A 55,296-nucleotide genomic window follows, 5' to 3' on the forward strand; every position below is an offset into this window, starting at 1 on the left:
ATTCCGGGTCCGGGCGCGCCGGAGTTGCGGCGCGCTCTTTTCTTTTGAAGTACGTCGGCCCGGAGGGGTCTTATGATCAACGGTCAGAATATCCGAATTCGCCTCAAGGCGTTCGACCACCGCATCCTTGATGCGTCGACCCGTGAGATCGTCTCGACGGCAAAGCGGACGGGCGCCCAGGTTCGTGGCCCCATCCCGCTGCCTACCCGCATCGAGAAGTACACGGTCAATCGTTCGCCTCACATCGACAAGAAGTCGCGTGAGCAGTTCGAGATGCGCACTCACAAGCGCGTGCTCGACATCGTGGACCCGACCCCGCAGACCGTGGACGCGCTGATGAAGCTCGACCTGGCCGCCGGCGTCGACGTCGAAATCAAGCTCTGACGAGCGCTGATGCCGACCCTTGGGCTCGGCACGCCTTAGAGGATCCGCAAATGCGCTCAGGCGTCATTGCACAAAAGGTGGGGATGACTCGCGTCTTCACCGAAGCGGGCGAACATGTGCCCGTCACCGTTCTGAAGCTCGACCAGTGCCAGGTGGTCGCGCACCGGACCATGGATCGCAACGGTTACACCGCCCTTCAGGTCGGTTCCGGTTCGGTCAAGGTCAAGAACGTCAGCCGCGCCCAGCGTGGTCACTTCGCAGTGGCCAACGTTGAACCGCGCCGTCGCCTGGTGGAATTTCGCGTTGCTCCGGAAGAGTTTATTCCGGTTGGCGCAGAAATTACTGCAGACCATTTCGTCGCCGGCCAGTTCGTCGACGTCACCGGCACCACCACTGGTAAGGGCTTTGCCGGCGGTATGAAGCGCTGGAACTTCGGTGGCCTGCGCGCCTCGCACGGTGTGTCGATTTCGCACCGTTCGATCGGCGGCACCGGTGGTCGCCAGGATCCAGGCAAGGTGTTCAAAGGCAAGAAGATGCCTGGACACATGGGCGTGGACCGCGTAACGACGCAGAACCTTCGGGTTGTGCAGACGGACGTCGAGCGCGGCCTGATTCTCGTTGAAGGCGCCGTTCCCGGCGTCGCCGGCGGCTGGATCATGGTCCGTGACGCTGTGAAGCGTGCGCTTCCCAAGGAAGCCCCGCTTCCAGGCGCGTTCCGTGAGCGCGGCGCCGTTGCTGAGGCAGTATCGGAGGCTCCGGCCACTGAAGGCCAGGAGACGTCGTGATGAAGTTTGATATCACCACGCTTGAAGGGCAGAGCGCCGGATCGGTCGACGTCAATGACGCGATCTTCGGCCTCGAGCCCCGCGCTGATCTGATCCACCGCTACGTGCGGTGGCAGCTCGCCGCGCGCCAGGCGGGCACCCATGCGTCGCAGGGTCGCTCGGACGTGGCTCGCACGCGCAAGAAAGTCTACAAGCAGAAGGGCACGGGCAGCGCGCGTCATGGCGCCGCCAGTGCTCCGCAGTTCCGCGGCGGCGGCAAGGCCTTTGGTCCGGTGGTGCGCGATCACTCGCACGACCTGCCCAAGAAGGTTCGCGCTCTCGCCCTTCGTCACGCCCTGTCGGCCAAGGCCAAGGATGGCTCGATCGTCATCCTTGACAAGGCTGCTGCGGTGGAGCCGAAGACCAAGGCTCTGCGCGGTCAGTTCGAGAAGCTCGGTCTCAATAGCGCTCTGGTTATTGATGGCTCGGAACTCGACGCGAACTTCGGTCTCGCGGCGCGCAACATTCCGAACGTCGACGTGCTGCCGGTTCAGGGCATCAACGTTTACGACATCATTCGCCGTGAGAAGCTCGTGCTGACCAGGGCGGCAGTCGACGCGCTGGAGGCGCGCTTCAAATGAGCAGCACTCGCCCCACTGACGTGCGCCATTACGACGTGATCATCTCGCCGGTGATCACTGAGAAGGCGACCGTTCTGTCTGAGCAGAACAAGGTCGTCTTCCGTGTGGCCAAGAATGCAACCAAGCCTGCGATCAAGGCGGCGGTTGAGAAGCTGTTCAACGTGAAGGTTGCGAGCGTCAACACGCTCGTCACCAAGGGCAAGGTCAAGCGGTTCCGTAACACCCTTGGTCAGCGCTCGGACGTCAAGAAGGCCGTTGTCACCCTGGTTGATGGTGAATCCATCGACGTGACGACCGGTCTGTGAGCGGATACGGGAATTTGTAGCAATGGCACTTAAATCCTACAATCCGATCACGCCGGGTACGCGCCAGCTGGTTCTCGTCGATCGCTCGTCCCTGTACAAGGGCAAGCCGGTCAAGACGCTGACCGAGGGCAAGTCGTCGTCGGGTGGTCGCAACAACAACGGCCGCATCACGGTCCGTTTCCGTGGCGGCGGACACAAGCAGAGCTACCGTCTTGTCGACTTCAAGCGTCGCGACAACCTCGGTGAGGCTGCTGTCGTCGAGCGTCTGGAATACGACCCGAACCGCACCGCGTTCATCGCCCTGATCAAGTTTGCCGACGGCAAGCTGTCGTACATCCTGGCGCCCCAGCGTCTCGCAGTCGGCGACACCGTCGTCGCCGCCGAGCAGGCTGACATCAAGCCGGGTAACGCGATGCCGCTGGCGAACATGCCGATTGGCACGATCGTCCACAACATCGAGACCAAGATCGGCAAGGGCGGCTCGATCGCCCGTTCCGCCGGCGCTTACGCGCAGATCGTTGGTCGCGATCATGGCTACGTCATTGTGCGCCTGAATTCGGGTGAGCAGCGTCTGGTTCATGGTCAGTGCTTCGCCAGCGTCGGCGCTGTGTCGAACCCCGACCACATGAACACCAACATGGGCAAGGCGGGTCGCCGTCGCTGGCTTGGCCAGCGTCCGCATAACCGCGGCGTCACCATGAACCCGATCGACCACCCGCACGGCGGCGGCGAAGGCCGCACCTCTGGCGGTCGTCACCCGGTCACCCCGTGGGGCAAGCCGACGAAGGGCAAGAAGACGCGCGCTAACAAGCGCACGGATGCCTTCATCGTCACCAGCCGGCACAAGCGGAAGAAGTAAGGAACCGCACAATGGCGCGTTCAGTATGGAAAGGTCCGTTTGTCGACGGATACCTCCTCAAAAAGGCCGACGCAGCTCGCGCGTCCAGCCGTTCGGAAGTCGTGAAGATCTGGAGCCGTCGCTCCACCATTCTTCCGCACTTCGTCGGTCTGACGTTTGGCGTCTACAACGGCCAGAAGCATATTCCCGTGCAGGTGACCGAAGAAATGGTTGGCCACAAGTTCGGCGAATTCTCCCCGACCCGCACCTATTACGGGCATGCGGCTGACAAGAAAGCGAAGAGGAGGTAAGCATGGGTAAGCCTGCCAATCCCCGCGCTCTTGCAGACAACGAGGCTCGCGCCGTTGCGCGCAACCTCCGCGTTTCACCGCAGAAGCTGAACCTTGTGGCTCAGCTGATCCGTGGCAAGAAGGTGTCCCGCGCGCTCGCTGATCTCGAGTTCAGCCGCAAGCGCATCGCTGTCGACGTGCGCAAGACGCTGCAGAGCGCCATTGCCAACGCCGAGAACAACCACGATCTCGACATCGATGATCTGGTCGTTGCTGAGGCTTTCGTCGGCAAGGGTCTTGTGATGAAGCGTTTCCATGCCCGCGCTCGCGGTCGTGGCACGCGTATCGAGAAGCCGTTTGCGAATTTGACGATCGTCGTTCGCGAAACGCCTGCGTCAGCCTGAGGACGGGACTATGGGTCAGAAGGTTAATCCGATCGGTCTTCGCCTCGGCGTCAATCGCACCTGGGATTCCCGGTGGTTTGCACGCAAGGGCGAGTACGGCCAGCTGCTGCACGAAGACGTGCGCATCCGCGAAGCGCTCCGCAAGATGCTGAAACAGGCTGCTGTTTCGCGCATCGTCGTTGAGCGCCCGCACAAGAAGTGCCGCGTCACCATTTACTCGGCTCGTCCGGGCGTGGTGATCGGCAAGAAGGGCGCAGACATCGACAAGCTGCGCCGCACCGTGGCGAAGATGACCGACGCTGATGTCGCCATCAACATCGTCGAGGTGCGCAAGCCTGAGATCGACGCGACCCTGGTCGCTGAATCGATTGCGCAGCAGCTTGAGCGTCGTGTGGCGTTCCGCCGCGCCATGAAGCGCGCCGTTCAGTCGGCGATGCGTTTGGGCGCAGAGGGCATCCGCATCAACTGCTCCGGTCGTCTGGGCGGCGCCGAGATCGCGCGTCAGGAGTGGTATCGCGAAGGTCGCGTGCCGCTGCACACGCTGCGCGCCGACGTCGACTACGGCACGGCGACGGCCTTCACCACCTACGGCACGTGCGGCATCAAGGTCTGGATCTTCAAGGGTGAGATCCTGGAACATGATCCGATGGCCCAGGACAAGAAGATGAACGATGACGGCGGCCGCTCGCAGGCGCGTCGTGGGGCTGACGCGTCCCGTTAAGGGGCGCGGAGGCCAGGAGCAGAAGCAATGCTGTCGCCCAAAAGAACCAAGTTCAGGAAGCAGTTCAAGGGCCGTATCCACGGTGTCGCCAAGGGTGGAACCGACCTCAACTTCGGTGAGTTCGGCCTGAAGGCTCTTGAACCAGAACGTATCACCGCACGCCAGATCGAGGCGGCCCGCCGCGCGATCACGCGTCACATGAAGCGCGCAGGTCGCGTGTGGATCCGTATTTTCCCGGACGTTCCGGTTACGGACAAGCCGACCGAAGTGCGTATGGGTAAGGGCAAGGGCTCGCCTGAGTATTGGGCAGCCCGCGTCAAGCCCGGCCGCATCATGTTCGAGCTTGATGGCGTGAACGAGGAGATCGCCCGTGAGGCGCTTCGTCTCGGCGCCGCCAAGCTGCCGATCAAGACGCGCTTCATCCAGCGCATCGCCGAGTGAGGAACTGGCCATGAAGACGAAAGACAGGCTTGCCGACCTCAAGCGGATGTCGGCGGACCAGCTCGGTGAAGAACTGGTCAATCTGAAGAAAGAGCAGTTCAATCTGCGGTTCCAGCGTGCTACAGGGCAACTGGAAAACACGAATCGCGTGCGTGAGGTCCGTCGGGACATCGCCCGCATCCGCACGCTGCAGGCCCAGCCTGCCGCTCAGAAGGCTTGAGGAGGCGGGAATGCCGAAGCGCGTTCTCCAGGGTACTGTCGTCAGTGATAAGGGCGACAAGACTGTGGTGGTGAAGGTGGAGCGTCGCTTCACCCATCCGCTGTTCAAAAAGACTGTGCGTCGCACCAAGAACTACCACGCCCACGACGAGGGCAACGTGTTCAATGTGGGCGACGAGGTGCTGATCCAGGAATCGAAGCCGATTTCGAAGACCAAGTCCTGGGTCGTGCTGGAGAAGTCAGGCCAGGCCTGATTTCCCCGTCACATACGGCGAGGGGACGCCAGATCCCCGTCAGTCGTAGTCCGGCGCCGGTGGCGTCGGAAACCGGCTGAGACAGAGAAAGGATCTTGCCATGATCCAGATGCAGACAAACCTTGATGTCGCTGACAACTCCGGCGCCCGCCGCGTGATGTGCATCAAGGTGCTTGGCGGTTCCAAGCGCAAGTACGCAGGCGTGGGCGACATCATCGTGGTGTCCGTCAAGGAAGCGATTCCGCGCGGTCGCGTGAAGAAGGGCGACGTCATGAAGGCGATCGTCGTCCGCACCGCGAAGGACATCCGTCGCGCAGACGGCTCGGTCATCCGCTTCGACAACAATGCAGCGGTTCTGATCAACAACAACAAAGAGCCGATTGGCACCCGTATTTTCGGACCAGTGCCGCGTGAGCTGCGCGCTCGCAATCACATGAAGATTATTTCGCTCGCCCCTGAGGTGCTCTGATGGCTGCGAAGATCAAGAAGGGCGACACGGTCGTCGTTCTCACCGGTCGTGACCGGGGCAAGTCTGGCGAAGTCGTTCAGGTTCTGCCGAAGGAAGAGCGTGCGGTTGTTCGTGGTCTCAACCTGGTGAAGCGTCACCAGCGTCAGACCCAGACGGCGCAGGGCGGCATCATCTCGAAGGAAGCCCCGCTGCACCTGTCGAACATCGCGCTTGCTGATCCGAAGGATGGCAAGGCGACCCGCGTTGGTTTCAAAGTTCTGGAAGATGGTCGCAAGGTGCGCGTCGCCAAGCGTTCCGGGGAAGTGATCGATGGCTGAGAAAGACAGCAAGAAGGTCGCCAAGACCAAGGCGCCGAAGGCTGACAAGTCTGAGGTTGCTGCTACCGGCCGTCCGCGCGCTCCGGAAGGTTACGCCGCCCGTCTTCGCAAGCACTATGACGAGGTTGTTCGTCCGGCGCTGATCGAAGAGTTCGGCTACACCAATCCGATGCAGGTTCCGCGCATCGACAAGATCGTGCTGAACATCGGCGCTGGCGAGTCCACCGGCGACAGCAAGAAGGCGACGATCGCTGCGGCTGATCTGACGCAGATTGCTGGCCAGAAGGCTCTGGTGACCCGCGCCCGCAAGGCTATCGCGACGTTCAAGCTGCGCGAGAACATGCCGATCGGCGCCAAGGTGACGCTGCGCAACGTGCGCATGTACGAGTTCATGGACCGTCTGGTCACCATCGCGCTGCCGCGCGTCCGTGACTTCCGCGGCCTGAACGCCAAGTCCTTCGACGGTCGCGGCAATTTCGCATTTGGCATCAAGGAGCACATCGTGTTCCCTGAGATCAATTACGACAAGGTCGACACCATGTGGGGCATGGACATCATCGTCTGCACCACGGCGAAGACTGACGCCGAAGCCCGCGCGCTTCTGAAGCACTTCAACTTCCCGTTCCGGCAGTGAGCAGGGCTTCCTGCTCATACGCGGACACCGGAGAAAAATAATATGGCCAAGAAGAGTTCCATTGAGAAGAACAAGCGGCGTGAGAAGCTGGTCAAGCAGTATGCTGGCCGTCGCACCCGCCTTCTCGAGGTCGCCGAAGACAAGAACCGTCCGATTGAGGAGCGGTTCGAGGCTGTCCTGAAGCTGGCTCAGCTTCCGCGCAATTCCAGCCCGACGCGCGTCCGTAACCGTTGTGAGGTTTCGGGTCGCCCGCGCGCGTACTATCGCAAGCTCAAGATGTCGCGTATCGCGCTTCGTGAGCTCGGTTCCCAGGGTCTGATCCCGGGTCTCGTGAAGTCGAGCTGGTAAGGAGAGCGCCATGGCAGTGAATGATCCCATCGGCGATCTGTTGACCCGCATCCGCAATGCGCAGATGCGTCGCCGTCCCCGCGTGACCAGCCCTGGCTCCACGCTGCGCGCCCGCGTCCTCGACGTGCTGCAGCAGGAAGGCTACATCCGCGGCTTCACCGTGACCGAATATGGCAACGGCCGTACCGAGTTCGAAATCGAACTCAAGTACTTCGATGGCCAGCCCGTGATCCGCAAGATCGAGCGCGTCTCGAAGCCGGGTCGTCGGGTTTATGCTTCAGTGGACGCGATGCCTCGCGTTGCTGACGGTCTTGGCGTCACCATTCTCTCGACGCCGAAGGGCGTCATGGCCGATCATACGGCTCGCGAGAGCAACGTGGGCGGCGAAGTGCTCTGCAAGGTCTTCTGACCAGCAGCGTTGTCGAACCCACGGGGGACCATATTATGTCTCGTATCGGAAAAAAGCCGGTTACCGTGCCGTCCGGCGTCACTGCGACGGTCGACGGTCAGCTGGTTAAGGTCAAGGGCGCAAAGGGCGAATTGTCCTTCGTCGTGCCTGACGATGTGTCGGTTGCGTTTGAAGACGGCTCCATCTCGGTGCAGCCGCGTAGCGAAACCAAGAAGGCCCGCTCCCTTTGGGGCATGTCGCGTTCGCAGGTGAGCAACCTGGTCGAGGGCGTCAGCAAGGGCTTTGAGAAGAAGCTTGAGATCAACGGCGTCGGTTACCGCGCTGCGGTCGCGGGCAGCAACCTGAAGCTGTCGCTTGGCTTCAGCCATGACGTTGACTACCCGGTTCCGGCTGGCATCTCGATTGTCACGCCGAAGCCGACGGAAATCGTCGTGTCTGGCATCAACAAGCAGCAGGTGGGCCAGGTGGCCGCCGAGATCCGCGAGTACCGTGGCCCCGAGCCTTACAAGGGCAAGGGCGTCAAGTACGCTGGTGAGTTCATCTTCCGCAAGGAAGGCAAGAAGAAGTAAGGATCGAACATGGCTTCGAATCAAGGTTCGAGCGATCGCCGCAAGGCCCGCGTTCGCCGCTCCCTTCGGGCCGCCGCCAATGGTCGTCCGCGACTGTCGGTGTTCCGGTCCTCCAAGCAGATTTACGCCCAGGTCATCGATGATGTTAAGGGCGTCACTCTGGCTTCCGCCTCCACGCTGGAGAAGGATGTGCGCGGTGGTCTGAAGACCGGCGCGGACGTAGAGGCCGCCAAGGTCATCGGCAAGCTCGTCGCCGAGCGCGCTGTGGCTGCTGGCGTCAAGGACGTTGTCTTTGACCGTGGCTCCTACATCTACCACGGCCGCGTCGCGGCCCTGGCGGACGCCGCCCGTGAGGGTGGCCTGAACTTCTGACGCGTTCATTCGCTCAGAATGGCTGTGCAACAGGTCGCTCCTGAGGGGCGGCCTGATTGCGTCAGCCATTTTTGGCGTTTAGTACCTGAACCCGATGAGCATGGCATATCGGGTTCAGGCTAAGCCCGTGCGGCGCCTGAGCATTCACGGATGCGGATGCGTGAGCATCTTCGCATCCTAGTATAAGTCAGCGGTTCATTTGCGGCTTTCATCAATTTGCGAGCGGGAGCAGCCGCACTCCTGCGAAAGTGAGATGGTTATGGCAAGAGACAGGCAGCCGCGCGAAGAGCGCGAGCGCGACAGCGAATTCGTTGATCGCCTTGTACATATCAATCGTGTCGCCAAGGTCGTGAAGGGTGGTCGTCGCTTCGGCTTCGCCGCTCTCGTGGTCGTTGGCGACCAGAAGGGTCGCGTTGGCTTCGGTCACGGCAAGGCGCGTGAAGTGCCGGAGGCGATCCGCAAGGCGACTGAAGCCGCCAAGCGCACGCTGGTCCGCATTCCGCTGAAGGAAGGCCGCACCCTGCATCACGACGTCAACGGTCGTTGGGGCGCTGGCAAGGTCATCATGCGCGCCGCAGCTCCGGGTACCGGCATCATCGCCGGTGGTCCGATGCGCGCCGTGTTCGAGACCCTGGGCGTGCACGATGTCGTGGCGAAGTCGCTCGGTTCGTCGAACCCCTACAACCTGGTTCGCGCCACCATTGACGCGCTGAAGCAGGAAGACAGCCCGCGCTCCGTCGCCGCCCGCCGTGGCCTGAAGGTGTCGACCCTTCAGTCGCGTCGTCGCGACGCCGGCTCTGACGTTTCCGCTGAAGCGTGAGGGGGGGCGAGATGTCCAATACACAGAAGACCGTGACCGTTGTGCAGATCGGCAGCCCGATCCGCCGCGTGTCGACCCAGCGTGCAACGCTGATCGGCCTGGGCCTCAACAAGATGAACAAGCGCTCGACGCTTCCCGATAATTCCGCGACCCGCGGCATGATCGAAGCCGTCAAGCACCTCGTTCGTGTCGTGGACGGGGAGTGAGAAACATGAAGCTCACAGACATTCGCGATAACCCGGGCGCCACCAAGGAACGCATGCGCGTTGGCCGTGGCATTGGTTCGGGCAAGGGCAAGACCGGCGGCCGTGGCGTCAAGGGTCAGAAGTCCCGTGCTGGCGTCGCCATCAAGGGCTTCGAGGGCGGCCAGATGCCGATCCATCGTCGCCTTCCGAAGCGTGGCTTCAACAACATCTTCCGCAAGGACTACAACGAGGTGAACCTCGGTCGTCTGCAGGTCGCGATTGACGCGGGCAAGCTGGACGCCAAGGCTCCGATCACCGTTGAAGCCCTGATGGCGGCTGGCGTTGTGACCAAGCTTCGCGACGGCGTGCGCATCCTCGGCGTCGGCGAACTGAAGGCCAAGGTCGCCCTGCAGGTTGCAGGCGCTTCCCGCTCTGCCGTAGAAGCGGTCGAGAAGGCTGGCGGTTCGGTCACGATTCTCGGCGGTGAGGTTGCTGCCGAGGCCTGAGGCTCTGCTTCAGGATGACGATGTAACCGTCTGAAGTTCCGATAATTTCTATGACGGCCCAATCACCCGGAGGGCGGCGCGCCGCCCTCCGGAAGGGCCCGGGGACACACCATGGCGTCAGCAGCTGAGCAGCTCGCATCCAGTCTCAGTTTCAGTTCCTTCTCCAAGGCGGAGGAGTTGAAGAAACGGATCTGGTTTACGCTGGGAGCGCTGATCGTCTATCGCCTCGGCACCTATATCCCGCTTCCGGGCATCAACCCCGACGCGGTGGCTGAGATTTTCCGCCAGACCCAGGGCGGCGTGCTTGGCCTGTTCAACATGTTTTCTGGCGGCGCGGTTGGGCGCCTTGCGATTTTCGCGCTCAACATCATGCCGTATATCTCGGCCTCCATCATCATCCAGCTGCTGACGAGCATCGTGCCGTCGCTGGAGCAGCTGAAGAAGGAGGGCGAGCAGGGCCGCAAGGTCATCAACCAGTACACCCGCTATCTGACCGTTGTGCTCGCCGTGTTCCAGGCGTGGGGCATCGCCATTGGTCTGGAGAGCTCGGGCAATGTGGTGCTGGATCCCGGCCTGTTCTTCCGCATTTCGACCGTCATCACGCTGCTTGGCGGCACCATGTTCCTGATGTGGCTCGGTGAGCAGATCACCGCGCGCGGCATCGGCAACGGCATTTCGCTGATCATTTTCGCCGGCATCGTCGCCGAGCTGCCGCAGGCCATTGGCGGCACGCTTGAGCTGGGCCGTCAGGGCGCCCTGTCGACGGGGATCATTCTCGGCGTGCTGGTCATGTCGGTCGCCGCCATCGCCTTCATCGTTTACATGGAGCGCGCCCAGCGTCGGCTGCTGATCAACTATCCGAAGCGCCAGGTCGGCAACAAGCTGTACGAAGGCCAGACCTCGTTCCTGCCGCTGAAGCTCAACACCGCCGGCGTCATCCCGCCGATCTTTGCCTCATCGCTGCTGCTGCTGCCGACCACCATCGCCAGCTTCTCGGCGGCTGGCGACGGCACGGGCATTCTGGCGCAGATGTCGGCCTATCTCGGCCATGGTCGCCCGCTGTACATCATCCTGTATGTGGCGCTGATCGTGTTCTTCGCCTTCTTCTATACGGCGATCGTGTTCAACCCGGCCGAGACCGCGGACAATCTCAAGAAGCAGGGCGGCTTCATTCCGGGCATCCGTCCGGGCGACCGCACCGCTGACTATATCGATTATGTGCTGACCCGTATCACGGTGATCGGCGCGGCCTATCTGGCCCTCATCTGCCTGCTCCCCGAGCTGCTGATCTCCTATGCCTCGCTTCCGTTCTATTTCGGCGGCACGTCACTGCTGATCGTGGTGACCGTGACCATGGATACGGTGGCCCAGGTTCACGGGCATCTGCTTGCGCACCAGTACGAGGGTCTCGTCAAGAAGGCCAAACTCAAAGGGGGACGGCGTAAATGAGACTGATTCTTCTCGGACCTCCGGGCGCTGGCAAAGGCACCCAGGCCAAGCGCCTGGTGGAGCGTTACGGCATCCCGCAGCTTTCCACCGGCGACATGCTGCGTGCGGCCGTCGCCGCCGGCACGCCGGTCGGCCTCAAGGCCAAGGCTGTGATGGATGCGGGCCAGCTGGTGTCTGACGAGATCGTCATCGGCATCATCGCCGATCGCGTTGAAGAGGCGGACGCCCGCAAGGGCTTCATCCTCGACGGCTTCCCGCGCACCGTGGCCCAGGCCGAGGCGCTCGACGCGCTGCTGGCGAAAAAGGGCCTGAAGCTGGACGCCGTGGTTGAGCTGGTGGTCGATCAGGATGGTCTGGTCAGCCGCATCATCAATCGCGCCGCTGAGTCGAAAGCCCGTGGCGAACCGGTCCGCGCGGACGATGATCCGGAAGTGTTCAAGACCCGTCTCGCCGCTTACAACCGCGATACCGCAGTGGTTGCGCCTTTCTACGAAGGTAAGGGCGCCCTGACCCGCATCGACGGCAATCAGGCCATCGACGCCGTCAGCGCAGCGCTCTATGCGACGCTGGACAAGGTTGACGCCTGAGCCTTTTGGGGTTAACAGGTCGCAACTTTTCGGGCGGCGCTGTTCTGCTTAAGGCAGGGACGGCGCCGCTCGCATTGGTGTTTCCCCGCAAGGCCGGCCTCCACCGGATGCGGATTTCGCCGCTCAGGCGGCTTTTACCAGACCGGCCACCGCGCCGGTGACATGGAGACGACATTGGCTCGTATTGCTGGCGTAAATATTCCGACCAATAAGCGCACCGTCATTGCGCTTCAGTACATCCACGGCATTGGCGCCAAGTTTGCCAGCGAGATCTGCGAGAAGGTCGGTATTCCGGCTGAACGTCGCGTCAACGAGCTGACCGACGCTGAGGTTCTGGCGATTCGTGAGACCATCGACCGCGACTATCTGGTCGAAGGCGACCTGCGTCGCGAAGTGTCGATGAACATCAAGCGCCTGATGGACCTGGGTTGCTACCGTGGTCTGCGTCACCGTCGCGGCCTGCCGGTTCGCGGTCAGCGCACGCACACCAACGCCCGCACCCGTAAGGGCAAGGCCAAGCCGATCGCTGGCAAGAAGAAGTAATCTGCTTTTTCTGAATGTTCGGCGTTGGGGCAGGGCGGTCTTACGGCCCCTGTCCCGCGCCAGTGTTTTTATCCCGAGCGCCTGGCACCACGGGCGCGCCTGAAGGAAGAGTTTTATGGCCAAGGAAGTTACGCGCGTTCGTCGTCGTGAGCGTAAAAACATCGTCTCCGGTGTTGCTCACGTGAACGCGAGCTTCAACAACACGCTCATCACCATCACTGACGCCCAGGGCAACACCATTTCCTGGTCGTCGGCTGGCACGATGGGCTTCAAGGGTTCGCGCAAGTCGACCCCGTACGCCGCTCAGGTTGCTGCTGAGGACGCCGCCCGCAAGGCCGCCGACCACGGCATGCGCACCCTCGAGGTGGAAGTGTCGGGTCCGGGTTCGGGTCGTGAATCGGCCCTGCGCGCCCTGCAGGCCGCTGGTTTCACCGTCACCTCGATCCGTGACGTGACCCCGATCGCGCACAACGGCTGCCGCCCGCGCAAGCGTCGCCGCGTCTGATCCTGCTTGCCCCGGCCCTGGCCGGGGCGAGATCGTTTGTGGCGCAGCTGTCCGGTTGAATGGGGCAGCGCGCCGCCCTTTATGAGATCCGCAGAGGTGTGCTCGTGATCCAGAAAAACTGGCAGGAACTGATCAAGCCGGGCAAGCTCGAAGTGTCGGGCAGCGATGACCGCAGGCACGTGGCTACCCTGGTGGCTGAGCCGCTGGAGCGCGGGTTCGGCCTGACGCTGGGTAACGCCTTGCGGCGCGTCCTGCTGTCGTCGCTTCAGGGCGCGGCCGTCACCGCCATCCAGATCGATGGCGTGCTGCACGAGTTTTCGTCGGTTCCGGGCGTCCGTGAAGACGTCACCGACATCGTCCTCAACGTCAAGATGATCGCAATCCGCATGCAGGGCGAAGGCCCGAAGCGGATGACGCTGCGCAAGCAGGGCCCGGGCCTTGTCACCGCCGGCGACATCAACACCGTTGGCGACATCCAGATCCTCAACCCCGACCTGCCGCTGTGCACGCTGGACGATGGCGCTGAAGTGCGCATGGAGTTCACCGTCAACACCGGCAAGGGCTATGTGCCGGCTGAGCGCAACACGCCTGAGGACGCGCCGATCGGCCTGATCCCGGTGGACAGCATCTACAGCCCGGTGCGCAAGGTGTCGTATCGCGTTGAGAATACCCGTGAGGGCCAGATTCTCGACTATGACAAGCTGACCCTTGAGGTTGAGACTGACGGTTCGGTGACGCCTGAGGACGCCGTGGCTTACGCCGCCCGCATCCTGCAGGACCAGCTGGCCATCTTCGTCAATTTCGAAGAGCCCCGTCGCGAAGAGGTTGGCGCTGCTGCTGCGCCGCAGCTGCCCTTCAACCCGGCGCTGCTCAAGAAGGTCGACGAGCTCGAGCTGTCGGTGCGTTCGGCCAACTGCCTCAAGAACGACAACATCGTCTACATCGGCGACCTCATCCAGAAGTCCGAGGCGGAAATGCTCCGCACCCCGAACTTCGGTCGCAAGTCGCTCAACGAGATCAAGGAAGTTCTCGCGACCCTCGGTCTGCACCTCGGCATGGACGTGCAGGGCTGGCCGCCGGAGAACATCGAAGACCTCGCCAAGCGCTTCGAAGAGCATTACTGAGTTTGTTCCCTGGCCGGATGATCCGGCCAGCAAGACAAGAGAGCGGCCGTACCGTGGCACGGCGGTCGCATAACACTGGAGAGCCCCCATGCGTCATGGTTTCGCGCATCGTCGTTTCAACCGCTCGTCCGAGCACCGCCAGGCGATGTTCGCCAATATGGCCGCCGCCCTGATCAAGCACGAGCAGATCGTCACCACCCTGCCGAAAGCCAAGGACCTGCGTCCGATCGTCGAGAAGCTGGTGACCCTCGGCAAGCGCGGCGATCTGCACGCCCGTCGTCAGGCCATCTCGCGCGTCCGTGACGAGGATCAGGTCCGCAAGCTGTTCGCCGTGCTTGGCCCGCGCTACAAGGACCGCAACGGCGGCTACCTGCGCATCATGAAGGCTGGCTTCCGCTTCGGCGACAACGCGCCGATGGCCGTGATCGAGTTCGTCGATCGTGACGTCGACGCCAAGGGCAAGGACTCCGGTCCGACCCAGATCGCCGACGAGGCGTGATCTTCTGGCCCTGAGGCCGGTTGATGAGGCGGTGGATTTCCACCGCCTTTTTTTGTGTCTTCAGCCCAATGATGCGCACATGGCGGCCATGATTCTGGTTCTATGGTGAGGGCAGGATGCCTTGCGGCGCCATGGCGACGTGCGGGAACCAGATGGCCTTGCGACAGCTTGGGTTATCAGCGCGGTTGGCCATTCGGCCAATGGCGCCGGCTGGCAGGGGCCTGGCGGCTGACGAGGGGAGATGATGGATGGTGAGGGCATTGGACGACATGGCGGATCGCAAGGGTCATCGGCCGGGCGTCATGCGTCCATGGCGGCGCTCCGCTCTGGCGCTGGCGCTTGCCGCCACGGTGCTCGGCGCTTCGGCGTTTGGCGCGCAGGCGCAGCAGGTTCCACAGAGCCGCGGTGAGATCGCCCTGTCGTTCAGCCCGGTGGTCAAGCGCGTCGCCCCGTCGGTGGTCAATGTCTATGGCGCCCGGGTCGAGCGTCGGGCGCAGAACCCGCTGTTCGAGGATCCGTTCTTTCGTCGGTTCTTCGGCGGTGAGTTCGGGGTGCCGCGTGAGCGCGTCGCGCGCTCGCTGGGTTCGGGCGTGATCGTTGACCCATCGGGCATCATCGTCACCAACCATCACGTCATCGAGAACATGACCGAGGTGAAGATTGCGCTCGCCGACAAGCGCGAATTCGCCTGCGATATCGTGCTGCGTGACCCGCGCACTGACCTCGCCGTGCTGCGCATCCGCGACAAGGGCGTGACCCTGCCGGCCATGGAGTTGGGCGATTCCGATGCGCTGGAGGTTGGCGATCTGGTGCTGGCCATTGGCAACCCGTTCGGCGTCGGCCAGACGGTGACCCAGGGCATTGTCTCGGCGCTGGCCCGCACCCAGGTCGGCATCGGCGACTACCAGTTCTTCATCCAGACCGACGCGGCGATCAATCCGGGCAACTCGGGCGGCGCGCTGGTGGATATGAAGGGGCGGCTGGTCGGCATCAACAGCGCCATCTATTCGCGCTCTGGCGGCAGCGTCGGCATTGGTTTCGCCATTCCGGCGGCCATGACCAAAGTGGTGGTGGAATCGGCGAAGAGCGGCGGCAAGCTGGTGCGCCGGCCGTATTTTGGCGGCCGCCTGCAAGCGGTGACGGCGGATCTGGCCGAGAGCGTCGGCCTCGACCGCCCCACGGGCGCGCTGGTCGCCGAGGTGCGCAAGGATGGACCGGCCGAGGCGGCGGGCCTGAAGCGCGGCGACGTTATTCTCGCGGTGGATGGCCAGAACGTCGAGGATCCAGACGCCTTCGGCTATCGCCTCGCCACCCGGCCGATGGGCGGCGAAGCGACGCTCTCGGTGCTGCGCGGCGCCAAAAAGGAAACCCTGAAACTGCGGCTGTCGGCTGCGCCGGAAACCCCGGCCCGCGACCTCGTCAAGCTACCGCAGCGCACCCCATTCGGCGGCGCGACGGCGGCCAATCTGTCGCCGGCTGTGGCCGAAGAGCTGTCCATGGACATCATGGGCAATGGCGCGGTGATTTTCGACATCGCCGAACGCTCCAACGCCGCCAGCGTCGGCCTGCGCAAGGGCGACATCATCCTGGCCGTCAATGGCGAGAAAGTCGCCACCTCGCGCGAACTCGGCGATGTGCTCGAGCGTCGCGCCCGCTATTGGGAGATCACCATCAAGCGTGGCGATGAGGTGTTCACGGCGACCCTGGGCTGATTGGCGGCCTCGCCGCCGTCCGGGCGTGACGGTGACGCGTGGCGGCTGACCAGGCAAAGCGTGCGGAAGTCGTGGATGCCCGTGCCAAGCACGGGCATGACGGCTTTGGGGCGGGACAGTCTTCGGATGTGTAGCCTCCGGCCTCTGGTCATCCACTGGCGTGGGGTGGTCTCATCCTGGATTCGGAGTGGTTGCTCTCTCTGCGACACGCCAACCATCCCAGCCTCGCCGTTCCACCCGTCATGCCCGTGCTTGTCACGGGCATGCATTCGTTTGAGGGGGCTCGGGAAGGGCATCCACTTTTGCAGGAAGCTGATGCGCCTGAGAGCCTGTTGCCATTTGTCCCGGTTCCTCCGACCTCTGCAGCCAAGACGTGGATGCCCGTGACAGGCACGGGCATGACGGCTGAGCTGGGCTGCGCGATGCGCCGCAATCAGTCTGGCGGCGTCCGCCGCCTCAACTGGCGTATTTGATGGCGCAGCCGTAGGGGCGGGATTGCGGTGTGCTGACTGGTTTGCCGGCGGTCAGTTCCGCCAGCGCCTCGCGCACATGCGGGCGGGCGGTGGCGATGTCGGCGGTGTTGGCGCTGGGCTTGTCGTCGATCCCGCCCATATAGGCCAGCTTGCCGTCGGCCGTGATGATATACATGTGCGGCGTGGTGCGGGCGCCATAGGCGCGGCCGGTCTTGCCATCCGGATCGAACAGCACGGCGGTGGGCGTGGCCCCGCGGCTGGCGCTCAGGCGCTGCGCTTCGGCGCGCGAGACATGGCCCTGTTCGCCTGGCGCCGATGAAATGATGGTCAGCCACACCACCCCGCCGGCCCGGGCATCGCGCTGCAGGCTCTGCATGGTCCCACTGATATAGTGTTTACGTACGAACGGGCAGTCGTGATTGGTCCATTCCAGCACGACGATCTTGCCCCGGAAGTCGGCCAGTGACACCGCGTCGCCGTTCGCCGACGTCAGGGTGAAGCCAGGGGCAGGCGCGCCCAGTTGCGCCGCAGCCATGGCTGGCGCTGGCGACAACAGGGCAGGCGCCGCAAGGCTGATCGCGACAGCGGCGGCGCCCTGCAGCAGGCGGCGGCGGCTCAACAATACATTCGTGGCCATGGCTATTCCTTCCCTTGCCGCTGGTGCGGCGCGCCCTGTGCTCACTCCTATCGCCATCCGCCTGACAGGGGCACGCTGGTCGGCGCCGCTGCGCTGTGGCGCGCTCGGGCATGATTATTGGGCCGTCTGGCCCGCCACACAAGCGAGAGGGCGCCTGTGGGGTCGGGGGCGCCTTCCTGCCGACGGGCCTCAGCCGCCCGCAGCGCCGGCGCCGTCTGTGGCGGTGCGCAGCGGCAATGCGTCGAGCGCGTCGACCACGAGGCCGAGCGTCAGGATCTGCGGCAGCACCTGCGGGGCGGCCCCGTCGCCGCGATACAGCAGATAGAGCGGCACGCCGCCACGGCCGAAGCGGGCGAGAATGGCGGTGATCTCCGGGTTCTGGTTGGTCCAGTCGCCCTTCATATAAACCACGCCGCGCGCCTTCAGACTGTCGCGCACAGCGGCGGTGTCGAGGGTGGTGCGCTCATTGACCATGCAGGTGATGCACCAGGCCGCCGTGAGATTGACGAACACCGGTCGCCCTTCCTCAACCAGCGCGTCGAGCCGCTGCTGGGAGAATGCCTCGACGCCTGGCGCAGGCGCGGCGGCGCCTGGAGTCGCGGCGAAGCTGTCGACGCGCCAGATGCAGGCGATGGCGATGCACAAGGCGATGACGGCGGTCATCCGGGCTGCAATGGCGCCGGCGCGACCTGAGCTGGCGGCCAAGGCGCCAGCCCACAGCGCCAGCGCCACGGCGACAAGGCCGGTGAGCGCCAGCGCCAGGCCAATCGGCGAGACCTGCTGGCTCAGCACCCACAGCAGCCAGGCGGCGGTGGCGAACAGCGGGAAGGCGAGCGCTTGCTTGAGAATCTCCATCCAGCGTCCGGGGCGCGGCAGGCGCCGCACCAGCGCCGGAACAAAGGCGAGCAGCACGAAAGGCGCCGCGAGGCCAGCGCCCAGCGCCAGAAACACCGCGACGGTGACCAGCGCTGACTGGGTGAGAGCGAAGCCAATCGCCGCGCCCATGAACGGGCCGGTGCAGGGGCTGGCCACCACCGCCGCCAGAATGCCGGTGAAGAACGAACCGGCGTAGCCGCCGCTGCGGGTCAGCCGGTCGCCAATGCCAGCCAGACCGCCGCCCAATTGTGCCGCCCCGCTCAGCCCCAGCCCCATGGCCAGCATGACGCAGGCCAGCGCCGCCACCACCACCGGCGATTGCAGCTGGAAGCCCCAGCCGACGCTGGCGCCCGCCTGGCGCGCCGCTATCAGCGCCAGCGCCAGCGCCGCAAAGGCGGCCAGCACGCCAGCGCCATAACTGACGCCATGCAGGCGCATCGCCCCCGGCGTCTTGCCCGCCCCCTGGGCCAGCGACAGCACCTTGATCGACAGCACCGGGAACACGCAGGGCATCAGATTGAGAATGACGCCGCCGGAGAAGGCCAGAATGATGGCGGTGATCAGCGTCAGATGGTCGGTGTCGGCGGGCAGAGGCGGCGCGACCGCGGCGTTTGCTGGAGCAGCCGCATTGTCTTGCGTCGCCGCGGCGCGCAGGGCCGGATGCGGGGCGCTGCTGGCGGCGACAGGCGCGGGCGGCGTGCCGACGGTGATCGCGTAGCCGCGCGTTGCGCCGTTCGCCGTCAGCTGCAGCACGCCCTCAAGGTGGCCGGGGGTTGGCGCCGAAGGGGTCAGCGAGCTGGTCGCACGCGGAATAATCACGCTGAGCTGGCCATTGTCGACGCTGAACGCTTGCGGCGCGGCGTTGTCGATCAGGCTCTCGTCGACCGGGAAGAACGCCACGGCGCCAGGCGTTGTGCCCGCCAGCTCAGGCGGCAGCGGCGCGGTGACGCGCAGGGCGGCGGCGTCGAGGCTGAAGCTGGCGCCGGCGAGGGGCGTTGGCAGCGCCGCGCGCGCCGCGCGGAAATCACTGGCATGGCTCGCCGCCGGGGGGACCGAACTGGTCGCGGGCGCCGCCGGGGCGCTGGCGCTGAGGCTGGCGCCGCCAGGCACACATTCCTTCTCACACACCAGCCAGGAGGCCTCGGCCTGCAGCCTGATTTGGCCGACAGGGGCCAAATCAGCCGGCGGGGTGATCTCGGTGAGCAGATAGGCCACGCCCTCATAGCCGAAATTCATCAGCGGCCCGACGGGCAGTCGTTCCGGCGTCGGCCATTGGATCGGGCCTGCGCTGAAGCCTTTCGGCAGGGTCCAGCGGATTTCGGTCGGCAGGCCGGAATCGCCAGGGTTGCGCCAATAGGTATGCCAGTGCGGCTTCATCTGCAGCCGCACGGCGACGGTGAATGGCTGGCCGGCCTGGATCGCCGATGGCTCGATCAGCAGTGAAGCGCGCACCAGATCATCTGGCCGCGGCTGCGCTGTGGCTGAGGTCGCGCCGGGCAGGGCGAACAGCGCCAGCAAAAACAGACCGATAGCGAGTGATGTTGCGGCAGCCCGCGCCGCGATCCCTCGTGCTTCGCCCGCCCTGACCGATGCTGCGCGTCTCGCCATATCCTGCTTCATGCCTTACATTAACAATGGTTAATTATAATTGTTAACCATGTAGTTGACTGAACGTCTTTATCTTTTGCGTGATGTGTGCGGCCTGGGACGACTGGCCCCATGTCACTGCCATGGACAGCGACGGCCTGCCCAAGCCGTATCGCCACTGTGGCAAAATATTCGGCCGAGGCGGCGCCACGCCGCTTTGAGGCTATATACATCATCGGACACAACACGGCGAACGCGGCGCGATTGCGGCGCAGCGACCCGCCCCGGCGATGTGGGCGTTTTGGACGCATGGGTCGCAGGTTGATGGCCGCGCCATTGGCGGCTGACAGACGCGAGCGAGCGATCATGGGTGATCTGTTTTCAGGCATGGAGCCAGGGGTCGGGCAAGATGGCGGGCAAGATGGCGATAAAGCTGGCGACGGGCGCGCTGATCTGGCCGGTCGCCCGCTGGCTGACCGGCTGCGGCCGCGCGCGCTCGATGAGGTGATCGGCCAGCAGCATCTGGTGGGGCCGGAGGGGGCGCTGACGCGCATGCTCGCGTCCGGCTCGCTCGGCTCGCTGATCTTCTGGGGGCCGCCTGGCACTGGCAAGACCACGGTGGCCCGGCTGCTCGCCGGCCACACCGATCTGCGCTTCGAGCAGATCTCCGCCATTTTCTCGGGCGTCGCAGATCTGAAGAAGGTGTTTGAGGCGGCGCGCATGCACCGCGCCGCCGGGCGTCGCACCTTGCTGTTCGTCGACGAGATCCACCGCTTCAACCGCGCCCAGCTCGATGCGTTTTTGCCGGTGATGGAGGATGGCGTCATCACCCTTGTGGGCGCCACCACCGAGAACCCGTCGTTCGAGCTCAACGCCGCGCTTCTGTCGAGGGCGCGGGTGCTGGTGTTCCACGCCCTGGATGAGACGGCGATTCATGGTTTGCTCGCAAGGGCCGAAAGCATCGAGCAAAAGCCGCTGCCGCTGACCGACGACGCCCGGGCGACCCTGGTCGGCATGGCCGATGGCGATGGCCGCGCCGCGCTGACCCTGGCCGAAGAGGTGTGGCGCTCGGCGCGGCCAGACGAGGTGTTCGATCCGGCGCGGCTGGTGGCCGTGGTGCAGCGCCGGGCCCCGCTCTACGACAAGGGTCAGGATGGCCATTACAATCTGATCTCGGCGCTACATAAATGCGTGCGCGGCTCCGATCCGGACGCGGCGCTGTATTATTTCGCCCGCATGGTCGAGGCTGGCGAGGACCCGCTTTTCATCGCCCGGCGGCTGGTGGTGATGGCGGTGGAGGATATTGGCCTCGCCGATCCCCAGGCCCTGGTCACCGCCAACGCCGCCAAGGAGGCGTTTGAATTCCTCGGCGCGCCCGAGGGCTTTCTGGCGCTGGCCAACGCCGTGGTCTATCTGGCCACCGCGCCCAAATCCAACGCGGTCTATCTGGCGCTGGCCGCCGCCCGCGCCGCCGCCCGCGACGGCGGCTCCCTGTCGCCGCCAAAGACCATCCTCAACGCCCCGACAAAACTGATGAAGTCTGAGGGCTATGGCTCTGATTATCAATATGATCATGACCAGCCAGACGCCTTCTCCGGCCAGGATTACTGGCCGCAGAAGCTGGGGCGCCGCCAGTTTTATACGCCGACGCAGCGGGGCTTTGAGCGGGATATCGGCAAGCGGCTCGACTATTGGGAAAAGCTGCGCCGGGAGCGCCGGGCGCGCCGCGACGACGCCGATTGACCCGGTCCGCGCGTGCTTGGGCTAGAAATGGCCCCGCGCAGGCGCTGTCCAATCAGTTGCGCCGCCAGACGCAGGCTGGCGTTTCCGCTGCGGGCCACTAATCTGGCCCGCCAGCAAGAGCATCCAATAACACGGTCAGCCCCAGCGGAAGGGCCGACGCCAGGGAGTGGACATGAGCGGCAGCACCAGCCAGAGCACCGACGCAGCCAGCGCCAGCGGCGCGACCCTTGAGCCGAAGCTGCTGTGGAGCCCGTCTGAGGCGGATATCGACAACGCCCGCATCACCCGTTTCACCCGCTGGCTGGAGCAGCGGGAAGGCGTCAGCTTCGTCGACTATCCGGCGCTGTGGCAGTGGTCGGTCGACAATCTCGAACGCTTCTGGGCCGCGGTGTGGGACTATTTCGAGATCCGCAGCGAGACGCCCTATACCCAGGTGCTGTCGGGCCACGACATGCCCGGCGCCCGCTGGTTCCAGGGCGCGCGGCTCAATTACGCCGATCACGTGCTGCGGCATCATATGGATGATCCGGATGTCCGCGCCATCGTCTCGGCGTCCGAGGACGGCGCGTTGCACGAGCTGGGCTGGGGCGAACTGCGCCGGCAGGTCGGCGCCATGGCCGCCTCCTTGCAGGCGTTCGGCGTCGGTCCTGGCGACCGGGTGGTGGCGGTGCTGCCCAATATCCCGGAGACCATCGTCAGCTTCCTCGCCGTCGCCAGCCTCGGGGCTGTGTGGTCGCTGTGCTCCTCCGACATGGGCAAGAGCGCGGTGCTCGACCGCTTCCGCCAGATCGACCCCAAGGTGCTGATCTGCGCCGATGGCTATGCCTACGCCGGCAAGCCGTTTGATCGTCAGGACGTCATCGCCGAATTGCTTGAGGCGCTGCCAGGGCTAGAGCAGCTGGTGATCCTGCCGCGCCTTCAGGCTGAGGTCGACCGGGCGCGTTTCCCCAATGCGCATGACTGGCGCACGCTTATCGCCAATCCGCAGCAGGCGGCGCCGGTCGCCGTCGACGCCGATCATCCGCTGTGGGTGGTCTATTCCTCGGGCACCACGGGCCTGCCCAAGCCGATCGTCCATGGCCATGCCGGCATCACCGTGGAAATGCTGCTGATGCAGTCGCTCCATTGCGACATGGGGCCAGGCGACACCACGCAATGGTTCACCTCCTCAGGCTGGATCATGTGGAACGCCCAGGTGGCGGCCATGGCGGCGGGCTCGGCCATCGCGCTGTATGACGGCAACCCGGCCTGGCCGGATCTTGGCGTGCTGTGGCGCTTTATCGAGAAGGCCAAGGTGACGATTTTCGGCTGCGGCGCGGCCTATTACGGCAATTGCGCCAAGGCCGGCCTCAGGCCGCGCGACTTCGCCGATCTGTCGTCCCTGCGCGCCATGTCGTCGACGGGCTCGCCGCTGTCGGCGGAGGCCTACGCCTGGATCTATGAGAACGTCCGTGACGATATCTGGCTGTCGCCGATTTCAGGCGGCACCGATTTCGCCGGGGCGTTTATCTGCGGCGCGCCGACGCTGCCGGTCTATGCCGGCGAGATGCAGTGCCGGGCGCTGGGGCACAAGGTTGAGGCGTGGGATCCGGAGGGCAAGTTGCTGATCGATGCGGTGGGCGAGTTGGTGTGCACGGCGCCGATCCCGTCCATGCCGCTGTATTTCTGGAACGATCCGGGCAACAGGCGCTATCTCGACAGCTATTTCGACGTCTATCCCGGCGTCTGGCGCCATGGCGACTGGCTGCGCATTACCGAGGGCGGCGGCGCGGTGATCTATGGCCGCTCCGACGCCACCATCAATCGCCACGGCATCCGCATGGGCACCAGCGAATTCTACCGCATTGTTGATGAATTCCCGGCGATCGCCGACGCCATGGTGGTCGATCTGGAGTTCCTGGGGCGGGAATCGTTCCTGTATCTGTTCGTTGTGCCCAAAGAGGGTCACGTCATTGACGACGCCCTGCGCGCCGCCGTGAACGCCCGCATTCGCCAGCAACTGTCGGCCCGACATGTGCCCAACGCCATCGTAGAGGCGCCTGCCGTGCCTTACACCCTGTCGGGCAAGAAGCTGGAGGTGCCGGTGAAGCGGCTGCTGCTCGGCCATCCGCCGGAAGGGCTGATCAATCGCGACGCCATGGCCAATCCCGACAGCTTCGCCTGGTATATTGACCTGGCCCGGCAGCGGCAGGCTGGGGCGTGAGCCTGGGCTGAGCGAGTTATGATGGATCGCTGAGCCGCCGCTGTGGCCGCCGGGAAGTCGCCGGGCGGCGGTCCCCCTGAGGTCTGGCGGTCAGGGCAGGGCGGGTTTCGCTCTGGCTTGTCTCTCCAAGGTCCGTCGCGACAGTGCTACTCGCGCCTGGGTCTTCCGCGCCGGACGCCAGGGCGGATGGCGCAGGATTTGCGCCAGGGACCGCCATGGGTGTATGTGCTCGGCTTTCGGGGCGCGGCGAATGCTGGATGGTTCGGCCTTCGCCGCGTGTGGTCCGTGGCATGCTTTCACTCGCGCTGGTATTTGTCGGGGCCGGGCTTGGCGGCGTCCTGCGACATGTCGCGGGCGTTGTGACCTTGCGGGCGCTTGGCCATGGCTTTCCCTGGGGAACCATGCTGATCAATGTCAGCGGCTCGCTGGTGATGGGCCTGCTGATCGGCTGGCTGGCGCTGCGTCCCGATGGCGCGTCGCATCAGCTGCGGCTGTTTCTGGCGACGGGCGTGCTGGGCGGCTATACGACGTTTTCAACCTTTTCACTCGAGGCGGTGATGCTGTGGCAGCGGGGCGATATCGCCGCCGCTCTGGCTTACGTTCTCGGGTCCTTGATATGTGGCGTTGTGGGTCTGGCGGTCGGACTTGCAGTGATGAGGAGCCTGGCATGACCCGCGATACTGGCAACCGCAATGGCGGACGCGGGGGCAAGCCCGGCGGATTCAGGACTGGCGGCGCCCGGCCCGACGGCGCAAGGCCTCAAAGGTCAAGGCCAGGCGGGGCGCATGCGCCGTCCTTCAGGCCTGGCAAGCATGTTGAGCGCCGCGACGAGCGTCAGGGCCATCGTGCCCCGCCTGCCGAGGTGCAGAACACCGGCAGCGGCGCCGCTGATGACGACTGGTTCGCCAATTCGCGCAAGCGCAGCGGCTTTGGCGCCGCCGCCCGCAGCGGTGAGGCGGCGTCTGGCGACCAGGCGACCGGGCGCAAGTCTGGCGGCGGATTTGGCAAGGGCCCGCGCCAGGGCGGTGGGCCAGGCGGCGGCTTTGGTCCGCGCCCGGCCAAAGCGGCGGGGCCGCGCAAGCCGACCTATGACCCGGCGGCGGGACGTTTTGTGCGCAAGGAAGAATTGCGCGGCGGCGCCGCAGGCAAAGCTTCTGGCAAGGCAGCAGGCAAGGGGACTGGCAAGGGGGCTGGCAAGGGCGCCGGGCGAGGGCCGCGTCGCGATGAGGGCTATGCCCGGCCAGGCTGGAACCCTGCCGCCGAGAAGGCGCCGAAGCTGGAGGAGATCCAGACCGCCGACGCCGATTGGGGCGATCTGTGGGACAGCGGCGTCGACGAGGGCGAGGACGACATCGACTGGGCGGCGATTGAGGCCGAGGCGGCCTCTGGCGCTGGTTTCCAAGCTGATGACGACGACGATGAGCAGGACGAGCCGGTGGCGACGGCGAAGCGTCAGCCGCGCGAGCGCCAGCCCCGCGACAGCCAGACCCACGAGAGCCAAGCTCGCGACAGCCAGCCGCGCGAGCGCGCGACGGCGCGCCGGGAGGCCAAGCCCACCGCAGCGCCAGGGACGCGGGCCCGCCTGAACGCCAGCACGACCGAAGCGCTGGCCACCGGCGTCCAGACCCTGGTGGTGGAGCCGGACGAGACCGACATGCGGCTCGACCGTTTCCTGACGGCGCGCTTCCCGCAGCTGGCCTTCACCCACATCCAGCGCATCGTCCGCAAGGGTGAGCTTCGGGTCGATGGCGGCCGCGTCAAGCCGAACGACCGGCTGAAAGCGGGCCAGAGCGTGCGCATCCCGCCGCTCAAGCTCACCGAGGCCCGTCCCACCGGCCGCACCCCGCGACAGGATGAGGATGACGCGACCTATCTGCGCTCGCTGATCCTCTATGAGGACAAGGATCTGATGGTGCTGAACAAGCCCATGGGCCTGGCGGTGCAGGGCGGCTCCGGCACCTATCGCCATGTCGACGGCATGCTCGAATCGATGCGCGACAAGGCCGGGCAGAAGCCGCGCCTGGTGCACCGGCTCGACAAGGACACGGCGGGCTGCCTCGTCATCGCCAAGACCCGTCTGGCGGCGGCGACGCTGGGCAAGAGCTTCAAGTCGCGCGTCACCCGCAAGATTTACTGGGCGCTGGTCGCCGGCGTGCCGCGCGTCAAGCAGGGCCGCATCTCGACCTATATCGCCAAGGAAGAAGATCCTGAGAGCGGCGATTCGCGCATGGGCGTCGCCCGGCATGGCGATGACGGCGCCAGCCACGCCGTCACCTATTACGCTCTGGTGGAAAACTCGGCCCAGAAAATGTCGTGGGTGTCGCTGAAGCCGGTGACCGGGCGCACCCACCAGCTGCGCGTCCACACGGCGCATATGGGCCATCCCATCGTCGGCGATCCGAAATATTTCAACGTCGAGAACTGGGAGGTCCCAGGCGGCATCCAGAAGAAGCTGCACCTCCTGGCCCGCCGCATCATCATCCCGCATCCGCGCGACGGCAGGCCGATCGATGTCACCGCGCCGCTGCCGCCGCACATGGCGCAGACGTGGAACCTGCTCGGCTTCGATGCGTCGCGCTACGACCCGATCGTTGAATCGCCGGAAGAGTGACGCGTCGTCTGGTCGCTTGCGTCAGCGTGGTCAAGTAATTGAATGATCGCCGGTTTGCGGGCGGACGGGCGCGTGGCGTTAACGTCCGCCGCACTCACATCTGGTTGGCTGACAGCGCCTGCAGCGCCAGGCCAGACGCTGGACGCCTAAGAACAAATGAGGAAGACAGATGAGTTTTCGCGCGCCAGATGGCGGTGATCCGATCCGCCTCAGCCAGAAGGCGATGCTGCCGGTGCTGCCCAAGCGCTTCTACAAGGCGGTGACGGTGCAGGCGGAGGACGACGGCGCCTTCTCGATCCGTCTTGATGGCCGCCAGGCCCGCACCTCGGGCCGGCGCCTGCTGACGGCGCCGACGCAGGCGCTGGCGGAGCAGATCGCCGCCGAATGGGACGCCCAGCACACCGAGATCAATCCGGCGACCATGCCGGTGACGCGCATGGCCTTCGCCGCGCTCGACGCCGTGGCGCCGGATCATGAGCCGGTGCTGGCCGAGATCATCCGTTACGCGGGCACGGATCTTTTGTGCTACCGCGCCGCCGAGCCAGAGAGCCTCGCCCTGCGCCAGACGCAACTCTGGGACCCGCTGCTGGCGTGGATGGATGAGCGCTATGGCGCCCGCTTCGCATTGGCCGAAGGGGTGATGCATGTGCAGCAGCCAGCGGCGACGCTGGCAGCGGCCGAGGCGGCGGCGCGCGCCGTCGACCACCCCTTCGTCATCGCCGGCCTGCATGTAATGACCTCGCTGGCCGGCTCGCTGATCCTGGCGCTGGCGGTGCGCGATGGCCGGCTCAGCGTCGCTGACGCATGGGCGGCGGCGCATGTGGATGAGGATCACCAGATCGCCCGTTGGGGCGACGACCCTGAGGCGCAGGCGCGCAGGGCGCGGCGTTTTGCAGACTTTTCTGCGGCGGCCGCTGCCTGCCGTGCGGGCATGCCAGAGTGAATTCCGTTGTCGTCGCCTTGGCTTGGCGCGATGACGGGCAGATGAACCTTTGTTGTGGAAGACGCTTCCTAATCGTTTAGTTGAGTGTTAGGGAGCAGCCAGTTTTCGGCAATCCGATCGCGGGGGAGCAGAATGAAGAATATTCTCGAGGCGCTGGAGGAGCGTCGCGCCGCAGCGCGGCTCGGCGGCGGTCAGAAGCGCATCGAGGCGCAGCACGGTCGCGGTAAGCTCACCGCGCGCGAGCGCATTGAACTCCTGTTGGACGCTGGGTCGTTCGAAGAGTTCGACATGTTCGTGCAGCACCGCTGCGTCGACTTCGGCATGCAGGATCAGACCAAGATCCCGGGCGATGGCGTCGTCACCGGCTGGGGCACCGTCAATGGTCGCACCGTCTTCTTGTTCGCCAAGGACTTCACCGTGTTCGGCGGCTCGCTGTCCGAGACGCACGCCGCCAAGATGGTCAAGATCCAGGACATGGCGCTGAAAATGCGCGCGCCGATCATCGGCCTTTTCGATGCTGGCGGCGCCCGCATCCAGGAGGGCGTCGCAGCCCTCGGCGGCTATGGCGAAGTGTTCAAGCGCAACGTGATGGCCTCGGGCGTGATCCCGCAGATCTCGGTGATCATGGGCCCATGCGCTGGCGGCGACGTGTACTCGCCGGCGATGACCGACTTCATCTTCATGGTCCGCGACACGTCCTATATGTTCGTGACTGGCCCGGATGTGGTGAAGACCGTCACCAATGAGACCGTGACCTCCGAAGAGCTCGGCGGCGCCAAGGTCCACACCTCGAAGTCCTCCGTCGCTGACGGTTCGTGGGACAACGACGTGGAGGCCATGCTGCAGGTCCGTCGTCTGATCGACTTCCTGCCGTCGAACAACACCGACGGCGTGCCGGAGCTGCCCAGCTTCGACGATCCGACCCGCCTCGACAATTCGCTCGACACGCTGATCCCGGAAAATCCGAACAAGCCGTACGACATGAAGGAGCTGATCCTGAAGGTCGTCGACGAGGGCGATTTCTTCGAGATCCAGGAAGCCTACGCGAAGAACATCATCACCGGTTTCGCCCGCGTTGAGGGTCGTACGGTCGGCGTCGTCGCCAACCAGCCGATGGTTCTGGCCGGCGTGCTCGACTCTGACGCCTCGCGCAAGGCCGCCCGCTTCGTGCGCTATTGCGACAGCTTCGACATTCCGATCGTCACCTTCGTCGACGTTCCGGGCTTCCTGCCTGGCACGGCGCAGGAATACGGCGGCCTGATCAAGCACGGCGCCAAGCTGCTGTTCGCGTACAGCCAGGCCACCGTGCCGCTGGTCACCATCATCACCCGCAAGGCCTTCGGCGGCGCGTATGACGTGATGGCGTCCAAGCACATCGGTGCTGACGTGAACTACGCTTGGCCGACGGCCCAGATCGCCGTGATGGGCGCCAAGGGCGCGGTGGAGATCATCTTCCGTCAGGATATCGGCGACGCCGACAAGATCGCCGCCCGCACCGCCGAATACGAAGAGCGTTTCCTCTCGCCGTTCGTCGCCGCCGAGCGCGGTTACATCGACGAAGTGATCATGCCGCACTCCACCCGTCGCCGGGTGTCGCGCGCGCTCGCCATGCTGCGCACCAAGAAGGCGGAGCAGCCGTGGAAGAAGCACGACAACATTCCGCTCTGAGGCGATGGCCGGCCTGTGGTCCCGGACCGTGGGGCGGCCCCTCCCAGGCAGGGCGCGATTGCGGCGGACACGCCGCATGATGCGCCCAGGATGTTGTTGTCATGACCCATAGGGCCGACCAGCGTCCGGCAGCGCCATGAGCGCCCGGACGTTCCATTCAAGGAGCTAACATGAGCAAGACTCCCATGCGCGTCGCCGTGACCGGCGCTGCAGGCCAGATTGGTTACGCACTGCTGTTCCGCATCGCCAATGGCGATCTTCTCGGCAAGGACCAGCCGGTCCACCTGCAGCTGCTCGACCTGCCGCAGGCGCAGAACGCCGTGCGCGGCGTGGTGATGGAGCTTGAGGACTGCGCCTTCCCGCTGCTCGCCGGCTGCACCATCACCGACGATCCGAAGGTGGCGTTCAAGGACGCCGACATCGCCATCCTCGTCGGCGCCCGTCCGCGTGGTCCTGGCATGGAGCGCGCCGACCTGCTCAGCGCCAACGCCGAGATCTTCACCGTGCAGGGCCGCGCCCTGAACGACGTCGCCAAGCGCTCGGTCAAGGTGCTGGTGGTCGGCAACCCGGCCAACACCAACGCTTACATCGCCATGAAGTCGGCCCCGGATCTTCCGGCGGAAGCCTTCAGCGCCATGCTGCGTCTGGATCACAACCGCGCTTTGTCGATGCTGGCGTCCAAGGCCAATGTGCCGGTGGCTGACATCGAGAAGCTGGCCGTGTGGGGCAACCACTCGCCGACCATGTATCCCGACTATCGTGAGACCACGGTGGGCGGCAAGAAGATCGCCGGCGTCATCAATGATGAAGCCTGGAACCGCGAGCAGTTCATCCCGCTCGTCGGCAAGCGCGGCGCCGCCATCATCGAGGCGCGCGGCCTGTCGTCCGCCGCTTCGGCCGCCAACGCCGCCATCGACCACATCCGCGACTGGGTGCTGGGCAGCAATGGCAAATGGGTGTCGATGGGCATTCCGTCCGATGGCAGCTACGGCATTCCGGAAGGCGTGATGTTCGGCGTGCCGGTGGTGTGCGAGAACGGCCACTACAAGCGGGTTGAGGGTCTGAGCTTCGACGACTTCTCGAAGGAGCGGATCAAGATCACGCTCGACGAGCTGGAAGGCGAGCGCGCCGCGATCGCCCACCTGCTGAAGTAAGACGAACCGGCCGGTTCAGGGCAGGGGCTCTGGACCGGCGTACCGGTGGACGCTCCGGCGTCCGTCGGCGCAAGCTCCCCCAGGCGGGGTTGAGGCCTGCGCCAGTTCAATTCACGCTGCAGCCATGCTCCGTCGAGGGGGGCGCTGTGGCCATGAGAGCGACGTCTGGGCAGCCCAGGCAGGCGCTCCATCCCTTGGGTCTTCGCGTTCTCCGCGGGCGTCACGCGTCATGCGTCGTCAGGGAAGCGCAACAGTTTGGAATGGAAACGGGCGGGGCATGTTCAGCAAGATCCTCATCGCCAACCGTGGAGAAATCGCCTGCCGCGTCATCAAGACCGCGCGCAGGATGGGCATCAAGACCGTCGCCGTGTATTCGGACGCCGATCGTGACGCGCTCCATGTCGAGATGGCTGACGAAGCGGTGCACATCGGTCCGCCGGCCGCCGCCCAGTCGTACCTCATCATCGAGAAGATCATCGACGCCTGTAAGGCGACGGGCGCCGAAGCGGTGCATCCGGGCTATGGCTTCCTGTCCGAGCGCGCCGCTTTCGCGGAAGCGCTGGCCGCCGCCGGCATCGTCTTCATCGGTCCGAACCCCAAGGCCATTGAGGCCATGGGCGACAAGATCGAGTCGAAGAAATTCGCCAACGCCGCCAAGGTCAGCACCGTGCCGGGCTATCTCGGCGTGATCGAGACCGCCGAGCAGGCTGGCAAGATCGCCGAAGAGATCGGCTTCCCGGTCATGATCAAGGCCTCCGCTGGCGGCGGCGGCAAGGGCATGCGCATCGCCTACAGCCTCGATGAGGTGAAGGAAGGCTTCGATCGCGCCCGTTCCGAGGCCGCCTCGTCCTTCGGCGACGACCGCGTCTTCGTTGAGAAGTTCATCGTCAACCCGCGCCACATCGAGATCCAGGTTCTCGGCGACAAGCACGGCAACGTCGTCTACCTCGGCGAGCGCGAGTGCTCGATCCAGCGCCGTAACCAGAAGGTCATCGAGGAAGCGCCGTCGCCGCTGCTCGACGAAGCCACCCGCCGCCTGATGGGCGAGCAGGCCGTGGCGCTGGCCAAGGCCGTGAACTACGACTCCGCCGGCACCGTCGAGTTCGTCGCCGGTCAGGACCGCTCGTTCTTCTTCCTCGAGATGAACACCCGTCTGCAGGTTGAGCATCCGGTCACCGAGATGATCACCGGCATCGACCTCGTCGAGCAGATGATCCGCGTCGCTTATGGCGAGAAGCTGGCCATCTCCCAGGCCGATGTGAAGCTGGATGGCTGGGCTGTCGAAAGCCGCATCTACGCTGAAGATCCGACCCGTAACTTCCTGCCGTCGACTGGTCGCCTCGTGACCTATCGTCCGCCGGAGGAAGGCGAGAACGAGTCGGGCGTCATCGTCCGTAACGACACCGGCGTCTATGAGGGCGGCGAGATCTCGATCTATTACGATCCGATGATCGCCAAGCTGGTGACGCACGCGCCGACCCGTCTGCAGGCCATCCAGGCCCAGGCTCAGGCGCTTGACGCCTTCGCCATCGACGGCATCCGCCACAACATCCCGTTCCTGTCGACGCTGATGCAGCATCCGCGTTGGCAGTCGGGCGAGCTCTCCACCGGCTTCATCGCCGAGGAGTTCCCGGAAGGCTTCGTCAACCCGCAGCCAGAAGGTGAGACCGCCCGTCTGATCGCGGTGATCGCGGCTTATTGCGACAATCTGCACAATGAGCGTCGCCGCGCCATCACCGGCCAGCTTGACCGCGTCATCGACGTGGAGTTCGAGAATGAGCGCGTCGCGGTGCTCGGCGACCAGTCGTTCCCGATCCTGGTGAGCGCTGGCGAGGAAGATGAGGTCATCATCTCCTTCGACGACGAGGAGCAGCCGCGCATCGTCGAGGCCGACTGGGTCCCGGGTGAGCCGGTGTGGCAGGGCATGATCGATGACCAGGAAGTCGTCGCCCAGATCCGTCCGATCCTTAATGGCTACCAGATCGCCCATGCCGGCACGCTGGTCGACGCCCGCGTCTACACCCAGCACGAGGCCGCCATGGCGGCGCTGATGCCGGAGAAGGTCGCCGCCGACACCTCCAAGCAGCTGCTGTGCCCGATGCCTGGTCTGGTCAAGGCCATCAATGTGGTCGAAGGTCAGGAAGTGAAGGCCGGCGAGCCGCTGGCCATGGTCGAGGCCATGAAGATGGAAAACGTGCTGCGCGCCGAGCGCGACGGCACGATCTCGAAGATCCACGCCAAGGAAGGCGACAGCCTCGCCGTCGACGCGATCATCCTCGAGTTCGCCTGATCCAGTCCTGGCCGCCGCGCCCTGACGGCGCGGCGCTCCAGTTGCTGAGAGTGAAACAAGGCCCGGCGCAAGTCGGGCCTTGTTTCGTTTCTGGCGTGGCCGGGGCGGGGGGCGCCCGTTTCTGCCGCCAACAGTCGAACCTGATGAGCATGGTGCATGGGCTTCAGGTCGGGCGCTGGCGGCGCTCGAGCCGTGCAGTTCGTGGTTGCGTCTGCACCTTCACGGCCTGGTATTGCGTTTAGCTGGCGTCGTGATCGCCGGGCGACTGGCTGCGAGCGCCGCCGCCGCCGTGTCGGCCTCCAGTTGTTCGCGCATGCGATCCATACGCGCCTGTTGCAGGCGACGCGCGTCAACCACATAAGGTAAGGGCCGGGTGTCAGGCTCTGCTTCGCAAAAATTCTGGCGTGAAATCGATATCAAATTGTCCTTACGGAAAATCCGCACGTACAGGCCGTACTTCGCGTCCACCTTGTCGGGGAACAAGGCGTCCGGGGTTTCGAAATATTCGTTCAGCCCAACACAATAGGCCTCTACATCGCCGCCACGCTGCAGTTTTGGTCCCGAAATGGTGGCGCTGCGAATTTCTCCAAGCCGCCGGGCGCCGCGCGGTTGTCTGGCCGCTGACCAATTGGCGACCCTGATCGCGATGGCCTTCTCCCGATTTTCAAGCACCTTGGGCTCGGTGGCCGATAGCAGCGGCGTCCTGGGCGGAGAATTGCTTGCGCATGCGCCGAGAGCCAAGGCCAGCGCCAGGGCGGCGGCGGTCGCCCCTCTGCGTTGCGCCGACTTTGCCGTAGGTTGATTGGTCATATTGCACTGCCTGGGTAAAATTTCTGACGCAGCCTTGGCGCGGGCAAGGCGTGAGTGCTCGCGGAGGGCCTCCGCGCCCCTCGCGAGGACTTGACCGCGCTCTTACACGTCTCAGCTGTCGACAGGCGCGCCGGCCTTCTTCCAGGCGCCGAAGCCGCCATCGATATGCGCCACGGGCTTCAGCCCCATTTTCTGGGCGGTGTCCGCCGCCAGCGCCGAGCGCCAGCCGCCGGCGCAGAAGAACACGAAGGTCTTGTCCTCGGCGAATTGTGGTTTGAAATAGGGGCTGGCCGGATCGATCCAGAATTCCAGCATGCCGCGTGTGCAGGAAAATGCGCCTGGGATTTTGCCTTCACGTTCAATTTCACGTGGATCGCGCAGGTCGACAAAAGTAACGTCGTCCTTGCCGAGCAGGGCGCGGGCGTTTTCTACTGACAAGGTCTTGATGCGCGTGTTGGCGTCGGCGACCATGGCCTTGACGCCCAGCGTAATATCCTGGGGCATGCGACACTCCCTTCCGGCGGCATGGCGTCCGGGTTCATTCGTGTCAGCCAGCATGTGGCGCGGCGGCCAGCCTGTCCAGATGGGCTTGCGCAATGAACGCCGCCAGCGTGCCGCCACAAGACTGTCGAGGGCGTTAGCGCCACGGCGAACAACGCCGGGCGCTGTCGGAGGAAACCAGGGGGGGCGGGCATGCTGACAGGATTCGGCGTGGGCGATGGTGTGGCGTTAGCGTTGTTTATGGCGGCGTGGGTGATCTATGGCCTGGCGGTGGATCGCTGGCCGATCGCACAACGCAGCCTGAACATGCGCATGAACCGCTATCGCCACGAGTGGATGGCGCGGGTTGTCGCGCGCGAGCAGCGGGTGTTCGACGCCAGCCTGATCGGCACGTTGCAGAATGGGGCCTCGTTTTTTGCATCGACATCATTGCTGGCGATGGGCGGCGCGCTAGCTTTTCTGCGTTCGACCGACGAGGCATTGCGGGTGGTCGCTGATCTGCCGCTGGCAGTGGCGCTGGACCGCCTGGTGTGGGAGGTCAAGATCATCGGCCTCGTGCTGATTTTCGGCTATGCGTTCTTTCGCTTCGCCTGGTCTTACCAGCTGTTCAACTATGCGGCGGTTCTGCTCGGCGCCATGCCGCCGCCTGGATCTGGTGAGGTTGGCGAGCGCCATGTGCGCAAGGCTGGGGCGATGAACGTTGCGGCGGGCCACCAATTTAACCGTGGCCAGCGCGCAATTATTTTCGCATTGGCGTATCTCGGCTGGTTCATAGGTCCATGGGCGCTGATCGCCACCACCGCGCCGGTTGTCGCGGCCTTATGGATACGGCAGTTCCATTCTGACGCCCGGAACGCCATTGCGGCAGATGAGGACAGGCGGGACGAGGGCGCCGTTGAAAGCTCCGTGCTGTCAGGCCCTTGACGCGAGGCATGCAGTAGCGCATCGACAGCCCATGACCTCGAACAGCAAAACCGGCAAGGGTCAGCCCAAAGCCTCTCAGGCGTCGGCTGATGAAACCACCGATCCAAATGGAAAAAAGCCGCCGGCGCAGCGCCGCCGCGGCGTCGGCGTGCATTTGCCGCTGGAAGAAATGACCCGCGAGATGCTGCGCAAGGGCGGCGACGCGCTGATCGATCCGGCTGAGATCGCCCGTGCGGTCGGCGGCCCGCGCCCGGAAGGCTGGAGCCCGCTGATGCAGCCGCTGCGCCTCGCGCTGGTGAAGCTGGCGCATGATGGCAGCGTCATCATCTATCGCAAGGGCGAGCCTGCGGATCCGGACACCTTCCGCGGCCTGTATCGCGTCGGTCGTGGCCCGCAGTTCGACGTCTGGGAGATCTGACCGCCCGACACGTTGCGCCGAAGCGCCAGCCGTGAAGGCTGCGCGGTCACGGCGTGAACAACGATCGCAGTGTGAACAGGCGCCGATTCGGCGCCTGTGTGATTCCCGGTCCCGGAATGATCCGCGCAGATGAGCGGGCGGCTCGCCGCCGATGTCATGCCAGGCTGCGACGATGCTGACGCAGCCGCATCCTGACATGCTCAGGCGCCGCACGGGCTTGACCAGACCCCGATATGTCATGCTCATCGTGGTCTGGCGCCAGTCAGGCGATGGCTGTGTCACTCCAGCGGCTCGGGCCAGAGCTCCGAGGTGTAGCCGGCGAGCCAATAGGCGAAGATGCCGATATATTCCCGCACCACCCGGTCGGTCAGGCGCAGGCCTTCGGCGGCTTCGTTGAACGGTAGCCAGTCGCGATCGCTGCCCCGGCTATGGAAGTCGACCGGGTAGGGCGTGACGCGGAAGCGCTCATGCCGAAACACCGCCACCGAGCGCGGCATGTGAAAGGCTGAGGTGACCAGCAGCCAGCGTTCGCCGCGTCCGGGCTGCACGAGGTCGCGGGTGAAGGCGGCGTTCTCGCGCGTGTTGCGTGAGCGGCCCTCGATGATCACCCGCTCGCCCTCCAGCCCCATCTGTCGCAACAAAAGGCGCATGGCGTCGGCCTCGCTGGCCCCTGCCACCCCGCCGACCAGATTGCCGTCGCCTCCAGAAAACACGATACGGGCCTCTGGATAGCGCCGGGCGAGGGCCACCGCCGTGGTGGTGCGGGCGGCGGCGTCATTGAGCTTGATCTGGCCGCGCCGCAATTCGGCCGAGCCGCCGAGAATGATCACGCCATCGACAGGTCGCGGATCATCCATGGCGACCGCGGGAAAACGATCTTCCAACTGTCGCAACAGCAGCCTGGCCGTTGGGCTGAAGCCAAAAATCAGCAGGCCCAGCGCGCCCAGCGCTGCGAAGGTCAGGCCAGTGCGCCGCCAGCCGATGAGCAGCAGCACGACGCCAGCCACGCACAGGGTGACGAGCAGGTTAGACGGCGTCAGGAAAAACCACAGGACCTTCGACAGCACAAAGAACATGTGTCCTCCCCCGCGCTGGCCCCCGCCAACGCCGCATCATCACTGGCCACGCCTGGCGCGCCCACGGGCCACATGGTGAGCCGTGGGAGCGCATTCGCCCGGCGACAGATTGTCAGCGCCTGGGCCGCGCCATCCCGGCCATGCCATCACCGGATGGCCAAAGGCTTAATCCCATGCCGGGGCAAAGGACGGGTTAATCAGCCGGCCGTCAGGGCGGGCGAGATTGCTGATGCGCGCCATCTCCAGCTCGCTCAGCTCGAAATCAAACACGGCGAGATTGTTGCGAATGCGTTGCGGCGTCACCGATTTCGGCGCCGCGATCACCCCTGGCTGCTGCACCAGCCAGCGCAGCACAATCTGCACCGGCTCGCGGCTATGGCTGGCGGCGATGGCGGTGATCACCGGATCGGCGAGCAGCGTCCCGCGGCCCAGCGGCGAATAGGCTGTCACCGACAGGCCATGGGCGGCGCAGGCGGCGATCAGCCGGTGCTGGCTCAGAAGCGGGTGATACTCGACCTGATTGGTCACCAGCGGCTCCTCGCACAGGCGCACCGCTTCCTCGACGAGCGGGATGGTGAAGTTCGACAGGCCGATATGGCGGGTCAGGCCCTGCTGCTTCGCCGCAGCCAGACCAGCGAGGGATTCCGCCAGCGGCACATCCGGGTTGGGCCAGTGCAGCAGCAGCAGGTCGAGCGGGCCGGCGCCGAGCCGCTCCACGCTTTCTTCGGCTGAGCGCAGCACTGCGTCGCGGCTCATGTTCTCCCGCCACACCTTGGTGGTCAGAAAGAACTGCTCGCGTGAGACGCCTGCGGCGCGGATGCCAGCGCCAACCTCGGCCTCATTGCCATAGATCGCGGCGGTGTCGATGTGGCGGTAGCCGCTGCGCAGCGCCTCCTCGACCGCCAGCGCGCCGGCCTGGTCGGTGGACTGCCAGGTGCCGATGGCGATGGCCGGAATGGCTGCGCCATTGGCATGGACGACAATCTGACCGTTCTCAAGGCGGCTCTCGGGAGGCGTGGGCATGGCGGTTTCCTCAGCAATTGTTAGCGGTTGTTGTGGTTGGGGCAGGCGGCCGGCATGACGCTTACCGGGGCCGTTTATTGATCAGGTGAAAGCTCCGCCCATGGCTGTCGCACATCTGGCCAGGGCTGGCGTCATGCCAGGATGCGAAAATACTGACGCATCCGCATCCTGACATGCTCAGGCGCCGTGAGCACAATTCGCGCGCTGCGGATAGACCAGCCTCGCCGACGGGGAGGCGCAGCCCCGCCAGCCTGGCCGCCTGGCGCCTACGCCGCGCGGGACGAAGCAGGCCTCGCGCGCTCAGGTCTTCGGCCGGTTCCGCATGGCCTCGGCCTGAGCGTAGAATTTCTTCTCCCACTCCTTCTGATTGTCGGCGCCTTCGCGAATGAAGGGGGTGAAGACGGCGACGTTCAGTAGCAGCCAGTTGAAGAAATTGGCCGGGAAACGCAACGGTTTGACGAAATCGACGAACAGCACCACCCGGGTCTTGTCGGTGTGGTTCCACGCCTCATGCTCATAGGCGTCGTCGAACACCAGCGCCTTGCCTTCCTGCCAATGGCAAACCTGGTCGGCGACGCGAATGGCCAGGCGGTCGCGCGGCTCGGGCACGATCAGCCCCAGATGCAGGCGCAGCACGCCATTATAGGGGCCTCGATGCGGCTTCAGATGCTTGCCGGGCTCAAAGATCGAGAACATCGCCGTCTTCAGCCCAGGGATCTTCTGCATGATCCGCCAGGTTTCCGGGCACTGTTCGATATTACGCTCAGATTTCAGGCCATAGCCGGCGAGGAAGAAAGTCTTCCAGCGGCTGTCATCGCTAATGGTTTTCACGTCCGGCGACAGGTCGTGGAAGCTCGGCAGCTCGGACTGGCGCGCCAGCACCTTGTCCAGCTCAGCGCGGATCAGCGGCCATTCGCGCTCGATCTCCGCCACCCACGGGAAGGTGGCGTTGTCATAGACCGGCGGATTGCCGACCCTGGCGCATCGCAGATTGAGCCGCTCGACCCGCTCGACCACGCCCATCAGCAGGCGGGTGACGAGGCCGGGGCGCTCCATCGCTTCAATGCCAGAGGTCCCGAACTGTTGTGAGGGGTCTTTCGGGGGGACTTGTTGAGTCACAATCACGATTCCGCAATGGGCCAGGGCGCTGCAGCGGCGGCGCAGGCCAGGGGGGCGGGCAGGGCGCGGCTCCTGACATGCGCCACGCTGAATCGTGTGATGATAGACGCCGCCGCGTTCAAGGCCAATCGGCTGGCGCGCAAAGGGCGAGGGCGGCTGGGGGCGGGGCTGGCGCTGCCGTCACATCGTGACACGGCTGTCCCGACGCGCGGCGCGTGGAAAGCCGCCGGCCAAACGCAATGGCTTGAGAGAGGCGCGCCACGCGACGCGCCTCTCCCCTGATCCCTAGCGACGATAATGCCGCTGCCGGTGGTAGTGACGGCGCTTCTGCGGCGCGTGGCGGACGCGGGTGTCCTGCGGCACGCCGAGCACGCCCTTGACGCCGCCAACCACGCCGCCGCCGACAGCGCCCGCCGCGCCGCCAACCGCGCCGCCGACCGCGCCGCCCACCGGGCCGCCGATGCGGTGACCGGTGCGGGCGCCTGTGTCAGAGCCCTGCTGGGCCCCACGCACCACGCCCTGGGCCAGCGCCAGCGATGGCGCCGCCGCCAGCATGGCTACCGCTGCAATCCATGTGAGTTTGTTCATGGTGATCTCCCTGCTGCGCCGGTGGCAGGGGCGGCGCCGCCAGCGGGCGACAGCCGCCGCCCGGCGCGCCGACATCGTTGTGGCAACCAGGGGCGGCGGCAAAAGGTTCCCACCGGCGCTGGCGGGCGGCCGGCGGGCAAGCGGGGCAAGGTGTGGGATCCTGGCGGCGCAGGCGAGGCGCGCACGACCACAGTCCGGAGGAGGCGCGCTGCGGCGCCCTGCCTTCTCCGGTCCGCCGCATGGGACATGCTCAGGCAGTCTTGTTGAACAGCTCGCGGCCAATCAGCATGCGGCGGATTTCGCTGGTGCCGGCGCCGATCTCATAGAGCTTGGCGTCGCGCAGCAGCCGACCGGTGGGATAGTCATTGATATAGCCATTGCCGCCGAGCAGCTGGATGGCGTCGAGCGCCATCTGGGTGGCTTTCTCCGCCGCGAGCAGGATCGCGCCGGCTGCATCCTCGCGGGTGGTCTCGCCGCGATCGCAGGAGCGGGCGACCGCGTAGACATAGGCGCGGCAAGAGTTGAGCGCCACATACATGTCGGCGACCTTGCCCTGAATGAGCTGGAACGTGCCGATCGGCTGGCCGAACTGGTGGCGGTCGTGGATATAGGGCATCACCACATCGACGCAGGCCTGCATGATGCCGAGCGGTCCTGCGGCCAGCACGGCGCGCTCATAATCGAGTCCGCTCATCAGCACCTCGACGCCGCGTCCGACCTGGCCGAGCACATTGTCTTCCGGCACCTCACAGTCTTCAAAGATCAGCTCGCCGGTGTCCGAGCCGCGCATGCCGAGTTTGTCGAGCTTCTGGGCGGTGGAGAAGCCCTTCATGGTCTTCTCGATCAGGAAGGCGGTGATGCCGCGCGGGCCGGCGTTGGGGTCGGTGCGGCCATAGACCACCAGGGTGTCGGCGATCGGGCCGTTGGTGATCCAGAATTTGGAGCCATTGAGCACAAAGCGGTCGCCCTTGCGCTCAGCGCGCAGCTTCAGCGACACCACGTCCGAGCCCGCGCCGGTTTCTGACATGGCCAGCGCGCCGACGTGCGCGCCTGACATCAGCTGTGGCAGGTATTTGCGCTTCTGCGCATCGGTGCCGTTACGGCGGATCTGGTTGACGCAGAGGTTGGAGTGCGCGCCATAGCTCAGGCCAATCGACGCCGAGGCGCGGGAGATCTCCTCCATGGCGATGCAATGCTCGAGATAGCCAAGGCCCGTGCCGCCGTATTCTTCCTCCACCGTCATGCCGAGCAGGCCGAGTTCGCCGAGCTTCGGCCACAGGTCGCGGGCGAAGGTGTTGCTGCGGTCAATCTCATCGGCGCGCGGCGCGATCTCATTCTGGGCGAAAGCGGCGACGGTCTCCCTGATCTGGTCCGCCGTCTCCCCCAGACCGAAATTGAAACCGGGCGTGCTGCTCAAGGCCATCTGTGCTCTCCCTTGCCGCCCGATTGTTGTGATTGACGCATCGCCGTCGGTGTCCGCTGGCGCCACGGCCAGCCCTCACCGCGTTGTCGACGCTTGCGGGCGGTACGGCGCAGTACAGCCTGTCGGGCGCGGGAGAGCAAGCGCCATTGGGGGGCATGAAGAGCGATCGTCGGGCGGCCGTTGCGCTGCGGTAGCGGAGATGAGGCTTTGGCTGCCTTGAACCATTGGGCTGCTTGGGGGCGGGGCTGTTTGGGGGGGCGGGGCTGCCTGGGGCCAGGGGGGGCTAGCGCCACGCGGCATAGAGCGTGGATGCCCGTGACAAGCACGGGCATGACGGTGGAGGGTGGAGGGTGGAGGGTGATGGTGAGGGTTGATTGAGTAGGAAGGCGGCGACCAGATTTGCTGCGTGGTGGAGCGAGCAGGAGACGCACGGCGCTGCCAAACCAACTGATGCGCGACGTGGTTTGCGCCACCGCCGTCATGGTCGGGCTTGACCCGACCATCCACGTCTTTTCTCGCAACTCGCGCCGGCCAAAACTTGCCCGCCGCATCGCCCTCATGCACCAGCCCAAACAAAAGGCCGCAACCTGAAGATTGCGGCCTCAAACAGCGTCACTCCCAGCGGGCGCCAGAACCCCGGCGCCGGCCTCAGAGTTTGCCCTTGGTGAACTTGTCCCACATGTCGGCGGTGCCGAAGAAGGCGTTGCGGTCTACGGCGCCCTTGATGCCCGGGACGCGGCCGGTGGTGGTGTACTGCCAGAAATACCAGCGCCGGTCATAGCGCATGTGCGGCTCGGCGGCGGTGCTGCGGATCCACAGGGGATATTGCTCGAAGCCACCCTCCTGCAGCACGTCGCGGAAGAACGGGATGTCGGTGTAGATCACCGGGCGCTTGCCGGTGTGCTGCTCCAGCGCGCGGATCATCACATCCATCATCTGCAGCGCTTCCTGACGCGACACCCGCTTGGGGCAGGTTTTGGAATGGCCGTTCCACTCCACGTCGAGCACTGGCGGCAGCGCGTCGGGATCCTGCGGAATGTGCTGGATGAACCACTGCACCTGTTCATGCGCCGGGCGGCACCAGTAAACGAAGTGATAGGCGCCGCGCCACACGCCGGCTTCACGCGCGCCGTTCCAGTTTTGCAGGAATTTCGGATCTTCGTGGTCGCCGCCTTCCGTCGCCTTGATGAAGGCGAAGGTGGCGCCGGCGCGGCGCACCTGATGCCAGTCGATATCGCCCTGCCAGCGTGAGACGTCGATGCCATGCACCGGCAGTTTCAGCGCCGAGGCGACCTCGGGATGCGGCCTGGCGTCGGTCATCTTGCCGAACGTCATCGGCGCCTGTTCGGCGGCGCAGGCGGCGACGGCGACAGAGGCGAACGCAGCCGCCGCCAGGCGGCCCGCGGACCAGTGCTTGACGGAGCCGCGAAGGCGACGCGCATGCGCGACGGCGTTCCGGATGAGGGAAGCTGCAGTGACCATGTCCTGTCTATGTGCGCGAAACATTGACGGACCCTTACGAAACAAAGTGAACGTCGGTAGGCCGCGCCGACGCGCCTGGCGTTGCGGCTGGCCCTTGGCCGCCCTGTCAAACCGTCTTGGCTGACGTGTGGCCTAAGCTTGTCGCGGGAAGGCAGGCCCTGTCAGCGTCCAAATAGGTTAAATAGACAGGCGCGGTGACAACAAAACGAATCTGTCCTTGAATGATTTGATATTAGTGATTCGCCGTATTGTTTTCCTACTTAAGTCGTTTTGAAGGATATTGGCATGGCTTCAGACGTCACATCTGAGCGTATTCGTCGTGTGTCGCGGAAATTGTTTGCTCGACGTGGCGTCAATGGCGTGTCTGTGCGCGAAGTTGTGGCCGAAGCGGGGGCGCGCAACAATGGCTCCATCCATTATTACTTCGGCTCCAAGGATGCGTTGGTGCGCGAGCTGGTGATGGAGGGGGCGCGGGCGATTGATGATTACCGGCGCACCGCGCTGGATGAGCTGGAGCGCAGTGGCGGCAATCTGGGCGTGCGCGCCATCGTCGCCATTCTTGTCGACAGCGTGGCCAGTGACAGCGATGAGCGGCTGGAGGGCTATGCGCGGTTTCTTGCCGGCGTCCGGCTCAATCAGCGCCATCTCGCCAACAATCCGCTGGAAGGGCGCAGCAGCGCCGGCAGTCGCCGCTGCTATGCCCATCTGCGCCAGTTGTTGCCTGGTTTCTCCGAAACCATCCTGCTACAGCGGTTTCATACGGCGCTCGGGCACATTGTCTCGGCGCTGGCCGAGCGCGAGATGGCGCTGGATATGGCGGCCCAGCCAGGCGCCGCCGCCGAGCTGGTCGAGAGCGCCGCCTGGTGGCGCAGCCGGATGGCGATCGACGATATTATCGACACCGCAGTGGCGCTGCTGGTGACGCCGGCGCGACCCGGGCCGTTGTCAGCGCATGGCGGCTGGCGCCCCCACCGCCCATCCGAAAGCGCCGAGGCGACGACGGGTTGGCTGGCCGCAGGAGCGCCAGATGCCCGCCGCTGAACCATCTGGCGCCATCAGCCTTGCCGGGCGGCTGGCGCCGCCAGGGCTGACACGCGGCGCCACAGCAGGGCGTCGCCTCAGTTGAGGATCAGGCCGCCGTCCACCGGAATCGACTGGCCGCAAACGTAAGCGGCGAGCGGCGAGGCGAGGAACAGGGCGACGCCGCCCATATCGGCGGGCAGGCCGAGGCGTCCCATCGGGATGCCCTTGAGGGTGACTTCCAGACGCTGCGGGTTCTCGGTGGTGACCTTGGTCATCTTGGTGTCGACGAGGCCCGGCGCGATGCCATTGACGCGGATGCCATCCGGCGCCCAGGCTTCGCCGAGGGTGCGCACCAGGCCGACGGCGCCAGCCTTGGAGGCGTTATAGGCCGGGTTGCCCTTGGTCGAGTGGAAGGCCGAGGTCGAGCTGATGATGATCAGCGAGCCCTTCGCCGCCGACAGCATGCCGTGGAACTTCATGCTGATCGCCATCAGCGAGTTGAGGTTGATGTCGATCACCTTCTGGAAGCCATCCATCTGGAACTCGCCGCGGCGGTAGATGACATAGCCCTGCGACTGCACCAGCACGTCGAGCGTCTCAAACGGCGCCTTGTGCGCCTCGATGGCGGCGAAATCCGCCACGTCGACCTGGGAATAGTGCAGGCCGGTCAGGTCGCATCCCTCATCGATGGAATAGTCGCTGGCGTTGGCGCGGGTGCCCCAGACGTAAACATTGGCGCCCTTGGCGCGGAAGGCCTGGGCGATGCCATTGCCAATGCCGCTGGAGCCGCCCACCACGAGGACGTTCTTGCCGGTAAAATCGAGTTCGCTCATCTGGCGTATCTCCCGTCGTTGCTGTTCGGGGCGGTCGTGTCGCCGCCCGTGGGTGTGGGTTCATCTGGCGCCATGCGCGCGTCCGTCAAGCCGACGCCCTGGGCCAGCAGGCAGACCCTGGCGCGACCAGTTTGGGCCTGTGGCGGCGCCTTGGCGCTGGTCAGCCACTGGCGTCATGCGTGCGGCTGATGCATGCCGTTGGGTCATACATTTATCCATTCGTATTAACTGGCTTGTCGTGGCGGTGTCCATGGCCTAGGTAGCCATTAACGCAGCCTGAACGACGGCCAGGCTGTCAGGGGGCGCCCGGTTGGGCGTCTGATAATCCGTCCCAGAGATCCCAAGGGGAACCACGTCATGTTGAACAGGCGTTCGCTTCTGCTCGCCGGCGTTGCCGGCGTACTGGCCACTTCTGTGGCTGTCGCATCCGAGAAGAAATACGGCCCCGGCGTCACCGACACCGAGATTAAGCTTGGCCAGACCATGCCTTACAGCGGTCCGGCCTCGGCCTATGGCCTGCAGGGCAAGATCCAGGAGCTGTTCTTCAAGGAGATCAATGACAAGGGCGGCATCAACGGCCGCAAGATCAACCTGATCTCGCTGGACGACGGCTACAGCCCGCCCAAGGCGGTCGAGCAGACCCGCAAGCTGGTGGAGCAGGAAGGCGTGCTGGCCATGTATGGCTCGCTCGGCACCCCCAGCAACACCGCCGTGCAGAAGTATCTGAATTCGAAGAAGGTTCCGCAGATCCTGATCTCGACCGGCGCCTCCAAGTGGAACAACCCGTCGCAGTTCCCATGGACCACGCCGTTCTTCCCGCTTTATGACGTGGAAGGCGAGATTTTTGGCCATTACGTCGTCGAAAAGCTGCCGAACGCCAAGATCGCCATTCTGTCGCAGAATGACGATTCCGGTCGCGACTACGTCAAGGGCTTCAAGAAGGGCCTGGGCGACAAGGTCAAGGATATCGTCGCCGAGACCACCTATGAGGTCACCGACGCCACCGTCGATTCGCAGATGGTGAAGCTGAAGGCCTCGGGCGCCGACATGTTCTTCCTGATGGCGACGCCGAAGTTCGGCGCCCAGGCCATCCGCAAGAAGCATGAGATGGACTGGAAGCCGGTCACTCTGATCTCCAGCGTCGCCGCCTCAATCGGCGCCGTGTTCAAGCCGGCTGGCTTTGACGCCTCCCAGGGCCTGATCACCGCCACCTTCATGAAGTCGCCGGGCGACCCCAAGTGGAACGACAGCCCGGACATGAAGGATTTCGAGGCGTTCCTGAAGCGCAACAACATGCAGCAGCACTTCATCGACAATAACGCCGCCCTGGCCTACATGTCGGCGAGCGTGCTGGCGCACGCCATCAAGAACGCTGGCGATGACCTGACCCGTGGGAACCTGCTGAAGCAGGTCACCACGCTCAACATCCCGGCGGCGCCAATCGTCTTGCCTGGCATCAGCGTCACCACCACCCCGACCAACTACAGCCCCTTCAACACCCTGCAGATGCAGCGTTTCGTCGGCGAGAGCTTCGAGCTGTTCGGCGAGCCAATCAGCGTCGGCAAGTAATACCAGTCGCCAGCGGTGCGCGCGCCAAAGGGCGCGCCGCCGCGTGAGGCGGCAGGGTGCAGGCGCGGCCATCGTGGCCCCGCGCAGGCGTATTGCGCCACAGTTCCAGATGACATGACAGGCCGGGCGGCGACGCCCGGCCTGTTGTTTTTGGTCACGGCTACCAGACTCCGATCAGCATGACTCCACGAGGCCTGGGTTAGCCCCTGCGGCGCCTGAGCATGTCGGGATGCGGATGCGTCAGCATCTTCGCATCCTCATAGGCGGCGCCGCGCAGTGGTTTGACCGGCCATGACACAGGCTGCATCGCCGCCGATCGGGCGGTTGATCTCGGCAATAAGTATGAGGCGCAGCCAGCACAGAGCGCGGCGAGACGGCCAGGAGCATCTTTCTGCGCTATGCCCCCGGCGCTGTTTGCCCCTTGCGCAGCGACGGATCCGCGCCAGCTGATGTCTTTGCCGAAGGGCAGGGCGCCGCTGGGATTTGCGTGGGTCTGGACGGGTCGCTGGCGCAAGGGGCGGCGGCCGCTCCGCTGATATTTGCCGTTGCGGTAGCTGGCGCGACGTCGCGGCGAGGGCCTGCAGGCGCGGGTCGTGTCGGGCCTACGGCGGGCAAGGCAAGTACCCGCTAACGAATTGACCCGTGGAGGGTTTCTGCGCAAGCTGCCCGTGTCGACAGGCGACGTCGCACGTTAGCGGCGCGCGCCCATGCGTCTGGACGTCCCCGCCAATCCGCCGCCAGAGGCGCTGGCCGGGCGCTCCCTGGGCCATGGCGCCATGTCCGTCGACGTCCCGCCGGCCTCGGCGGGTTCGGCACGGCGACCCATAAACGCTGGCCGAAGGGTGGAAACGATGGAGGGGTAAATGATCCGCAGACGTAGTGTGCTGCTCGCGGGCCTCGCGAGCGTGGCGCTGGCCACCGGCGCGTTCGCCGCCGGCAAAAATTATGGCCCGGGCGTCACCGACACCGAGATCAAGCTCGGCCAGACCATGCCTTACAGCGGCCCGGCCTCGGCCTATGGCATCCAGGGCACGATCGAGTCGGCCTATTTCAAGCAGGTCAACGAGAAGGGCGGCGTCAACGGCCGCAAGATCAATCTCATCAGCCTCGACGACGGCTACAGCCCGCCCAAGACGGTGGAGCAGACCCGCAAGCTGGTGGAAGGCGACAATGTGCTGGCCATCTTTGGCACCATCGGCACGCCGACCAACACCGCCATTCATAAATATCTGAACTCCAAGAAGGTGCCGCAGGTGTTGATCTCCACCGGCGCCTCGAAGTGGAATGACCCGAAGAACTTCCCGTGGACCACGCCGTTCTTCCCGCTCTATGACGTCGAGGGCGCGGTGTATGGCCGTTACGTCGCCCAGCACACGCCGAACGCCAAGGTCGCCATCCTGTCGCAGAACGACGACGCCGGGCGCGACTATGTGCGCGGCTTCAAGGAAGGGCTCGGCGACAAGGCCAAGACCATGGTGGTGTCCGAGGCGACCTATGAGGTCACCGACGCCACCGTCGACAGCCAGATGGTCAAGCTGAAGAATTCGGGCGCCGATGTGTTCTTCCTGATGGCGACGCCAAAGTTTGGCGCCCAGGCCATCCGCAAGCGCCATGAGATGGGCTGGAAGGCCGACACTTATGTGGTGAGCGTCTCGGCCTCGATCGGTTCGGTGCTGAAGCCAGCTGGCTTTGAGGCCGCCCAGGGCCTGGTCACCGCCACCGCCATGAAGACGCCGGGCGATCCCAAGTGGAACGATAGCGCTGACATGAAAGCCTACGCCGCGTTCATGAAGAGCATCGGCATGGAGAACATGTTCACCGATGGCAGCGCCGCGCTGGGCTATCTGTCGGCGACGCTGATGCACCGGGTGTTGCAGAAGGCTGGCGATGATCTGAGCCGCGAGAATCTGATGAAGATTCTCACCAATCTCGACATGAAGGATCTGCCGATGCTGCTGCCGGGTGTGGCGATCACCACCACCCCGGAGAATTTCAGCCCGTTCAACACGCTGATGATGCAGCGGTTCAAGGGCGAGAGCTTCGAGCTGTTCGGCGAGCCGATCTCGGCCCAGAAGCACTGAGCGACACTATGAAGGCCGGGCATGCGCCCGGCCTTCGTCTTTTTGGGGCTGCCGGACATGTGCTCTGGCGTGGGGGCCCGAAGAGGCTGCGCCGTCCGATGGCGCAGCCGCCGCAAGGAGAAGCAGATGAAGCGTCTCGCCACAGTCGCCGCCGTAGCGCTGGGTCTCACCATCGCTGCCGGACACGCCCAGGCCACTGGCAAGAAATATGATCCAGGCGCATCGGACACCGAGATCAAGATCGGCCAGACCCTGCCGTGGAGCGGGCCAGCCTCCGCTTACAGCGTCGAAGGGCTGGTGCAGCGCGCCTTCTTCAAGCGTCTGAATGACAAGGGCGGCATCAATGGCCGCAAGGTCAATTACATCTCGCTCGATGATGGCTACAGCCCGCCGAAGACCGTGGAGCAGACGCGCAAGCTGGTGGAGAGCGACGGCGTGCTGGCGATGTTCGGCACGGTGGGAACGGCGACCAACACGGCGGTGCACAAATATCTGAATTCCAAAAAGGTGCCGCAGATCCTGATCGCCACCGGCGCCTCGAAGTGGAACGATCCGAAGACCTACCCCTGGACCATGGCGTTCTATCCGCTCTACGACATGGAGGGGCAGATCTACGGCAAGCACATCGTCGGGACCCGGCCCAACGCCAAAATCGCCATCCTGTCGCAGCACGACGACGCTGGCCGCGACTATGTGCGCGGCTTCAAGGAAGGGCTGGGCGACAAGGCGGCCTCCATGGTGGTGGCCGAGGCCAGCTATGAGGTGTCGGACGCCACCGTCGACAGCCAACTGGTCAAGCTCAAGGCCTCCGGCGCCGACGTGTTCTATCTGATGGCGACGCCGAAATTCGGCGCCCAGGCGATCAAGAAGGCGCATGAGCTGGCGTGGAAGCCGACGATCTACGTGGTCAGCGTCGCCTCATCCATCGGCGGCGTGCTGAAGCCGGCCGGGCTTGAGGCCTCCCAGGGCGTGATCACCGCCGCCACCTTCAAGACGGCGCTCGACCCGATGTGGGACAATGCGCCGGATATGAAGGAATACATGGCGTTCATGAAAGAGGAGGGGCTTGAGGGCCATGTCACCGACCGCTCGGCCAGCCTCGGCTATGTCTCGGCCAATCTGCTCAAGCGCGTGCTCGAGCGCTGCGGCGATGATCTGACCCGCGCCAATATCATGAAGCAGGTGAGCAGCCTCAACGACAGCGATCTGCCGATGCTGCTGCCTGGCGTCACCGTCAACACCACGCCCGACAACCTTAGCCCGTTCGGCGCCATGCGCCTGCAACGCTTCGAGGGCGAAAGCTGGGTGCTGTTCGGCGACGCCATCGCTGCGCGCCGGTGAGTGGTTGAGGGTGGCGCAGGGGCGAGGGGCATGGGCTGTCGCTCCAGAGGCCCAAGCCGCTGCCATGATCCCCATCCCACCGCCGTCATGCCCGTGCTCGTCACGGGCATCCACGTCTTCCGGCGCGCAACCCGCGCCGCCGCCAATTGTCGACGGGCAAGTTGCGTCGCTCGCCAGGCGTGGATGGTCGGGTCAAGCCCGACCATGACGTCAGCGAGGGGGCGAAGGGGGAGCCGTCGCCTCGCGCCGCCATGCTGCAGCCCACTGGCTGTAAACGCCCACCCCACCGCCGTCATGCCCGTGCTTGTCACGGGCATCCACGTCTTCCGGCGCGATCCGCGCCGCCGGCAATTGGCGATGGGCACGTTGCGTCGCTCGCCAGGCGTGGATGGTCGGGTCAAGCCCGACCATGACGTCAGCGAGGGGGCGAAGGGGGAGCCGTCGCCTCGCGCCGCCATGCTTCAGCCCACTGGCTGTAAACGCCCACCCCACCGCCGTCATGCCCGTGCTTGTCACGGGCATCCACGTCTTCCGTCGCGATCCGCTCCGCCGCCAATTGCCGATGGGCATGTTGCGTCGCCCGCCAGGCGTGGATGGTCGGGTCAAGCCCGACCATGACGGTGGCGGGGCGTCCGCAAGTAACGCACGCAAAGCACAGTGGCCTGTGCTCCTGCGCCGCCACCCCAGCGCGGCTTTCGCGCGTGGGCGCCGCAGCGCTGTCTCAATTGTTCGTCACCGCAGCCTGGTAATCATCGCCCAGTTTTTCTCCGTGTAGCTGCACGTATAGTTGAGCGTTGTCCTGGACGTTCGACCAATGTGCACGCCATATCTACTGCGCTAGGCTCGTATAATCATGCGCATCGTGGCTCTGGTCCGGGAAATACAGGCCTGTCACCTGCGATGGTTGGGCTACGTCGGCGCATTGCTGGCGCAGGAGGGCATGCGCCGGTGGCGCCTGGCCCATGCGCGCCTGGCCCGTACACGCCCGACCTGCCGATGCGGTCACCATCCGCGCCTGCGCAGGCGCGGCGGGCCGTCGCCAGGCGACGCAGCAAGAGTCGCCACGCGGCGCAGCAAGAACAGCGACTGAGGGAGAGAAGCTGATGACGGTTAACCGGCGAGAGTTTGCGTATCTTCTGGCGGCCCTGGCGGGGCCGGCGTCGCTCGGCCTGGGCCTGTCCCCGGCGCAGGCTGCGGGCGAGAAAAAATATGGCCCAGGCGCCAGCGACACCGAGATCAAGATCGGCCAGGCCATGCCCTATAGCGGCCCGGCGTCGGCCTATGGCGTGCAGGGAGTGGTGCAGGCCGCTTACTTCAAGAAGGTCAATGAGAAGGGCGGCATTCATGGCCGCAAGGTCAATCTGATCTCGCTCGATGACCATTACAGTCCGCCCAAGACCGTGGAGCAGACCCGCAAGCTGGTCGAGAGCGACAATGTGCTGTTCATCTACGGCAATGTCGGCACCGCGCCCAATACGGCGATCCAGAAATATCTTAACAACAAGAAAGTGCCGCAGATCCTGATTTCGACCGGCGCGTCGAAGTGGAATGATCTGAAAAACTATCCGTGGACCATGTCATTCTATCCCTCCTATGACATGGAGGCGCATATTCTGGCGCGCTACATCCTGCAGAACAAGCCGGACGCAAAGATCGCCGTGCTGTTCCAGAATGATGATTTTGGCCGGGATTATCTCAACGGCTTCAAGCACGGCCTGGGCGAGAAGGGCGTCAAGCAGATCGTCGCCGAGGCCAGCTATGAGATCGCCGATCCGACGATCGACTCGCAGATCGTCAAGCTGAAGTCCTCTGGCGCCGACGCCATGTTCACCATCACCACGCCGAAATTCGGCGCCCAGGCCATCCGCAAGGTCTATGAGCTGGACTGGAAGCCGCTGCACGTCATCGTCTCGGTGTCGGCGTCGATCGGCGGCGTATTGCGCCAGGCCGGGCTGGAGAAGGCCAAGGACCTGGTCACCGCCGTGTCCTACAAGACGCCCTATGACCCGCTGTGGAACGACTCGGCGGATATGAAGCAGTTCCTCGCCTTCATGGATGAGGTCGGGCTCAAGGAGCGCGTCACCGAGGGCAGCACGGTGATCGGCTATATCTCCGCCGTGTTGCTGCACCGGCTGCTGGAACGGGCCGGCAATGACCTGACGCGCGAAAACATCATGCGCATGGCCACCACCATCGATGAGCCGTCGCTGCCGATGCTGCTGCCAGGCGTGGCGGTGAAAACCACGCCCACCAATGTCGACGCCTTCCAGTCGCTGCGTCTGCAGAAATTCGACGGCAAGAGCTGGGTGCTAATGGACGATCTGTCGAAGCGCTAAGACGCTTTTCGGTCAAACGGCATGATTTGACCAATCGGAACGCGCTCTCAGCGTGGGAGAGGAGGCAAGCGCCGATCCGGTGGGATCGGGACTTGCTCCAATCACCAAACGACCAGCCTTATAGCCGCCATGGCCATGAGACAATGTTCCCATGGGCCATGGGCGCGATGTGACGCTTCGCTCGCCGACGTGCGACCCTGCGCGCCGGCCCCATGGCTGCAGCTGGCGCGCCTGTCGCGCCGTCCTAACCTGTCCGGCTGCCCTGTCCGGCCGCCTTGTCGTGCCTGCAGGAAGCGCCGCCGGGGCCGTCAGGTCCTCTGCGCCAGCCCCCGGCCACGCCAACCTCCGGGCCCAGTCCGCAGGCCCATGCAGGCTGCGCCCCGCCACCCGGCGGCGCGCCCAAGCCATGGCTTTCCCCAATCCCCACGCGCCTGCACACGATTGGCAGTTGATCTGCGCCGCCGATTGCCTTTCCATGTCAAACAAGCGTTAGGCCGGTTGCCGCCGCGCGGGTCACGACGGCCCGTGGCGAGCGAGACAAGGGCGCATCAGGGGAACCAGGGAATGGGCTGGATCATCAGCGGCGAACGCCGCATCGCCACCGAAGATTTGATGACGCGCGCGGCGCGCGCCGCCAGCGGCTTCCGGCAGCTGGGCGTGCAGCCAGGCGACACGGTGGCGGTTTATCTGCGCAATGATTTTGCGTTCTTCGAAGCCAGCTTCGCCGCCGGCATGGTCGGCGCCTATTCGGTGCCGGTCAACTGGCACTACACCGAGAGCGAGGCCCGCTATCTGTTCGAGAACAGCGAGGCCAAGGTCATCGTCATCCACGCCGATCTGTTGCCGGGGGTGAAGGGCGCCTTCCCCGAGGGCGTGCCGGTGTTCGTGGTCGAGACGCCGCCGGAAATCCTTTCCGCCTATGGCATCGCCCCGGAGCGCGCCGCCATCCCTGCGGGCGCGGTGATCTGGTCCGACTGGCTGCAGCAGTTCGAGCCGTTGGCCCAGCCGCTCGAGGCGCCAGGCTCGATGATTTACACCTCCGGCACCACCGGCAATCCCAAGGGCGTGCGTCGCGCCCAGCCGACCCCGGAGCAGGTGCAGACCACCCAGTTGGTGCTGTCGCGCGCCTTCGGCTTCTACGGCCTCACCGATCTGAACAGCGTCGTCACCATCGTCACCGGGCCGATGTATCACTCGGCGCCCAACGCCTATGGCTCGCTGCTGGCCAAGCTCGGCGCCAATGTCATCCTGCAGCCGCGCTATGACAGCGAGGAATTGCTGCAGCTGATCGAGAAGCACCGGATCACCCACATCCACATGGTGCCGATCATGTTCAACCGTCTGGTGCGCCTGCCGGATGAGGTGAAGCAGAAGTACGATCTGTCGTCGCTAAAGTTCATCGTTCACGCCGCCGCGCCGGTGTCGCCGCCGATCAAGCGGCAGATGATCGAATGGTGGGGGCCGGTGATCAACGAGTATTACGGCACCACCGAAACCGGCGCCGTCACCTTCACCACCAGCGAGGACTGGCTGAAATATCCAGGCACTGTCGGCAAGGCTTTCCCGGAATCGACGGTGAAAATCCTCGACGCCGACGGCAAGGAAGTCGCGCCGGGCGAGATCGGCGAAGTGGCGGCCCGCACCTTCGGCATCCCGGATTTCACCTATCAGCTCGATGACGCCAAGCGCGCCAGCTCGGAGAAGGATGGCCTCATCCTCCCCGGCGACGTCGGCTATTTCAACGAAGACGGCTACATGTTCCTGTGCGACCGCGCCAAGGACATGATCATCTCGGGCGGCGTCAACATCTATCCGGCTGAAATTGAATCGGCGCTGCATCGCATGCCTGGCGTGGCCGATTGCGCCGTGTTCGGCATCCCGGATGATGAATATGGCGAGGCGGTGATGGCGGTGGTGCAGCCTGGCCCCGGGCTGGAGCTGACCGAGGCGGAGGTGCGCGTCTGGCTGCGCAACGAGATCGCCGGCTACAAGGTGCCGAAGAAGGTCGATTTCCTCAGTGAATTGCCGCGCGAGGACAGCGGCAAGATCTTCAAGCGCAAGCTGCGCGAGCCCTATTGGGCTGGCGCCGGTCGCCAGATCTGAGCCCATACACGACGGCCGCCTCCCAAAGGGGCGGCCGCAATAATGAGAAAATGAGGATACGCCCGTGTCAGACGCCCATGCGCAAGCCGTTACGCTGGAAAAAATTGGCGGCCACATCGCCCTTGTCACCATCAACCGGCCAGAGGCGCGCAACGCCGTCAATGGCGACGTCGCCCAGGGGCTGGAGCGCGCGGTGCGCGAGACCGAGGCCGACGACGACATCTGGGCGGTGATCCTCACCGGCGCCGGCGATCAGGCCTTCTGCGCCGGGGCCGACCTCAAGGAAGTCTCCGCCGGGCGCCGCTCGGGCATCTCCACCGAGGCCGGCGGCTTCGGCGGCTTCGTGCACATGCCGCGCACCAAGGTGTGGATCGCCGCCGTCAACGGTTTCGCTTTGGCGGGCGGCCTTGAGATCATGCTGGCCTGCGACATGGCGGTGGCGTCCGACAAAGCGGCGTTTGGCCTGCCGGAGGTGCTGCGTGGTCTGGTGGCGCTGGCTGGCGGCATTTACCGGCTGCCGCGCGCCCTGCCGCGCAATATCGCGCTGGAGCTGATCGCCACCGGCGGCCGTCTCGACGCCCAGCGCGCCGGCGCCTATGGCCTCGTCAACCATGTGGTGCCGCACGCAGAGCTGCGCGACGCCGCCATCAGGCTGGCGACGACCATCTGCGCCAACGCCCCGGTGGCGGTGCGCGAGAGCCTGTCGGTGGCCCGCCGCGCCTATGATTATTCCGACGCCGAGCTGCGCAAGCTCAGCGAGGAGGCGGCGGAGCGCAATTCCCGCACCGCAGACTTCCGCGAGGGCCCGCTGGCCTTCGTCGAGAAGCGCGCGCCGCGCTGGCAGGGCAAGTGATGGGCGCGCTAGAGGTGGGCGCCGACGCGAAGGGCGTCGCCGCCAGCCCGATCCAGCCCGGCTCCTACCGTTTCCCCGTCGCCGATGGCGTGGTGTTCGGTAAACCCTGGCGCGAGGCGCTGGCGGCGGAGATTTCGCGCGGCGGCTTTCGCCGCGTCTTCGCGCTGGTCAGCGGCACGCTGGCGACCGCGCAGCAGCTCGAGGCCGGCCTGCGGGCCGCGCTGGGCGACGCCTTCCAGCAGATGCACGCCGGCATTGGCGCCCATTCGCCGCGCCAGGACGTGCTGGCGGCGACCCGCGCCGCCCGCGCCTGTGCGGCGGATGTCATCGTCGCCATTGGCGGCGGCTCGGTGATCGACGCCGCCAAGGTGATGCAGCTGGCGCTGGCGGCCGATGTGGACGACGTCGCTGGCTTCGACGCCATCGTCGGCGCCGGCAAGCCGGTGCATGGCGTCGATCTGCCTGTGCGGGTGATCGCGTTGCCCAGCACGCTGTCGGGCGCGGAATTCACCGCTTTCGCCGGCGTCACCGACACAAAGGCCAGGCGCAAGCAGATGTATCTGCACCGGCAGATGACGCCGCTGACGGTGATCCTCGACGCCGCCCTGACCTGTGACACGCCGCAGGAGCTGTGGCTGTCGACGGGCATACGCGCCGTCGATCATGCGGTGGAGGATCTGTGCTCGATCAACGCACAGCCGCTGGCTGACGCCGCCTCGACCAAAGCGCTCAGCCTGCTGGCCAGGGCGCTGCCGGCGACGAAGCGCGATCCGGCGGATCTTGCGGCGCGGCTGGATGCGATGGTCGGCGTCTGGCTGTCGATGGTCGGCACGCAAGGTGGGGTGGAGAAGGGCGTCAGCCACGCCATCGGCCACATCCTTGGCGGCACGTTCGGCGTGGCGCATGGCGTCACCTCCTGCATCACGCTACCGCATGTGCTGCGCTGGAACGCGCCGGTCAACGCCGCCATTCAGGCTGACATCGCTAGCGCCATGGGCCGGCCAGGGGTCGCGGCGGCTGATGTGGTGGCCGAGCTGATCCGCGGCCTCGATCTGCCGCACACCCTGGGCGCCGTCGGCATTGGCCGCGATCAGGGCCAGCTGCTGGCCGAGCTGACCATGACCGACCCCTGGACGCCGACCAATCCACGCAAGGTGCGTGGGCCCGAGGATGTGCTTGAGATTTTGCGCGACGCCTGGTGAGCCTCACCGGCGGCTCGCGCTGTGACGAGACAATAAGGGCCGCGCAAAAGATCGGCCAGATCAGGGAGAGACGACATGAAGCGCTTTGAGGGCAAGG

The 55,296-nt window shown here is 65.1% G+C and carries 58 protein-coding genes (1 of these 58 only partly in view); 47 read left to right on the forward strand and 11 right to left on the reverse strand.

Going from position 1 to position 55,296, the window contains the following annotated elements; genetic code table 11:
- Positions 1–75: 75 nt before the first annotated feature.
- The 28 genes from rpsJ to AC6A67_RS05175 all read left to right on the forward strand — a co-directional run bounded on the left by rpsJ (position 76) and on the right by AC6A67_RS05175 (position 16,309).
- Complete coding sequence (gene rpsJ, locus AC6A67_RS05040; RefSeq protein WP_132010777.1) at positions 76–384, forward strand: 30S ribosomal protein S10; 309 nt, start codon at positions 76–78, stop codon at positions 382–384.
- Between the two features lie 50 nt (positions 385–434).
- Positions 435–1,169: a 50S ribosomal protein L3 gene (gene rplC / locus AC6A67_RS05045; protein WP_498035468.1), complete on the forward strand. Its 735-nt coding sequence runs from the start codon at positions 435–437 to the stop codon at positions 1,167–1,169.
- The gene (rplD, locus tag AC6A67_RS05050; protein ID WP_498035469.1) at positions 1,169–1,789 is read left to right on the forward strand and encodes a 50S ribosomal protein L4; all 621 of its coding nucleotides are present in this window, start codon (positions 1,169–1,171) and stop codon (positions 1,787–1,789) included. The genes rplC and rplD overlap by 1 nt, the downstream gene beginning before the upstream one ends.
- Positions 1,786–2,094 carry a 50S ribosomal protein L23 gene (locus AC6A67_RS05055; RefSeq protein ID WP_132010728.1) on the forward strand — a complete coding sequence of 103 codons (309 nt, stop codon included), beginning with the start codon at positions 1,786–1,788 and terminating at the stop codon, positions 2,092–2,094. The genes rplD and AC6A67_RS05055 overlap by 4 nt, the downstream gene beginning before the upstream one ends.
- 22 nt (positions 2,095–2,116) lie before the next feature.
- The gene (gene rplB, locus AC6A67_RS05060; protein ID WP_498035470.1) at positions 2,117–2,953 is read left to right on the forward strand and encodes a 50S ribosomal protein L2; all 837 of its coding nucleotides are present in this window, start codon (positions 2,117–2,119) and stop codon (positions 2,951–2,953) included.
- A gap of 11 nt (positions 2,954–2,964) precedes the next feature.
- On the forward strand, positions 2,965–3,243 hold the full coding sequence (rpsS, locus tag AC6A67_RS05065; protein ID WP_132010732.1) for a 30S ribosomal protein S19: 279 nt from the start codon (positions 2,965–2,967) through the stop codon (positions 3,241–3,243).
- Between the two features lie 2 nt (positions 3,244–3,245).
- A complete protein-coding gene (rplV, locus tag AC6A67_RS05070; RefSeq protein WP_498035471.1) occupies positions 3,246–3,626 on the forward strand; it encodes a 50S ribosomal protein L22 in 381 nt (126 codons plus the stop codon).
- Positions 3,627–3,636: 10 nt separating this feature from the next.
- On the forward strand, positions 3,637–4,347 hold the full coding sequence (rpsC, locus tag AC6A67_RS05075; protein WP_498035472.1) for a 30S ribosomal protein S3: 711 nt from the start codon (positions 3,637–3,639) through the stop codon (positions 4,345–4,347).
- A gap of 27 nt (positions 4,348–4,374) precedes the next feature.
- Positions 4,375–4,788, forward strand: coding sequence for a 50S ribosomal protein L16 (gene rplP, locus AC6A67_RS05080; RefSeq protein WP_498035473.1), 414 nt, complete (start codon positions 4,375–4,377; stop codon positions 4,786–4,788).
- Between the two features lie 10 nt (positions 4,789–4,798).
- Positions 4,799–5,008: a 50S ribosomal protein L29 gene (gene rpmC, locus AC6A67_RS05085; protein WP_498035474.1), complete on the forward strand. Its 210-nt coding sequence runs from the start codon at positions 4,799–4,801 to the stop codon at positions 5,006–5,008.
- Positions 5,009–5,018: 10 nt separating this feature from the next.
- On the forward strand, positions 5,019–5,261 hold the full coding sequence (gene rpsQ / locus AC6A67_RS05090; protein WP_498035475.1) for a 30S ribosomal protein S17: 243 nt from the start codon (positions 5,019–5,021) through the stop codon (positions 5,259–5,261).
- 100 nt (positions 5,262–5,361) lie between these two features.
- Entirely contained in the window at positions 5,362–5,730 is a 369-nt protein-coding gene (gene rplN, locus AC6A67_RS05095) for a 50S ribosomal protein L14 (RefSeq protein ID WP_498035476.1), read from the forward strand.
- Positions 5,730–6,047 (forward strand): 50S ribosomal protein L24, encoded by a 318-nt coding sequence (gene rplX, locus AC6A67_RS05100; protein WP_498035477.1) that lies wholly within the window; start codon positions 5,730–5,732, stop codon positions 6,045–6,047. The genes rplN and rplX overlap by 1 nt, the downstream gene beginning before the upstream one ends.
- Entirely contained in the window at positions 6,040–6,681 is a 642-nt protein-coding gene (gene rplE / locus AC6A67_RS05105; RefSeq protein WP_498035478.1) for a 50S ribosomal protein L5, read from the forward strand. The genes rplX and rplE overlap by 8 nt, the downstream gene beginning before the upstream one ends.
- Before the next feature lie 42 nt (positions 6,682–6,723).
- Entirely contained in the window at positions 6,724–7,029 is a 306-nt protein-coding gene (rpsN, locus tag AC6A67_RS05110; RefSeq protein WP_448833943.1) for a 30S ribosomal protein S14, read from the forward strand.
- A gap of 10 nt (positions 7,030–7,039) precedes the next feature.
- Positions 7,040–7,438 carry a 30S ribosomal protein S8 gene (rpsH, locus tag AC6A67_RS05115; RefSeq protein WP_498035479.1) on the forward strand — a complete coding sequence of 133 codons (399 nt, stop codon included), beginning with the start codon at positions 7,040–7,042 and terminating at the stop codon, positions 7,436–7,438.
- A 35-nt stretch (positions 7,439–7,473) separates the two neighbouring features.
- Entirely contained in the window at positions 7,474–8,007 is a 534-nt protein-coding gene (gene rplF / locus AC6A67_RS05120) for a 50S ribosomal protein L6 (RefSeq protein WP_498035480.1), read from the forward strand.
- A 9-nt stretch (positions 8,008–8,016) separates the two neighbouring features.
- Entirely contained in the window at positions 8,017–8,379 is a 363-nt protein-coding gene (rplR, locus tag AC6A67_RS05125; protein ID WP_498035481.1) for a 50S ribosomal protein L18, read from the forward strand.
- A gap of 259 nt (positions 8,380–8,638) precedes the next feature.
- The gene (rpsE, locus tag AC6A67_RS05130; RefSeq protein ID WP_498035482.1) at positions 8,639–9,199 is read left to right on the forward strand and encodes a 30S ribosomal protein S5; all 561 of its coding nucleotides are present in this window, start codon (positions 8,639–8,641) and stop codon (positions 9,197–9,199) included.
- A gap of 11 nt (positions 9,200–9,210) precedes the next feature.
- Positions 9,211–9,405: a 50S ribosomal protein L30 gene (gene rpmD, locus AC6A67_RS05135; RefSeq protein WP_498035483.1), complete on the forward strand. Its 195-nt coding sequence runs from the start codon at positions 9,211–9,213 to the stop codon at positions 9,403–9,405.
- A 5-nt stretch (positions 9,406–9,410) separates the two neighbouring features.
- Positions 9,411–9,890, forward strand: coding sequence for a 50S ribosomal protein L15 (rplO, locus tag AC6A67_RS05140; RefSeq protein WP_498035484.1), 480 nt, complete (start codon positions 9,411–9,413; stop codon positions 9,888–9,890).
- 111 nt (positions 9,891–10,001) lie between these two features.
- Positions 10,002–11,339, forward strand: coding sequence for a preprotein translocase subunit SecY (secY, locus tag AC6A67_RS05145; RefSeq protein ID WP_498035485.1), 1,338 nt, complete (start codon positions 10,002–10,004; stop codon positions 11,337–11,339).
- On the forward strand, positions 11,336–11,926 hold the full coding sequence (locus AC6A67_RS05150; protein WP_498035486.1) for an adenylate kinase: 591 nt from the start codon (positions 11,336–11,338) through the stop codon (positions 11,924–11,926). The genes secY and AC6A67_RS05150 overlap by 4 nt, the downstream gene beginning before the upstream one ends.
- Before the next feature lie 174 nt (positions 11,927–12,100).
- Complete coding sequence (rpsM, locus tag AC6A67_RS05155; RefSeq protein ID WP_498035487.1) at positions 12,101–12,469, forward strand: 30S ribosomal protein S13; 369 nt, start codon at positions 12,101–12,103, stop codon at positions 12,467–12,469.
- A 115-nt stretch (positions 12,470–12,584) separates the two neighbouring features.
- Entirely contained in the window at positions 12,585–12,974 is a 390-nt protein-coding gene (rpsK, locus tag AC6A67_RS05160; RefSeq protein ID WP_498035488.1) for a 30S ribosomal protein S11, read from the forward strand.
- 59 nt (positions 12,975–13,033) lie between these two features.
- Entirely contained in the window at positions 13,034–14,098 is a 1,065-nt protein-coding gene (locus tag AC6A67_RS05165; protein ID WP_498035489.1) for a DNA-directed RNA polymerase subunit alpha, read from the forward strand.
- Between the two features lie 88 nt (positions 14,099–14,186).
- Positions 14,187–14,597: a 50S ribosomal protein L17 gene (gene rplQ, locus AC6A67_RS05170; protein WP_498035490.1), complete on the forward strand. Its 411-nt coding sequence runs from the start codon at positions 14,187–14,189 to the stop codon at positions 14,595–14,597.
- A gap of 302 nt (positions 14,598–14,899) precedes the next feature.
- The gene (locus tag AC6A67_RS05175; RefSeq protein WP_498035529.1) at positions 14,900–16,309 is read left to right on the forward strand and encodes a DegQ family serine endoprotease; all 1,410 of its coding nucleotides are present in this window, start codon (positions 14,900–14,902) and stop codon (positions 16,307–16,309) included.
- Positions 16,310–16,765: 456 nt separating this feature from the next.
- Here AC6A67_RS05175 and AC6A67_RS05180 read toward each other — a convergent pair whose 3' ends face one another.
- Positions 16,766–17,419, reverse strand: coding sequence for a thioredoxin family protein (locus AC6A67_RS05180; RefSeq protein WP_498035491.1), 654 nt, complete (start codon positions 17,417–17,419; stop codon positions 16,766–16,768).
- A gap of 189 nt (positions 17,420–17,608) precedes the next feature.
- Positions 17,609–19,903 (reverse strand): protein-disulfide reductase DsbD family protein, encoded by a 2,295-nt coding sequence (locus AC6A67_RS05185; RefSeq protein WP_498035492.1) that lies wholly within the window; start codon positions 19,901–19,903, stop codon positions 17,609–17,611.
- A gap of 345 nt (positions 19,904–20,248) precedes the next feature.
- Here AC6A67_RS05185 and AC6A67_RS05190 point away from each other — a divergent pair, with 345 nt between their 5' ends.
- The 8 genes from AC6A67_RS05190 (at position 20,249) to AC6A67_RS05225 (ending at position 32,494) form a co-directional block, all read left to right on the forward strand.
- Positions 20,249–21,625 carry a replication-associated recombination protein A gene (locus AC6A67_RS05190; RefSeq protein ID WP_498035493.1) on the forward strand — a complete coding sequence of 459 codons (1,377 nt, stop codon included), beginning with the start codon at positions 20,249–20,251 and terminating at the stop codon, positions 21,623–21,625.
- Between the two features lie 172 nt (positions 21,626–21,797).
- Positions 21,798–23,828 carry an acetoacetate--CoA ligase gene (locus AC6A67_RS05195; protein WP_498035494.1) on the forward strand — a complete coding sequence of 677 codons (2,031 nt, stop codon included), beginning with the start codon at positions 21,798–21,800 and terminating at the stop codon, positions 23,826–23,828.
- Between the two features lie 290 nt (positions 23,829–24,118).
- The gene (gene crcB, locus AC6A67_RS05200; RefSeq protein ID WP_498035495.1) at positions 24,119–24,499 is read left to right on the forward strand and encodes a fluoride efflux transporter CrcB; all 381 of its coding nucleotides are present in this window, start codon (positions 24,119–24,121) and stop codon (positions 24,497–24,499) included.
- Between the two features lie 455 nt (positions 24,500–24,954).
- Complete coding sequence (locus AC6A67_RS05205) at positions 24,955–26,439, forward strand: RluA family pseudouridine synthase (protein ID WP_498035530.1); 1,485 nt, start codon at positions 24,955–24,957, stop codon at positions 26,437–26,439.
- 169 nt (positions 26,440–26,608) lie between these two features.
- Complete coding sequence (locus AC6A67_RS05210; RefSeq protein WP_498035496.1) at positions 26,609–27,382, forward strand: ATP12 family chaperone protein; 774 nt, start codon at positions 26,609–26,611, stop codon at positions 27,380–27,382.
- Positions 27,383–27,514: 132 nt separating this feature from the next.
- Positions 27,515–29,050, forward strand: coding sequence for an acyl-CoA carboxylase subunit beta (locus tag AC6A67_RS05215; protein WP_498035497.1), 1,536 nt, complete (start codon positions 27,515–27,517; stop codon positions 29,048–29,050).
- A gap of 170 nt (positions 29,051–29,220) precedes the next feature.
- A complete protein-coding gene (locus AC6A67_RS05220) occupies positions 29,221–30,204 on the forward strand; it encodes a malate dehydrogenase (RefSeq protein ID WP_498035498.1) in 984 nt (327 codons plus the stop codon).
- A 277-nt stretch (positions 30,205–30,481) separates the two neighbouring features.
- Positions 30,482–32,494, forward strand: coding sequence for an acetyl-CoA carboxylase biotin carboxylase subunit (locus AC6A67_RS05225; RefSeq protein WP_498035499.1), 2,013 nt, complete (start codon positions 30,482–30,484; stop codon positions 32,492–32,494).
- Positions 32,495–32,713: 219 nt separating this feature from the next.
- Here AC6A67_RS05225 and AC6A67_RS05230 read toward each other — a convergent pair whose 3' ends face one another.
- Positions 32,714–33,304 (reverse strand): hypothetical protein, encoded by a 591-nt coding sequence (locus tag AC6A67_RS05230; protein ID WP_498035500.1) that lies wholly within the window; start codon positions 33,302–33,304, stop codon positions 32,714–32,716.
- A gap of 111 nt (positions 33,305–33,415) precedes the next feature.
- On the reverse strand, positions 33,416–33,808 hold the full coding sequence (locus tag AC6A67_RS05235) for a rhodanese-like domain-containing protein (RefSeq protein WP_498035501.1): 393 nt from the start codon (positions 33,806–33,808) through the stop codon (positions 33,416–33,418).
- A gap of 189 nt (positions 33,809–33,997) precedes the next feature.
- Here AC6A67_RS05235 and AC6A67_RS05240 point away from each other — a divergent pair, with 189 nt between their 5' ends.
- Entirely contained in the window at positions 33,998–34,729 is a 732-nt protein-coding gene (locus tag AC6A67_RS05240) for a DUF599 domain-containing protein (RefSeq protein ID WP_498035502.1), read from the forward strand.
- Positions 34,730–34,760: 31 nt separating this feature from the next.
- Positions 34,761–35,147, forward strand: a complete 387-nt coding sequence (locus AC6A67_RS05245; protein ID WP_498035503.1) for a DUF3253 domain-containing protein — start codon at positions 34,761–34,763, stop codon at positions 35,145–35,147.
- A gap of 278 nt (positions 35,148–35,425) precedes the next feature.
- Here AC6A67_RS05245 and AC6A67_RS05250 read toward each other — a convergent pair whose 3' ends face one another.
- From AC6A67_RS05250 to AC6A67_RS05275, 6 genes are all read right to left on the reverse strand, one after another.
- Positions 35,426–36,223 (reverse strand): YdcF family protein, encoded by a 798-nt coding sequence (locus AC6A67_RS05250; protein WP_498035504.1) that lies wholly within the window; start codon positions 36,221–36,223, stop codon positions 35,426–35,428.
- Between the two features lie 165 nt (positions 36,224–36,388).
- Positions 36,389–37,246, reverse strand: a complete 858-nt coding sequence (locus AC6A67_RS05255) for an aldo/keto reductase (RefSeq protein ID WP_498035505.1) — start codon at positions 37,244–37,246, stop codon at positions 36,389–36,391.
- 300 nt (positions 37,247–37,546) lie between these two features.
- Positions 37,547–38,365 (reverse strand): ornithine lipid ester-linked acyl 2-hydroxylase OlsC, encoded by an 819-nt coding sequence (gene olsC / locus AC6A67_RS05260; RefSeq protein ID WP_498035506.1) that lies wholly within the window; start codon positions 38,363–38,365, stop codon positions 37,547–37,549.
- Positions 38,366–38,650: 285 nt separating this feature from the next.
- A complete protein-coding gene (locus AC6A67_RS05265; protein ID WP_498035507.1) occupies positions 38,651–38,953 on the reverse strand; it encodes a hypothetical protein in 303 nt (100 codons plus the stop codon).
- Between the two features lie 250 nt (positions 38,954–39,203).
- Complete coding sequence (locus tag AC6A67_RS05270) at positions 39,204–40,376, reverse strand: isovaleryl-CoA dehydrogenase (protein ID WP_498035508.1); 1,173 nt, start codon at positions 40,374–40,376, stop codon at positions 39,204–39,206.
- 648 nt (positions 40,377–41,024) lie between these two features.
- Entirely contained in the window at positions 41,025–41,858 is an 834-nt protein-coding gene (locus AC6A67_RS05275; protein ID WP_498035509.1) for a glycoside hydrolase family 25 protein, read from the reverse strand.
- A 285-nt stretch (positions 41,859–42,143) separates the two neighbouring features.
- On the opposite strand from AC6A67_RS05275, the gene AC6A67_RS05280 reads away from it, so the two are divergent.
- Positions 42,144–42,899 carry a TetR/AcrR family transcriptional regulator gene (locus AC6A67_RS05280; protein WP_498035510.1) on the forward strand — a complete coding sequence of 252 codons (756 nt, stop codon included), beginning with the start codon at positions 42,144–42,146 and terminating at the stop codon, positions 42,897–42,899.
- Between the two features lie 77 nt (positions 42,900–42,976).
- Here the strand turns inward: AC6A67_RS05280 and AC6A67_RS05285 are convergent, their stop codons facing one another.
- Positions 42,977–43,714, reverse strand: coding sequence for an SDR family NAD(P)-dependent oxidoreductase (locus tag AC6A67_RS05285; RefSeq protein WP_498035511.1), 738 nt, complete (start codon positions 43,712–43,714; stop codon positions 42,977–42,979).
- Between the two features lie 357 nt (positions 43,715–44,071).
- Here AC6A67_RS05285 and AC6A67_RS05290 point away from each other — a divergent pair, with 357 nt between their 5' ends.
- From AC6A67_RS05290 to AC6A67_RS05325, 8 genes are all read left to right on the forward strand, one after another.
- Positions 44,072–45,283, forward strand: a complete 1,212-nt coding sequence (locus AC6A67_RS05290; protein ID WP_498035512.1) for an ABC transporter substrate-binding protein — start codon at positions 44,072–44,074, stop codon at positions 45,281–45,283.
- Positions 45,284–46,146: 863 nt separating this feature from the next.
- The gene (locus AC6A67_RS05295; protein WP_498035513.1) at positions 46,147–47,364 is read left to right on the forward strand and encodes an ABC transporter substrate-binding protein; all 1,218 of its coding nucleotides are present in this window, start codon (positions 46,147–46,149) and stop codon (positions 47,362–47,364) included.
- A gap of 126 nt (positions 47,365–47,490) precedes the next feature.
- The gene (locus AC6A67_RS05300) at positions 47,491–48,705 is read left to right on the forward strand and encodes an ABC transporter substrate-binding protein (protein WP_498035514.1); all 1,215 of its coding nucleotides are present in this window, start codon (positions 47,491–47,493) and stop codon (positions 48,703–48,705) included.
- A gap of 1,103 nt (positions 48,706–49,808) precedes the next feature.
- Complete coding sequence (locus AC6A67_RS05305; RefSeq protein WP_498035515.1) at positions 49,809–51,041, forward strand: ABC transporter substrate-binding protein; 1,233 nt, start codon at positions 49,809–49,811, stop codon at positions 51,039–51,041.
- A 564-nt stretch (positions 51,042–51,605) separates the two neighbouring features.
- Positions 51,606–53,144 (forward strand): acyl-CoA synthetase, encoded by a 1,539-nt coding sequence (locus AC6A67_RS05310; RefSeq protein ID WP_498035516.1) that lies wholly within the window; start codon positions 51,606–51,608, stop codon positions 53,142–53,144.
- Between the two features lie 64 nt (positions 53,145–53,208).
- Positions 53,209–53,997 carry an enoyl-CoA hydratase-related protein gene (locus tag AC6A67_RS05315; protein WP_498035517.1) on the forward strand — a complete coding sequence of 263 codons (789 nt, stop codon included), beginning with the start codon at positions 53,209–53,211 and terminating at the stop codon, positions 53,995–53,997.
- Positions 53,997–55,199 carry an iron-containing alcohol dehydrogenase gene (locus AC6A67_RS05320; RefSeq protein ID WP_498035518.1) on the forward strand — a complete coding sequence of 401 codons (1,203 nt, stop codon included), beginning with the start codon at positions 53,997–53,999 and terminating at the stop codon, positions 55,197–55,199. The genes AC6A67_RS05315 and AC6A67_RS05320 overlap by 1 nt, the downstream gene beginning before the upstream one ends.
- 75 nt (positions 55,200–55,274) lie before the next feature.
- Positions 55,275–55,296, forward strand: partial view of an SDR family NAD(P)-dependent oxidoreductase gene (locus AC6A67_RS05325; RefSeq protein WP_498035519.1) — the beginning only. The gene runs 734 nt beyond the window's last position; only the first 22 of its 756 coding nucleotides appear in the window; it begins with the start codon at positions 55,275–55,277; its stop codon lies off the right edge, out of view.

The sequence above is a fragment of the Camelimonas sp. FR25 genome, assembly GCF_059740505.1.

What these genes read in the sequence shown, in the direction of transcription:
- AC6A67_RS05215 (WP_498035497.1), top strand. Translation starts at nt 27,515, where the DNA reads ATGAAGAATATTCTCGAGGCGCTGGAGGAGCGTCGCGCCGCAGCGCGG.
- AC6A67_RS05250 (WP_498035504.1), bottom strand. Translation starts at nt 36,223, where the DNA reads ATGTTCTTTGTGCTGTCGAAGGTCCTGTGGTTTTTCCTGACGCCGTCT.
- rpsS (WP_132010732.1), top strand. Translation starts at nt 2,965, where the DNA reads ATGGCGCGTTCAGTATGGAAAGGTCCGTTTGTCGACGGATACCTCCTC.
- AC6A67_RS05285 (WP_498035511.1), bottom strand. Translation starts at nt 43,714, where the DNA reads ATGAGCGAACTCGATTTTACCGGCAAGAACGTCCTCGTGGTGGGCGGC.
- rplC (WP_498035468.1), top strand. Translation starts at nt 435, where the DNA reads ATGCGCTCAGGCGTCATTGCACAAAAGGTGGGGATGACTCGCGTCTTC.
- AC6A67_RS05280 (WP_498035510.1), top strand. Translation starts at nt 42,144, where the DNA reads ATGGCTTCAGACGTCACATCTGAGCGTATTCGTCGTGTGTCGCGGAAA.
- AC6A67_RS05240 (WP_498035502.1), top strand. Translation starts at nt 33,998, where the DNA reads ATGCTGACAGGATTCGGCGTGGGCGATGGTGTGGCGTTAGCGTTGTTT.
- secY (WP_498035485.1), top strand. Translation starts at nt 10,002, where the DNA reads ATGGCGTCAGCAGCTGAGCAGCTCGCATCCAGTCTCAGTTTCAGTTCC.
- AC6A67_RS05300 (WP_498035514.1), top strand. Translation starts at nt 47,491, where the DNA reads ATGAAGCGTCTCGCCACAGTCGCCGCCGTAGCGCTGGGTCTCACCATC.
- AC6A67_RS05230 (WP_498035500.1), bottom strand. Translation starts at nt 33,304, where the DNA reads ATGACCAATCAACCTACGGCAAAGTCGGCGCAACGCAGAGGGGCGACC.
- AC6A67_RS05310 (WP_498035516.1), top strand. Translation starts at nt 51,606, where the DNA reads ATGGGCTGGATCATCAGCGGCGAACGCCGCATCGCCACCGAAGATTTG.
- rplB (WP_498035470.1), top strand. Translation starts at nt 2,117, where the DNA reads ATGGCACTTAAATCCTACAATCCGATCACGCCGGGTACGCGCCAGCTG.
- rplV (WP_498035471.1), top strand. Translation starts at nt 3,246, where the DNA reads ATGGGTAAGCCTGCCAATCCCCGCGCTCTTGCAGACAACGAGGCTCGC.
- AC6A67_RS05185 (WP_498035492.1), bottom strand. Translation starts at nt 19,903, where the DNA reads ATGGCGAGACGCGCAGCATCGGTCAGGGCGGGCGAAGCACGAGGGATC.
- rpsE (WP_498035482.1), top strand. Translation starts at nt 8,639, where the DNA reads ATGGCAAGAGACAGGCAGCCGCGCGAAGAGCGCGAGCGCGACAGCGAA.
- rpsK (WP_498035488.1), top strand. Translation starts at nt 12,585, where the DNA reads ATGGCCAAGGAAGTTACGCGCGTTCGTCGTCGTGAGCGTAAAAACATC.
- rplN (WP_498035476.1), top strand. Translation starts at nt 5,362, where the DNA reads ATGATCCAGATGCAGACAAACCTTGATGTCGCTGACAACTCCGGCGCC.
- AC6A67_RS05290 (WP_498035512.1), top strand. Translation starts at nt 44,072, where the DNA reads ATGTTGAACAGGCGTTCGCTTCTGCTCGCCGGCGTTGCCGGCGTACTG.
- AC6A67_RS05305 (WP_498035515.1), top strand. Translation starts at nt 49,809, where the DNA reads ATGACGGTTAACCGGCGAGAGTTTGCGTATCTTCTGGCGGCCCTGGCG.
- rplD (WP_498035469.1), top strand. Translation starts at nt 1,169, where the DNA reads ATGAAGTTTGATATCACCACGCTTGAAGGGCAGAGCGCCGGATCGGTC.
- rplQ (WP_498035490.1), top strand. Translation starts at nt 14,187, where the DNA reads ATGCGTCATGGTTTCGCGCATCGTCGTTTCAACCGCTCGTCCGAGCAC.
- rplO (WP_498035484.1), top strand. Translation starts at nt 9,411, where the DNA reads ATGAAGCTCACAGACATTCGCGATAACCCGGGCGCCACCAAGGAACGC.
- AC6A67_RS05275 (WP_498035509.1), bottom strand. Translation starts at nt 41,858, where the DNA reads ATGGTCACTGCAGCTTCCCTCATCCGGAACGCCGTCGCGCATGCGCGT.
- AC6A67_RS05295 (WP_498035513.1), top strand. Translation starts at nt 46,147, where the DNA reads ATGATCCGCAGACGTAGTGTGCTGCTCGCGGGCCTCGCGAGCGTGGCG.
- rpmC (WP_498035474.1), top strand. Translation starts at nt 4,799, where the DNA reads ATGAAGACGAAAGACAGGCTTGCCGACCTCAAGCGGATGTCGGCGGAC.
- AC6A67_RS05265 (WP_498035507.1), bottom strand. Translation starts at nt 38,953, where the DNA reads ATGAACAAACTCACATGGATTGCAGCGGTAGCCATGCTGGCGGCGGCG.
- rplP (WP_498035473.1), top strand. Translation starts at nt 4,375, where the DNA reads ATGCTGTCGCCCAAAAGAACCAAGTTCAGGAAGCAGTTCAAGGGCCGT.
- rpmD (WP_498035483.1), top strand. Translation starts at nt 9,211, where the DNA reads ATGTCCAATACACAGAAGACCGTGACCGTTGTGCAGATCGGCAGCCCG.
- AC6A67_RS05235 (WP_498035501.1), bottom strand. Translation starts at nt 33,808, where the DNA reads ATGCCCCAGGATATTACGCTGGGCGTCAAGGCCATGGTCGCCGACGCC.
- AC6A67_RS05190 (WP_498035493.1), top strand. Translation starts at nt 20,249, where the DNA reads ATGGGTGATCTGTTTTCAGGCATGGAGCCAGGGGTCGGGCAAGATGGC.
- rplE (WP_498035478.1), top strand. Translation starts at nt 6,040, where the DNA reads ATGGCTGAGAAAGACAGCAAGAAGGTCGCCAAGACCAAGGCGCCGAAG.
- rpsQ (WP_498035475.1), top strand. Translation starts at nt 5,019, where the DNA reads ATGCCGAAGCGCGTTCTCCAGGGTACTGTCGTCAGTGATAAGGGCGAC.
- AC6A67_RS05320 (WP_498035518.1), top strand. Translation starts at nt 53,997, where the DNA reads ATGGGCGCGCTAGAGGTGGGCGCCGACGCGAAGGGCGTCGCCGCCAGC.
- rplX (WP_498035477.1), top strand. Translation starts at nt 5,730, where the DNA reads ATGGCTGCGAAGATCAAGAAGGGCGACACGGTCGTCGTTCTCACCGGT.
- AC6A67_RS05150 (WP_498035486.1), top strand. Translation starts at nt 11,336, where the DNA reads ATGAGACTGATTCTTCTCGGACCTCCGGGCGCTGGCAAAGGCACCCAG.
- AC6A67_RS05255 (WP_498035505.1), bottom strand. Translation starts at nt 37,246, where the DNA reads ATGCCCACGCCTCCCGAGAGCCGCCTTGAGAACGGTCAGATTGTCGTC.
- AC6A67_RS05270 (WP_498035508.1), bottom strand. Translation starts at nt 40,376, where the DNA reads ATGGCCTTGAGCAGCACGCCCGGTTTCAATTTCGGTCTGGGGGAGACG.
- crcB (WP_498035495.1), top strand. Translation starts at nt 24,119, where the DNA reads ATGCTTTCACTCGCGCTGGTATTTGTCGGGGCCGGGCTTGGCGGCGTC.
- rpsC (WP_498035472.1), top strand. Translation starts at nt 3,637, where the DNA reads ATGGGTCAGAAGGTTAATCCGATCGGTCTTCGCCTCGGCGTCAATCGC.
- AC6A67_RS05175 (WP_498035529.1), top strand. Translation starts at nt 14,900, where the DNA reads ATGCGTCCATGGCGGCGCTCCGCTCTGGCGCTGGCGCTTGCCGCCACG.
- rplR (WP_498035481.1), top strand. Translation starts at nt 8,017, where the DNA reads ATGGCTTCGAATCAAGGTTCGAGCGATCGCCGCAAGGCCCGCGTTCGC.
- rplF (WP_498035480.1), top strand. Translation starts at nt 7,474, where the DNA reads ATGTCTCGTATCGGAAAAAAGCCGGTTACCGTGCCGTCCGGCGTCACT.
- AC6A67_RS05055 (WP_132010728.1), top strand. Translation starts at nt 1,786, where the DNA reads ATGAGCAGCACTCGCCCCACTGACGTGCGCCATTACGACGTGATCATC.
- rpsN (WP_448833943.1), top strand. Translation starts at nt 6,724, where the DNA reads ATGGCCAAGAAGAGTTCCATTGAGAAGAACAAGCGGCGTGAGAAGCTG.
- rpsH (WP_498035479.1), top strand. Translation starts at nt 7,040, where the DNA reads ATGGCAGTGAATGATCCCATCGGCGATCTGTTGACCCGCATCCGCAAT.
- AC6A67_RS05195 (WP_498035494.1), top strand. Translation starts at nt 21,798, where the DNA reads ATGAGCGGCAGCACCAGCCAGAGCACCGACGCAGCCAGCGCCAGCGGC.
- AC6A67_RS05225 (WP_498035499.1), top strand. Translation starts at nt 30,482, where the DNA reads ATGTTCAGCAAGATCCTCATCGCCAACCGTGGAGAAATCGCCTGCCGC.
- AC6A67_RS05210 (WP_498035496.1), top strand. Translation starts at nt 26,609, where the DNA reads ATGAGTTTTCGCGCGCCAGATGGCGGTGATCCGATCCGCCTCAGCCAG.
- AC6A67_RS05220 (WP_498035498.1), top strand. Translation starts at nt 29,221, where the DNA reads ATGAGCAAGACTCCCATGCGCGTCGCCGTGACCGGCGCTGCAGGCCAG.
- AC6A67_RS05245 (WP_498035503.1), top strand. Translation starts at nt 34,761, where the DNA reads ATGACCTCGAACAGCAAAACCGGCAAGGGTCAGCCCAAAGCCTCTCAG.
- AC6A67_RS05180 (WP_498035491.1), bottom strand. Translation starts at nt 17,419, where the DNA reads ATGGCCACGAATGTATTGTTGAGCCGCCGCCGCCTGCTGCAGGGCGCC.
- AC6A67_RS05165 (WP_498035489.1), top strand. Translation starts at nt 13,034, where the DNA reads ATGGGGCAGCGCGCCGCCCTTTATGAGATCCGCAGAGGTGTGCTCGTG.